The following is a 57,503-nucleotide window of genomic DNA, read 5'->3' as shown; positions in this document are numbered from 1 at the left end:
TGACGAAATCTAGGTTTCAACGTATAACATAACCTTACTCTACGCTTTTTTCTTTCTGATTTATATTACTAAATTTAAACAATTGCTAACTTAAGTTGTATAACATTTTAGTTCTGCAAATGTCTTTTATACTCTATTTGTTTTCATTGATTCAAATCAAGAAATACGCTTTTTAATTCTGCTTAGTGTTTCTGGGGTTACGTTTAAGTACGATGCTAAATGGTATTGAGGTATATTTTGTATCCATTCAGGTTTGTAAATAAATAATTCATTATACAATTCTTCAGGTGATTTTGTAGTACGATTAAACTCTAGTCTCTCTTTTTGTTTTAAAAGTTTTTGAAAAGAGGCTTCAACAAAGGTTTTACCACATTGATATTTTTCTAACAAATCAAAAAAAGGCTGCCTTTCAATGCTTAAAATTTCTACAGATGTTAAGGTTTCTTGGTTTTTCTTGGTAGCAGTATTTTGACTAAAAGTTAGTAAATCGGAAATAAATTGTGGCTTTACATAAAAGTTGATATTAACTTCTTTGTCTTCGCTTGCGTAATATTCTCTTACAATTCCATTGTTTAAAAAACGCAACTTTTTTTCTTTGGAGTTTTCTAGTAGTAAAATAGTTCCTTTAGTGTGTTTTTCAACTTTAAATAGACTAAAAAGTTCATCAATTCCATGTTGATTTAAAGGAAATTCTGTTTCGAAAAATTTATAAATTTCTAGGAACGGTGTCATTAATCGTGTTTTTCAATTCCAAATACGAATGGTTTAGAATTGTTATCTAACAAAAATTCTTCTTTACTAATCGCTTTTCTAGGGTTAAATAGTAGTTTTATTATTTTGTAATTCATAACTATTATATTGGAGTATCACTTTATTAACTTTTGTTTAAATTAATAAGGTAGTCTATTATTTCTTGTTTAGAAGTGAAGATTTTATCAAAAGAACCTTCAATCATAGCATTTAATTTGGAATCGATAAAGGAAGCTCTCATATCAGTATGAAGCCCAATTATATGTTTTTTATTACTGTATGCAATACCAAGCTCAAAGCAAGCACCTTCATCTGGAACTCGACCATCTAGAACAAATAAAAAAATATCACAATTTAATATTTGTTTTATATCTAGATTAAATATAGCATTATTTCTCTCGGTTTGAGTCATTCCATCGAAAGGAGGTTTGTTTAATTCAGCACCGTCTCGTTGAGGTAAAAAAACTGTAAAACCAATATTTTCTATTTTAGATGTAAGGTTTTGATTAAAAGCTCTTTCAGCTTCATTAAAAAGAGGTCCAGCAAAATATACTTTATTTTTTAACATAAATTAATAGTTAGTTTTTGTAAAGGTAAGTTAAACATGTATAGAGGTATTTAGTTTTGTTATACTTAACTTATCTTTTCAGTAAATTCTAAGTAATTATCTTTTCCGAATGATATATAATACAAAGGGTATAGAATGATAATTCCTGCAATAATCAAAAAAATAAGACTTTTAGAAAACATAAATAAAGCAAAAAACACCATGATAACAGCTCTTATAATTCCTTCATACTTAAAGCTGTTAAGAGTTAAAGTTACGGTTTGATCATCAGTAACATTTATGTTGATTTTTTGACTACCACACCAAGAGGCTTTGGCATAAACTTCATATTCGCCATTTTCTAACTCATATTCTTTATCTTCTCTTTTTATTAAACCTAGTTCTTTTTCGTTAGCATAGATTTTAGCACCAACTGTGCTTTCAATTTTAATTTTTCCCATTTTAATTTTTAAGTTGTTTAATGTATTGTGTGTTTCTTTTTATAGAATTATTCAACTAATTCTTTTGTTTTGTTCCAAAGGCTCTTTCCTTTATTCTTTAAGTCTTCTGTACTGGCATACTCTTTTAGGTTGTCAATAAAACTTTTTAGATTATCAATAGTTTTAAATATTTCATTTGTATGTGGTACATTTTGTTCTTTCATTACTTTTTCCCAATCTACTTTTGATAAAATTGAGTACATGTATTTTGTAGCGATTTTACTCAAAAAGAATTTATCATAAAAACCATTTAATACCTTACCTGACTCTCTGTTCTTAACATATTCAATAGATTCATCTATTCTTTCTTTATCTTCTGAAGAGAGTAGGGTACTTGTTTTAAGTTTGGTTAAAGAAGTAATTGCTTTTTCATTTTCTTCGTTTTTTAAATATAAATAGGTTTCTATTGACCAAGTAATTTCATTATTTAATCCAATTTTATTAGCATCTTTTAAAAATGCTTCAAAATCTTCAAGAGCACGTTTTTCATCAATTTCTCTTTCCATCATTAATCGGTCAAAACCTCTAAACAAATGATTTAAAGAGTGAAGTCCTAAATGAGTACTTTTATTATCAAGATTTCCCCATTGAAAAAAAGCTCTTGTGTAGGGTAAATCCACCTCTTTATTGTTGTTTAACCAATTGATGTTTCTTGAAATTTCATCTTCAGATAAATAATAAAGACCTTTTTCAAAAAACAAGAAGCCTCTAAAGTATAGTAGTAGAGTTTTTATTTCAGAATCAGGTAGTAATTCAGGATTTGTTTTTGTGCATTCATAAAGCGATACTTCCTTACCTAAATCTTTACTTAATATTACAATTGCACTTAAAATAGCGTGCTCTATATTTTGAACATATTCTTTTTCTTCTCCTTTATAATACTCTCTTTTTTTGCTAGTAGAGTCTCCGTAAATTAGATTAAAAGAGTCTACTAATGTTGGAAAAATATCTTCATCAGTTTTCATAATGAAGTCTTCCATTTTTTTATAATCACGGTATATTAAAATGTAATCTATGAGTGATAAACTTTCTGGGTTTTTAACATCATATTTTACCACTTTATTAAAAATCCTATCAAGATCTTTTTTAAAAGACTGAAATTCTGTAGAAATAGTATCTTTTTCTGCTGAAGATCTGATTAGAATTTTACCAAATTTATAAGTGGCTATTTTATAGGAATCTAAGTTTTCTTTTAAATCTGTTTTGTCTTTTTCAAGTAGTTCTTCGTCTGTTTTTTCTTTGTTAAAACAACTAATTATTAAAAATAAAGATAATAATAAAGGCAAGTGTTTTAGATTTATTTTAAAAAGTGTTTTCATAGTAATTTATAAGGAATAAGAAAAGTAAATAACCTTTAAGCAAACAAGGTACTTACCTCTTTTTTTAGTTTAAAAATATAAGGTAAAAGTAAAAAGTTATTTTAAAAAAATCTAAACCTTAAAATATTTAAGGTTTAGATCGTGGGGTGAAATTTACTATTCTTTATAGACTACTATTAATTATAAGAGACCATTTGTTGGCAACTAACAGTTCGTTACTAATTAATAAATCTGTTTTTTCATCATAAATAATAATAGAAGTAACCTCATTTTTTTTAATGAAATTGAGCTCTATTAATGCAATTGTTTTATCGTTTATACTTCGTGTTTTTTTTATAACAACACATTCATCAATTTCTTGTAAATTAATAACTTGACTATGTGTGGTTTCTTCGGATTGTTTATAAAAGAAAAGAAAATTTTTAGATTTATCAATTCCTAAAATAAAATCATTACAAAATTCATACTCTTGTATAAAGCAATTGTATTCTTGAGAAAGGTTATTTAGTATTTGAAGTTTTTCATTCTTCTTTGTTAATTGTCTTTTACGTACTAATATAAAAGGGGCTATACATATAACTAATAGTACAGCACCAACGATTGTGGTTCCTAAATCCATTTATTTTTAAATTAATTACATTAAGTTTTACTCTTTAGTTTATAAAGAGTGTGTTTTCTTAGTAAGATTGATTAGTTGTTTGTTAAAACTTAATGAAGTTCTCACCAATGATAATGGAAAGGAAATATTAAATCAGATTTTTTATAGGCTATTAAAATATTTCTTGAAAAAGAAACATATTGAAGATATTTTCTGTTGAAAGATAATTCAATAGATTTTAAATTAATACCAATTTCAGAAAATGTATTTTTTACATTATTTGAAGGAAGGTTATTAAAGTAATTAGTGAAGTTTTCTGACTCTGAGGTATGTTCTACGCCCTTAGAAGAAAGTTTTTGTTTGTATTCTTTATGAGAAGGGTTTGGATCGCTAAACTCACTAGAAAAAGATTGATCTTTTTGCGTATAACCAATGGTAGAAAAATATACCATTGTAATAAAAAGGACGCTCAAAAATCGCAACATTTTTTTCATGCTACAAAATTACTTTAATAATTAAAATTAAAACTAATTATTAGTTAATTTTTAAGGCTTTCATTAATTTCTTTAAAAATACTAGGTTTATCAGCAAGAACAATCAAAGTGTCAGCAACATTTATCGTAGTTGAACCATTAGGAGTTATATAATTACCCTCTCTTTTTATCAAGGCTATAATAGCGTTTTTAGGAAAATCTAATTCTACAATTTTTTTATTTGCCGATTTGCATGATTCTGTAATTGTAATTTCTTGCATTAGAGCTTTCGGGTTTTCTTCTAATAGCATATCGGTGGCACTCAATCTTTTTGTTTCTTCAGGCAAAGCAACGTTTAACCATTTTGCAACAATACTAAGCGTTGTACCTTGTATTAAAATAGAAGTAACCGATATAAAAAATACAATATTAAAAATAATATTAGCTTTATCTATACCAGCTAAAAGAGGGTAGGTAGCAAACACTATAGGAACAGCGCCACGTAAACCAACCCACGAAATATAAAAACGTCTTCTTAACTTCATTTTAAAAAAAAGCAAACTAATAAAAACTCCCACAGGGCGAGCAATAAAAATTAAGAAGAGCGAAATAATAAGTCCAATACCAATGTAAGGAACAATTTGTGAAGGAAAAACAAGTAACCCTAAGGTTAAGAATAGTACAATTTGCATTAACCAAGCTAATCCATCAAACATTTTTAAAATAGTTTTTTTATGAATTAAGTTTTGATTTCCTAAGTAAACAGCACAAATATAAATAGCTAAAAAGCCATTACCACCTATAAAATCTGTAAATGAAAAAGTAATAAACATAAGAGCAATAACCAAAACAGGATACAATCCTTCAAAGTCAAGTTTAATTGAGTTTATTATTTTTTTACTAAGTATACCAAATAAAAAACCAGCAATAGCACCAAATATCATTTGTTGTAAAAATAAAGGTATTATAGAGGTTAAACTTTGATCTTGATGGGTTACCAACGTTAAAAAAGCGATAGTTAATACGTAAGCCATGGGGTCGTTACTACCACTTTCTAACTCTAAAGTGGGGCGTAAGTTTTCTCTTAATGCTAAGTTTTTAGAGCGTAAAATAGAGAATACAGCAGCTGCATCGGTAGAAGAAACAATAGCACCTAGTAGTAAGCTTTCGTAAATTGTAAAATTGGTAACATTCCATACGAAGAGGCCCAAAGAAACAGCAGTAAGCAATACTCCTAAAGTAGAAAGTACTAATCCTTCTTTGAGTATAGGTTTTACAGCTTTCCAATTAGTGTCTAAACCACCAGAAAATAGAATAAAATTTAAAGAAACAATTCCTATAAATTGTGCAGCTTTTGGATCGTCAAAAATAATACCACCAACACCATCAGATCCAGCAAGCATTCCAATGCTTAAAAACAGCAAAAGAGTTGGAACCCCAAATTTATAGGATGTTTTTCCAACTATAATACTTATTAAAAGTAAAACAGATCCTATTAATAAAATATTTTCAATAGTTAAATTCATGCAAGAAATGTTTTACACAAAGATATGTGTTTTAGCATTTTTATTATTGAGTTTATATAAAGAAAAAGCCAAAGCTGTACAGCTTTGGCTTAACTAATAAAACCAAGTATTAGTGTCATCGGAGTTAGCTAACCAATGAACTAATGTTTTTAAAATCAATTATATGTTAATGCAGGCTAATAACTTTTGTTATTAACCACTTTGCGTTTTCTTTTTTCCAGATAGCAATAAATTTACTAGGGATAGATTTAGCGTTAGGTTCTCTATTATTAAAAAACTTATGATAACCTATTTGGACTGCCCCATATTTATTAATAGGATATACTTCAATACTTCCTTCTATTAATGTACGAGTAACCTTACCACAAATATTTCTTTCTGTAGCGGCTATAATTTCACTTTTTGAAGTAGATAAGCCTCCTTTGTCATGAAAGAACTCAATATCATCACTTAAAATATCAGACTGTGTTTTCATGTCACAAGTATTGTAAGCGTTAAAGAATATACTATCCATTTTTACAATTTGCTTGTGCAAGTCAATGTCAACAGGTTTATAGTTTGGAATTTCTTGTACTTGTCCATTCATTACCCATGATAGTAAGAGTGTGTATAGCAGGGTAACTATTTTCATAAAAAAGTTACCCTTAAAGAAGAAGTCAAATAAATCGTTCATAGTTTTTCAGTTTATGCGTTTACCAAGTTTTAAAGCTCAAAGCTCCTTCTTCATTATACAGCCTACGGAAACCTTTTGATATATCATCTAATGTACCGTTTGAAATTTTTATACTACCTACATAGCCATCGTTACAATCAATTTCTAAAACAAGGTTATTAATTGTTTTATCACTATTAAATTTTGAATCAACAATATCAATATCTATGTTTTTACGATCTTTAAACCAGTCAATTAATTTGTTAAGTTCATCTTCAGTAGTGTTTTTTGAAATGATAAATTCAGCTTTTACATTATTAATTGTACTATCAAATAAGAAACTTACTTCATCATCATTATCAGAATCCCAATCATCAGAATCTTCATTATTAATGTCTTCCTCATCACAATCTAAACAATCAAAACCTTTAGATGTCATTTTGAAATGGTGGTTAGCCATGTCACGATCGTATACGTTTTGAACGTTTTTTACATCATCTAAAAAGTTACGAGACGATCCTTCAAAATATATAGTTGTTCCTTCAGGAATGTATATTATTGCATTTATCTCTTCATCTTTCCAAATGTTTTTAAAAGCACTTAAAAAGAAGGCGTCAAAAACAATAGTATTGTTATCGCTTTTATAAGCATATTTTATAGCTTCTGCATTATTGTTTGCATCATTACGCTTTTTTCCTTCAGATGTTTTTTTAATTTCAATATATGCGCTATCAGTTTCACTTTTACGAACATCAATATTAATATTGTTAGAATACTTTAGTTCTTTATCATCAATATTCACCAACATCGCGTTATCACGATTTCGTAAATTATGTAGGTAATGAATATTATCATCGTTAACAACTCGAATCTTTAAAGGTTCTTGCTGGTTGTAGGTAATACTATGTTTAGTAACATGTGTACCATCATAAGCATGAGATGTAGCAAACTCTATACCTGTAAAACCTATTGCTAATAATGAGATTAACCATAAGCCGAATAAGGTTAAAATAGTAGCCGTACTTAACTTTTTAATATTCGGAGATAAAATTCGTAATCCCAAAATAAATAAGACCATAAAAGGAATACCGATTAAGAAAAACAAAAAGGTCATTAATAACCATTTAGGCATTACCGAATCATAGAAGAATGGTGGATATTGAACTATATCTCCATCGAAGTTTAAAATTTCTAAGCTTCCTACAGAGAATAAACCTAGCAATAATGAAATAATAGTAATACCTGCAATGAAAATTAATAAAACGCCCATGAATTTACCGAACACTTTGAATAGTGTTAGTAATATTTTACCCATTGTGTCTAAAAAATCTTGTAATCCTGATTTAGTTTGGTTACGTAGCTTTTGGTAATCAGCATTCGAAATTTTATCCGATAAATCATGGGCGCCTTCCTTTACCTTTGATGATAAGTTATCAAATTCGTTACGAATTTTTTTTTCAATATTGTCAATGTTTACAGCTTCACCTTCCATTTGTAATTTTTCAGAAGTAGTTTTAGCTTCTGGTAATAATACCCATAAGATGATGTACCCTATAATTCCAAAACCGAAACCAGCTAAGGTTAGAATAAGAAAAGCTAAACGAATCCAAACAACATCTATGTTAAAATAGTGCCCAAGTCCAGAACAAACTCCTCCTAAAAATTTGTCGTCACCATCTCTAAACATTTTTTTACTAGAGGTGTTTCTATTGTAACTGTAAGAAGTATTTTCGTTATATGCTTCTTCAGCTTCTGCATAATCTTCAGGTTGCCCCATAATAGCAATAATTTCTTCAATATCGCTTTCATTTACTACTTGACGAGCATCGGTAATTCTTTCAGATAATAATTCGCTAATACGAGCTTCAATATCTGCTATAATTTCATTTTTTCCTTGCGGATCGTCACTTAACGAACGAGCAATGGCGTCTAAGTATCGTTTTAATTTCTGATAGGCAGTTTCATCTATATGGAAGAAAAATCCGCCCAGGTTTATATTTATTGTCTTATTCATCTTTAGTTGATTTTGTACTTGTTACTTGGTTTACTGCGTTTACTAAATTATGCCATGTTTTGTCTAATTCTTTTAAAAACATTCCGCCATTTTCGGTGAGTACGTAATATTTTCTAGGAGGTCCAGAGGTTGATTCTTCCCATCTGTAGCTTAGTAATCCTGCGTTTTTTAAGCGGGTAAGCAACGGATATATGGTTCCTTCAACCACAATCATTTCTGCACTTTTAAGGCTAGAGAGTATCTCAGAGGTATAAGCATCTCCTTTTTGTAAAATGGATAAGATGCAATATTCTAAAACACCCTTACGCATTTGTGCTTTTGTGTTTTCTATCTTCATGTAATGCGGTTTATGGGTTATTTTATAAATTTTATTGTAAAAGGGTAATGGTATCGTTCACCTTTATTAGCATTCATAGCAGCGATAATTATCAATGCTATTTTTATAATTGATATAAGTCCTGCTAAAGAAGCAAAACCTAGAAAACCGAATAGGCCTCCATATCCATGATGTCCTCCAAAGTCAATGTCAATTCCATTAAATCCGTGCATTACATTTCTAAAAAAGAATGGGATAAAAGAGGCGCTAACAATAAAGATGTACAACCCGAAACTAATATTAAAGTTTACAGCTTCTTTACCGTGGTCATCTAAAAATGTACTTCTCTCTTTTAAGGTTTGCCATAAAATTAAAGGAGTAATAATACTTCCTAGTGGGAATAAATATCCTGCAAAAGCAGATATATGTATTAAAAAGGCATTGGTATTTTGTTTATTGTGTTGCATAATAAAACGAATTATATAATACTTTACAATACAAATATATATCTTTTAAAAGGTATTATGCAATACATAGTACTAAAAATTAACAAAATTTAACATTTATTTAAAGAGAAATAATTGGATAAAAAGCCGTACATTGCCTGTAAATACTGAAAAAATGAAGTTTACACCTAGAAAAGTTAATGCTTTTTTATTTTTTAAATTACCCTCAGCTTTTTTTACTGGGGTACGTTTAAAATCACTTACTGATGATACTGCTGAAGTAAAAGTTACCTACAAATGGGTAAATCAAAATCCGTTTAAGTCGATGTTTTGGGCGGTACAAGGAATGGCATCTGAATTAGCAACAGGAGTTTTGGTAATGAAAGAAATCGCTGCATCAAACAGAAAAATTTCAATGTTAGTTACTAACATGAACGGAACTTTTACAAAAAAGGCAACAGGAAAAATACGCTTTGAATGTAATCAAGGACAATTAATAAGAGAAACGATTCAAAAAGCAATTGAAACAAGTGAAGGACAAACAGTGATTGTTACTGCAGAAGGTTTTAATAAGGAAGGTATTTCGGTATCGAAGTTTGAATATGAATGGAGTTTGAAGGTTAAAAATTAGTTTGTGAATGAAATTTAATTATTTTTTTATAATTATAGTGCTACTGTTTTCTTGTAAGAGCGAAGAAAAGAGCAAAAAAGAGAAAGTTGAAGCAAAGTTTGTAGTCAATAATCAGTTTCAAGAAATACTTGATGTTACAAAACTAGAAGGAGCTATACTGGTTTATGATTTGCATAAAGATGTGTATTATTCTAATAATTTTGATTGGTGTAAAGTAGGAAATTTACCAGCATCAACATTTAAAATTCCGAATTCTATCATTGCTTTAGAAACTGGAGTAGTAAAGAATGATAGTGTAATTTTTAAATGGAATGGAGAACCTAGATATCTAAAAGCTTGGGAGCAAGATTTAACATTTAAAGAGGCTTTTCAGTATTCTTGTGTTCCTTGTTACCAAGAAGTAGCTAGAAAAATTGGAGTAGAAAGAATGAAATCCAGTTTAACAAAGCTTAATTTTGGTTCAATGGATGTAGATGAAATAACATTAGATAATTTTTGGTTAGAAGGAAAATCGAAGATCAATCAGTTTGAACAAATTGATTTTTTAAAAAGATTGTATAATTCTGAATTACCAATTTCTAATCGAACCGATAGTATTGTTAAAAAGATGATGATAATCTCTAAACATAACCAGTATGTACTGAGAGGAAAAACAGGTTGGTCTGTTAGAGGTGAAGAAAATAATGGATGGTTTGTAGGTTATATCTTAGTTCAAAATAATGCTTATTTCTTTGCAACAAATGTAGTTCCAAAAAAGAGTTTTGACATGAAGCTTTTTAGTAAAGAAAGGAAAGAAGTAACTTTTAAAGCCTTAAAAGAGCTAAAAATAGTAGGAGAAAATGAATTGTTTGTAACAAAATAGTAAAAAACTCTTCTTATAGTATAAAAACAAAAAATTATGAATGCACACGAAATAGATTATCGCATTTTTGGAGAAGAAATGCAGTATGTAGAAATAGAATTAGATCCACAAGAAGGAGTAGTTGCTGAGAGTGGTAGCTTTATGATGATGGATTCTGGTGTAGGAATGAATACCATTTTTGGAGATGGTTCAAATCAAGAAAAAGGATTATTAGGAAAGATTTTTTCCGCAGGAAAACGAATCTTAACAGGTGAGAGTTTATTTATGACGGTGTTTACAAATGAAGGTCAAGGGAAAAAACAAGTTTCTTTTGCTTCACCATATCCTGGAAAGATTATTCCTATTGATTTAACTGAGTTTGGAGGTAAGTTTATTTGTCAGAAAGATGCTTTTTTATGTGCAGCGAAAGGTGTGTCTATAGGAATTGAGTTTTCAAAACGCTTAGGAAGAGGATTATTTGGTGGTGAAGGATTTATTATGCAAAAAATGGAAGGTGATGGTATTGGTTTTGTGCATGCAGGAGGTACGATGGCTAAAAAAGTATTACAACCTGGTGAAGTTTTAAAAGTTGATACAGGTTGTATTGTAGGTTTTACCCAAGATGTTGATTATGATATTGAATTTGTAGGTGGTATAAAAAACACCATTTTTGGAGGTGAAGGATTGTTCTTTGCGACACTTAAAGGTCCTGGTATAGTATACATTCAATCGTTACCGTTTAGTAGATTAGCAGGTAGGGTGTTAGCTATGGCGCCTCAAACAGGGAAAGGAGATAGAGGAGAAGGAAGTGTTTTAGGAGGCTTAGGTAATCTTTTAGACGGAGATAATCGATTTTAGAAAATAAACTACAAAAAAAGCCGCTAATTTTAGCGGCTTTTTTTTGTATATATGGTTTGATTATATTCCTAATTCATCAAACATATTGATTAATTTTTCGCCTTCAGATGGTGCAGGAGCATTAGGACTTACAATGTTTCCGTTAGGATCGATTAAGATAAATCTTGGTAATCCTTTAATTAAGAAGTTTTGAGCCCAGTCTAATTTTAAGTGACTATCACCTGCCATTAACTGTATACCAGTCATTTCTCTATCTTGGATTGTTTCTTTCCATTTTTCATCGTTTCCTTTATCATCAACATTAATACTTACAAACTCAATGTTTTTACCGTGGTATTCTTGTTCTAATCTTTTTAATAAAGGAATTTCTCTTTTACAAAAAGCACACCATGTAGCCCAAACATCAATGTACAGATACTTACCTTTACCTAATAAATCGTCCATTGAAGTTGTACCACCGTTATAATTAACGTAATCCTTAAATTTAGGTGCAGGTTGCCCTTTTGCAGTGGTTTTTAAAAGGTCGTAGTCTTTGGTAATTTCTTTTTTATGTGCTTCATTAGTAGAGTAAGCCATAAATTTTCTGTAAAATTCTTTCAAATCACTAGTATAGGTAATACTATTTTGAGCACTTTTATATAATAAATCATTTTTAGCAACGGTATCAGTTACTTCTGTATGAACAGTTTCTAAATAAGTTAAATATAAATCTTCGCCTTCTTTGTTCTTTTCTTTAGCTATTTTATTAAGCTCATCTTCTAACATGGTTCTGTAAAAGTAAGAATGTACGTAATCGTTGCCATTACTATAGTTAAAGTTCTCTAAAGGATTAGGGAAGTTTTCAGAAACTTTAAAATCTTTGTTACCAGTTAATGTAATATGGTAATCAGAGTAATTATATAAGTTTCTTAAACATTCATAATCAATGTTTTTAACTTCTTGCTTTAAGAAATCAGCAGGTAATTGCTTAGAGATAGAAAGTTCAGTAACTGCATCTTTATACTCGTCAGTTTTCTCTAAGAATTTTTCTTCATCTAAAACAAAGTATTTATTCGCATTTTCTAATACCTCAAACCAAGTTTTTCTCTTTTCTAATAAATAACTATTAATGTTTGCATGCGAACCTTCAAAGTTAACAATGTCTGCATTTTTATAATCAAATACAAGACCAGCATCTTCTGTTTTTGTTAGATATAAATTAATAGGTGTTTTATTGAAAAATAAAGTGTAGTAACCATCTATGTCAATTTTAAGGGTATCAACAAAAGAACCAGTTTCTCGATCAAACTTTATTTTTTTCTCAAATTTAAAGCCAGATAAAGTAATATCTCTTCGCTTAAAGTTTTCAACTTTACCAGATAAAATCAGATAGTCTTTTACAGGTGCTTGTTCCTCTTTTTTACATGAAATTATGGTAACTCCTATGAGGGCTAAAAGTACTAGTTTTTTCATTCTATAATATTTAGTGAAAATAAGGTGTTTAAGGCGCCGAAGTTAGTTTTTTTAACGTTTTAATCAAAGAAATTAACATATAATTTAAATACTATCACTTTTTTATAAGAAAAGATCTTGAAAATTTATCTTTTTTTAGGTTCTTTGTACACCTCAAAAATATAAAAATGGATACTACACATATAATAAGTTCACAACCAGTAGGTTTAGAAGATATTCATAGTATTGTATTACTAAATAAAAAACTTTCATTATCAGAAGAATCAAGACAGAAGATACAAAAATGTCGTACTTACCTTGATGAGAAAATGAAAACACATAGCGATCCTATTTACGGAATTAATACAGGATTTGGCTCGTTGTGTAACGTAAAGATTAGCGGAGAGAATTTACAACAGTTACAAGAAAACTTAGTAATGAGTCATGCTTGTGGAACAGGGGATGAAGTACCGAAAAAGATTGTGAAATTAATGTTGTTGTTAAAAATTCAATCGTTAAGCTACGGACATTCAGGTGTGCAATTAGCAACGGTTGATCGTTTAATAGATTTTTACAACAATGATATTCTTCCTGTTGTTTATACTCAAGGATCATTAGGAGCTTCAGGAGATTTAGCTCCGTTAGCACATTTATCGTTACCATTAATTGGTTTAGGAGAAGTGTATGTTGAAGGAGAGCGAATTTCTGGTGAAGCCTTGTTAGCAAAATTTGGATGGGAGAAAATCAACTTACAATCTAAAGAAGGATTAGCATTGTTAAACGGAACTCAATTTATGAGTGCTTACGGAGTACATAATTTATTAAAAGCCTATAAATTATCATACTTATCAGATGTAATTGGTGCGGTCTCTTTAGAGGCTTTTGACGGAAGAATAGAGCCTTTTAATGAATTGATTCATTTAGTACGTCCGCACAACGGACAGTTAGCTACTGCAAAACGTATTTCTGAATTGTTAGAAGGGAGTGAGTTGATAGCGCAACCTAAAGAGCATGTGCAAGATCCATATTCGTTTAGATGTATGCCACAAGTTCACGGAGCAACAAAAGATACCTTAGAATTTGTGAAGAAAACATTTGTAACTGAAATCAATTCGGTAACAGATAATCCAAATGTGTTTGTAGATGAAGATATCGTAGTTTCTGGTGGAAATTTCCACGGGCAACCGTTAGCATTAGCGTTAGATTATTTAGCGATTGCTATTGCTGAATTAGGAAATATTTCAGAAAGAAGAACCTATCAGTTAGTTTCTGGTTTACGCGGATTACCAGCGTTCTTGGTTTCTAATCCAGGTTTGAATAGTGGGTTTATGATTCCGCAATATACCGCTGCAAGTATAGTAAGTGCGAATAAGCAATTCTGTACACCATCGAGTATTGATTCTATTGTATCGAGTAACGGACAAGAAGATCACGTAAGTATGGGGGCAAATGCAGCTGTAAAAGCTAAAAAAGTAATTGACAATGTGTGCTCGGTTTTAGCTATTGAGTTGATGAATGCTTCACAAGGATTGTCTTTTAGAGAACACAATACTTCTGAATTCTTAGCTTCTTTTGTAGGAATGTTTAGACAAGATGTACCTGTGGTGAATGACGATAGAGTATTGCATAACGATATTAAAAACGCAGAAAGCTTTATTAACAACTTAACTATTGAAGTAGAAGAGTTGTTTTAAGAAACAATAAATAACATAAAAACAAAAGACTCCAACTGTAATTTATAGTTGGAGTTTTTTGTTTAATAGTCTTGACTATGAGTAGTTGAGTGGTTTAGCACTTAACTTTGCAAGTACACACCAAGTTGAAAATTTTTGCTAGGGTTTTCAGAAGTAGGCGAGAACAAGCAATTAGCTATGGCCATTGTTAGCGGTAGTTTTTAATAATATTCAATTTTTCTTTCGCATATGAATCTAGCTTTTCCTTTTCTAAATTCAATTTGTTTAACCCAATTACCCATTTTATCAAAATCCGTATATTTAAATTCGCTAATTATAGTAGTAATTGTTCCTTTGTAAATTTTTTTTATCATATTTCCATCAGCATCATATTCTCTTGTTGTGGTATCGTATTCAGTAATTTCTTTTATTAAGTTGTTGTTTTTATCATACTTAAAAGTTCTACCATCAAAAATCAAATTTTTATTTTCATCATATTTGATATTGTAGTTTTTAATTCCATAATTTGAATTATTTTTTGTAACTAAAATTGAATCATTTTTCTTTGTATAATTAAAACTGGTTTTGCCCTTAATTTCACCATCAGAGTAGAATTCAATTTCTTCAGTAATCAAACCTTGTTTGTTGTAATTGTATGTTAGGTGATAGTCTATGTCTCCATTGTTTTTAAATACAATATACTCAGTTTCATATCCCCTTTTGTCAAATTTTGTCATATTGTTTCCGAAAAATAAGCCAGATTGTTCTTCTCCTTTTCTAAGTTCTTCGTCTGTTTCTATTACTTCAAAGACTTTGAAGTGTAAAGATTTTACTTTCCCTTTAAGATTTTTTTTCTCAAGGGTAGTTCGTTCAATTGTATTTGCACAATTTACAAACATTACTGTAGTCAAAAGGAGGAGTATTAATTTCATTTATTTTTTTATTAATTACCGCTAACTTGTTTATATACGTAATAAAATTACTATTACATCGCTTATTTAGAAGTATATGCAGAATTTTTAGCAATTTTATTCTTTTCAATTTTAAGAGTTCAATATACTAAAAAAACCTAAGTTGTTGCTTAGGTTTTTGTTGTCATTTTTGTTCAATGCTGTTTTGGTATGTGACGCTTAAGCTTTAGAGTTATTTAACGGCAATAATGGCGCTTGCAGGTCCTGTTAAATGCATCATTCTGGTGTTGTTAAAACCAGTTTCTTGTGCCCACTGCTTAAAATCTGAGAGCGTAAAATCGTAACCTTCATCGGTTTCAATTGCCATGTTTAACGACATCATTAAACCAAAAGCATTTTTATTTCGTTCATCATCAATAATGTTTTCAATAATAATAAGTGATCCTCCTTCAGGTAGGGCGTTGTAGGCTTTTTTTATAAGCATCAATTTATCTTTTGTTCCCCAATCATGTAAAATGTTTCCCATAGTAATAACGTCTGCTTTAGGTAATTCATCAGCAAAAAAATCACCTGAGCGAGTTTCTATTTGGTCGTTTAATCCAAAATGGGTTACATTTTCTTTGGCTATAGGTTCTACAGCAGGAAGATCAAAAGAAATACATTTTATATGTGGGTTGTTTTTTGCGATAAGTATAGATAGCGTTGCACCAGAACCACCAACATCACAAAGTGTGTCGTATTTAGAAAAATCTATATCACGAGCTAACTTCATAAAATTTCCTACCTGAACACCAGACATTCCATTTATAAATTCTCGGAGCCTATTTTCATCAGCATAGATCGCTTCAAAAAGTGGTTTACCACCGTTTTTTGTTTCGTTTTGAGGTTTTCCTGTTGTTAAAGCTTCCTCTAGGTTGTTCCAGAAAGGATATAATCGGTTGTTAGACATTTCTAAAATACCGCCTATATAACTGGGTTTGTTTTTGTCTAAAAATAAGTTAGAGTCTTCAGAATTGCTGTAAGTTGCATTTTCTTTTAATCCAGAACGGTTTAAAAAGCCTAGAGCAACCAAGGTGTCAAGAAAGTCGAAAAGTGATCTGTCGTGAAGATTGAGTTTTTCTTGAATTTCTTTTCCTGATAGTTTACCATTGGCTAAATGTGTAAACAATCCCATTTTAACAGCAGTAAGTAAGGTTTTGGAGGCCCAAAATCCCATGCCTACTTCCATAATTCTAGAGGGTGTAATTTGATTTTCAGTAGTAGAGTTCATAGTCTGGTTATTATGGTTAATAATTAATCTTTCGATTTTGTTAAGTTCAATTATTAGGGATAAATCAAACTGTTTTATGAATGAGGGAAAATCAAGGGAATAAAAAAATCCCAAGTACTTTAGTGCTCGGGATTTTTATTTTTTAATTGTCTTCGTCTATTTCTGTTCTAGACTCTTTAGGTTTTTCACCTTTTTCTATTTTAATGAGTAGTTTTTGGTCTTTCTCATCTAAATCCATAAAAATGGTGTCGCCTTCATTTAGTTTGGAGTTTACAATCTCTTCAGCTAAAGCATCTTCAATATACTTTTGAATTGCTCTTTTTAATGGTCGAGCACCATACTGTTTATCAAAACCTTTATCGGCAATATAATCTTTTGCTTTTTCGCTTAAGGTAAGCTTATAGCCTAAATCGTCAATACGTTTTAATAACTTATCTAATTCAATATCTATAATCTTATGAATGTCTTCACGCTCTAATGAGTTGAATACAATAACATCATCAATACGGTTTAAAAATTCAGGTGCAAAAGACTTTTTTAAGGCACCTTCGATAATGCTTCTTGCATTAGCATCTTCTTGCTCTTTTTTAGAAGCAGTGCCAAATCCAACACCGCCACCAAAGTCTTTTAACTTGCGAACTCCGATGTTAGAAGTCATGATAATCACGGTATTTCTAAAATCGATTTTACGACCTAAGCTGTCAGTAATATGTCCGTCATCTAACACTTGTAATAACATGTTAAATACATCAGGATGCGCTTTTTCAATCTCATCTAGTAAGATTACCGAGTAAGGCTTACGACGCACTTTTTCGGTTAACTGCCCACCTTCTTCGTAACCAACGTATCCTGGAGGCGCACCAATTAAACGAGAAATTGCAAATTTTTCCATGTATTCACTCATGTCAATTCTGATAAGAGAATCTTCAGAGTCAAATAACTCACGAGCCAATACTTTTGCTAATTGTGTTTTACCAACACCAGTAGAACCTAAGAAGATAAAAGAACCAATAGGTTTGTTAGGATCTTTTAACCCTACACGGTTTCTTTGAATTGCTTTTACCACTTTAGTAACTGCTTCTTCTTGACCAATTACCTTACCTTTAATTAATTGAGGTAATTCTGCTAAACGACTGCTTTCTGCTTCGGCAACACGGTTAACAGGAATTCCTGTCATCATCGATACTACTTCGGCAACATTGTCTTCGGTAACCGTTTCACGGTGCATTTTAGAATCTTCTTCCCATTGGTGTTGAGCAGACTCTAACGCAGTTTCAATATTTTTTTCATCGTCACGAAGCTTAGCTGCTTCTTCGTATTTTTGTCCGCTTACTGCTTTGGTTTTACGATTACGAATTTCTTCAAGTTTAGATTCTAATTCTAAAATTTGTTGAGGTACTACGATATTTGTGATATGAATTCTCGATCCTGCTTCATCTAACGCATCAATAGCCTTGTCTGGTAAGAAACGATCGGTCATATAACGATTGGTTAATTTTACACAAGCTTCTATAGCTTCATCGGTAAATGTAACATTGTGATGTGCTTCGTATTTTCCTTTGATGTTGTGTAAAATCTGAATAGTTTCTTCTACTGTGGTAGGGTCAACAATTACCTTTTGAAAACGACGTTCTAAAGCTCCATCTTTTTCAATATTTGTTCTGTACTCATCAAGTGTAGTAGCACCAATACATTGAATTTCTCCTCTTGCTAAAGCAGGTTTTAACATGTTAGAAGCATCTAACGAACCTGTTGCGCCACCAGCACCAACAATCGTGTGAATTTCGTCAATAAAAAGAATAATATCATCATTCTTTTCAAGTTCATTCATTAGCGCTTTCATACGCTCTTCAAACTGACCACGGTACTTTGTTCCTGCAACTAAGCTGGCTAAGTCTAAAGAAACAATACGCTTATCGAATAAAATTCTTGATACTTTTCTGTCTACAATACGTAGCGCTAATCCTTCTGCAATGGCAGATTTACCAACACCTGGTTCACCAATTAGCATTGGGTTGTTCTTTTTTCTTCTACTTAAGATTTGAGAAACGCGTTCTATTTCTTTTAAACGACCAACTACAGGGTCTAACTTACCTGCAATAGCTAAAGCTGTTAAATCACGTCCGAAATTGTCTAAAACAGGTGTTTTAGATTTCTTTACTTGTTTCCCTTTTTGAGGTTGTTGACCGTAAGGATTTGTTTTATCGTCAGCAAAATCATCTTCAGAAGGCGTTTCACTTATAGGAGAGATATATGTATCGTCATCAACATGTAACTCTTTGTATAAGCTTTTTGCTTGCTCATAATCTACATCATACTTTTGAAGTAGTTTTGTTGTAGGATCATTCTCGTTGCGTAAAATACACAACAATAAATGAGCCGTGTCAATAGCATTGCTTTGATATAATTTAGCTTCTAAAAACGTTGTTTTTATTGCTTTTTCTGCTTGTCTTGTAAGATGTAAGCTCTTTCTTTGTGAGTTTGCTATAGATGGGGTTGTAGGGTTTAACTTTTCTAATTTATTGCGAACTAAATCTAAGTCTACATCGAAAGTAGTTAATATTTCGATGGCTTTCCCGTCACCTTTCCTAATCAAACCTAACAATAGATGCTCTGTTCCAATAAAGTCATGACCTAAACGTAAGGCCTCTTCTTTACTAAAAGTAATTACATCTCTTACTTGTGGTGAAAAATTATCGTCCATAAATTTATTTTCTGTCTCTGTAAAGTTAGTAAGTTTTTTTCTTAAAAATTACAAAAAAGGTGCCAATAGTTTTTAACTGACATTATGACGAGTAAAATAAGCATTTTTAATGTTTAAAACCACGTAAAATTGTTAATAAGTATCTTAAAACAATAGGGATATTTTTTGTGTAAAACTGAGGGTTGTAGTATCTTGCAATGTTTTAGAAAATGCGACAAATAAAATTGCATTTTAAAAGTGAGTTTTATCGAGTGTAAAATTCACTTTTTTAACGAAAATAAATACTAATATTTTAAAAGAAAATATATGGCAGATGGCGAAAAGTTGATCCCTATCAACATTGAAGAGCAAATGAAGTCGGCATACATCGATTACTCAATGTCGGTGATAGTATCTAGAGCATTACCAGATGTAAGAGATGGTTTAAAACCAGTACACAGAAGAGTGTTGTTTGGAATGCATGAATTAGGAATTAAAGCTACAGGAGCATATAAGAAATCTGCAAGAGTTGTAGGAGAGGTGTTAGGTAAGTATCACCCACATGGAGATACTTCGGTATACGATTCTATGGTGCGTATGGCACAAGACTGGAGTGTGCGTTATATGATGGTTGATGGACAAGGGAACTTTGGTTCAGTTGATGGTGATAGTCCTGCAGCAATGCGTTATACAGAGGTGCGTATGCAAAAAATATCAGAAGAAATGTTGTCTGATATTGAAAAAGAAACGGTAGATCACAAGTTAAACTTCGATGATACTTTACAGGAGCCAACTGTATTACCAACACGTATTCCTAACTTATTAGTTAATGGAGCATCAGGTATTGCAGTAGGTATGGCAACAAACATGGCACCACATAACTTAACAGAAGTTATTAATGGTACTATTGCCTATATTGATAATAGAGACATTGAGATTGATGAGTTAATGCAACACATCAAAGCACCTGACTTTCCTACTGGAGGAATTATTTATGGATATGATGGTGTAAGAGATGCTTTCCATACAGGTCGCGGACGTATTGTAATGCGTGCTAAAGCTACTATTGAAGAGGTAAAAGGACGTGAGTGTATCGTTGTAACTGAGATTCCTTACCAAGTGAATAAAGCAGAAATGATTAAGAAAACTGCTGACTTGGTTAATGAAAAGAAGTTAGAAGGAATAGCGAGTATTCGTGATGAATCTGACCGTAAAGGAATGCGTATCGTTTATGTATTAAAGCGTGATGCAATTCCTAACATTGTCTTAAACAAGTTATTTAAATATACACAATTACAAACATCGTTTAGTGTAAATAATATCGCTTTAGTAAATGGCCGCCCAGAGCAATTAAATTTAAAGCAGTTAATTCACTATTTTGTTGAACACAGACATGAAGTAATTGTTCGTAGAACAGAATTTGAATTAAAGAAAGCTGAGGCTCGTGCTCATATTTTAGAAGGATTAATCATTGCTTCGGATAATATTGATGAGGTAATTGCAATTATTAGAGGTTCTTCAAATGCTGATCAAGCACGTGAAAAATTAATGGAGCGTTTTGAATTAACAGAGATTCAAGCACGTGCCATTGTTGAAATGCGTTTACGTCAGTTAACAGGACTAGAACAAGACAAACTACGTTCTGAATATGATGAAATCATTAAGACTATTGCAGATTTAAAAGATATTCTTGCTAATGAACCAAGACGTTACCAAATTATTAAAGATGAATTATTACACATCAAAGAAAAGTATGGTGACGATCGTCGTTCAGTAATTGAATATGCAGGAGGAGATATGCGTATTGAAGATATGATTCCTAACTCTAAGGTAGTAGTTACTATTTCACATGCAGGTTACGTAAAACGTACAAACTTAGACGAATATAAAGTTCAGAATAGAGGAGGGCGTGGACAAAAAGGAGCAACTACTCGTAATGAAGATTTCTTAGAACACTTATTTGTAGGTACCAACCACCAATATATGTTGTTCTTTACTCAAAAAGGAAAAGTATTCTGGATGCGTGTATATGAAGTGCCAGAAGGAGGTAAGAGTACCAAAGGTAGAGCGATTCAGAACTTAATCAACATTGAGCAAGACGATAAAGTAAAAGCATACTTAGTAACGGGTGATTTAAAAGATGAAGATTACATTAACAGTCACTACGTAATCATGGCTACAAAACAAGGTCAGGTTAAGAAAACTCCTTTAGAACAATATTCTCGTCCAAGAGCTAATGGTATCAATGCTATTACTATCAAAGAAGGAGATGAGTTATTAGAAGCGAAGTTAACTACTGGAGATAGCCAAGTAATGTTAGCGTTACAATCAGGAAAAGCAATTCGTTTCGAGGAAGAGAAAACGCGCCCGATGGGTAGAACAGCATCTGGAGTTCGTGGTATTACCTTAGCGCATGATAACGATGAGGTAATCGGTATGGTTGCTGTAGATGATGCTGAAAGTGATATCTTAGTGGTTTCTGAAAAAGGATATGGAAAACGTTCTAAATTAGAAGATTATCGTATTACCAACCGTGGAGGTAAAGGTGTGAAAACATTGAATATCTCAGATAAAACAGGTAATTTAGTAGCAATCAAGAATGTAGATGATTCTAATGATTTAATGATTATTAACAGATCCGGGTTAACCATTCGTATGGCGGTAGAAGATTTGCGTGTTATGGGACGTGCAACTCAAGGAGTTAAGTTAATTAACATTAAAGATAATGATGATATTGCAGCGGTTGCAAAAGTGATGCATGAAAAAGACGAAGAAGAAAATGGCATAGAAATTGAAAATGAATCAAACGAAAATCAAGAACAACAATAAATAAATCATAACTAAAAATGAAAAATCAATTTATAGCCCTTTCTTTAGGATTGATGTCGTTAGGGGCAGTGGCTCAAAAATCAGAATTAAAAGAAGCTGAAAAAGCGATTAAAAAACAAGATTTTACGACGGCATTAAGTACTCTTAAAACTATTGAAGGGTCTTTAATGATGAATGGTGAAGATAAGTATAAGTCTAAATTCTACTTTTTAAAAGGTAAAGCATTAGCAGCACAAAAAGATTATAAAGGAGCAGCAGAATCTTTGAACGCTTTATTTGCAATGAACGAAAGCAAATATGGTGATGAAGCTCGCCCTATCTTAAATCAAATGATTCAAGAGGTGTCAAACAAAGCAGTTGATTTGTATAACAACAAGAAAGATTATAAAAATGCAGCTGAAAACTTTTATTTAACATACCTTTTAAGTCCTGCAGATACTTCTTTTGCTTATAATGCAGCAGTTTCTGCTACGCAAGCTAAAGATTACGATAAAGCTGTTGAGTATTATAAAGAATTACAGAAAATAGGTTATACTGGTATAGAAAAAGAGTTTGTTGCTACAGATAAAGCTACAGGAAAAGTAGAAAGTTTCGGAAATGATAAAGCTCGAAGAGATTTAATGGTAAAGTCAGGAGGGTATTTAAAGCCAGATACTAAATCAACAGAATCTAAAACAGCAACAATAGTTAAAAACGTAGCCTTAATCTTAAAAGAGCAAGGAAAAACGGATGAAGCTATTGAAGCGTTTAAAGAAGCTCGTGCTTCTAACCCTAAAGACCTTAATTTAATTTTAAATGAGGCGCAATTATATGTTGAAATGGGAAAAATGGATAAGTTTGGAGAGTTAATGAACGAAGCAGTAGCTTTAGATCCAGAAAATCCAACTTTATACTATAACTTAGGGGTGGTAAACTTCAATCAAGGAAGAATGGAGGATGCTAAAAAGTATTATGAAAAAGCTGTAGAATTAAAACCTGATTATGCAGATGCTTATATGAACTTAGCTGTAATTGTTTTAAATCAAGAAAAAGCGATTGTAGATGAAATGAATAAGAATTTAAATAATTTCAAAAAGTACGATGAGTTAGCAGCAAAGCAAAAAGAAGTTTATAAAGAAGCTTTACCTTTTTTAGAAAAGGCAGATGGCTTAAATAGAAATGTTGAAACTGTTAAAACTTTAATGAATTTATATGAGGTTTTAGAGATGAGTGACAAAGCTTCTGAATACAGAGAGTTATATAAATCTATGCAATAGGATAATTGTAGAAATGTATAAAAAAAGCGGAACTAAACTTAGTTCCGCTTTTTTTTATGATTAAAGTTAAACGCTTTAGTCAATTAAACGTTTAATAACTCTTAGTTTATGTGTGTGTTGGTGTGTATCAACATTGTAAATACCGCTATGGTCTAATTTATCGATACGTACCTTTCCATGAGCATGAATAATGTTGTAATCATTCATGATAATTCCAACATGGGTAATAACACCTTCTTCGTTATCAAAAAAGGCTAGATCACCAGGTTCGCTTTCTTCAATAAAACTTAGTACCTCACCTTGAGTAGCTTGTTGTTTAGCGTCTCTCAGAAGGTTATATCCACATAATTTGTATACGGTTTGTGTAAAGCCAGAACAGTCAATTCCGAAAGGAGATTTACCACCCCATAAATAAGGAACATTTAAAAATAAAAAAGCGGTTTCTACTATAGTAGATTTATCTAATTTATTACCACAAACTTTACCGTCATAAAAAAACGAAGTATTGTTTATGTTAATTGTATTGTCCTTAAATAGTGGAAGACGAGCTCCCATTGAAATTGTTGTTAGGTTACTGTTATTGTCAGTAATAAAGTCTATCAACTCACCAGCATAATGCTTTTTCTCTTTTGATAAAAGCGTATGAATTTCTTCTGAAATTTCTTCGTATTGCTTATTGTCGATATATCCTTCGTAGCTATCAAAATCTAAACGAATTTTACTCCATTTTTTTGATTTTTCTATAACTTCAAAGTGTTCGCCAAAAAGAACCTGATTTACCATTTCTGAAGCATCAGAAGGCTCTAATCGAAGAGGAACAATACTTAAATTACAAATTCCGAAAGACATCTACTTAGTTGGGGTTTTTAAAACAATTAAACTCTTTCAATTACCATTGCACTAGCACCACCACCACCGTTACAAATACCAGCAGCACCAATTTTAGCGTTGTTTTGTTTTAAAATAGAAGTTAAAGCAATAATAATTCTAGCTCCAGAAACACCTAATGGGTGTCCTAAGGAAACAGCTCCACCATTTACGTTTACTTTATCAGCTGATAAACCTAAGATTTTCATATTAGCTAATCCTACAACTGAGAACGCTTCGTTTAATTCGAAATAATCAACATCTTCAATAGCAACACCAGCTTTAGCTAAGGCTTTTGGTAAAGCTTTAGCAGGGGCAGTTGTAAACCATTTTGGTTCGTGAGCAGCGTCAGCATAACCTTTAATTTTTGCTAGTGGAGTTAACCCTAATTCAGCAGCTTTTTCAGCAGACATTAATACTAATGCAGCACCACCATCATTAATAGTAGAAGCATTGGCAGCAGTTACTGTACCTTCTTTTGTAAAAGCAGGACGTAAAGCAGGAATTTTATCCATTTTTACGTTTTTATATTCTTCATCTTCAGAAAAAATGATAGGTTCACCACGACGTTGAGGTATTTCTACAGGAACAATTTCATCTGCAAATTTACCTTCACTCCAAGCTTTTGAAGAGCGGTTGTATGATTCAACAGCAAAAGCATCTTGATCTTCTCTAGAAAATTCGTATTTAACAGCACATTCATCAGCACAAACTCCCATAGCTACTTGCTCGTAAGCATCAACTAATCCGTCTTTTTGCATTCCATCTTCCATTTTAATAGGACCAAACTTAGAACCTGTTCTAGCATGTTGATAATGTGGAATCATACTCATGTTTTCCATACCTCCAGCTATAACAATTTCAGCATCACCTAAAGCAATAGTTTGCGCAGCTAACATGATAGACTTCATTCCTGAAGAACAAACTTTGTTAACAGTAGTACAAGGTACCGTATCAGGAATTCCTGCAAAAATTGCAGCTTGACGCGCTGGTGCTTGACCTAAACCTGCTGAAACTACATTTCCCATAAAAACTTCTTCAACCATTTCTGGTTTTAAGTTAATTTTATCTAAAGCTCCTTTGATAGCTACAGCACCTAATTTTGGTGCAGGTATAGTTGATAAAGATCCTAAAAAACTACCAATTGGAGTTCTAGCTACTGATACTATTACTACTTCTTTCATTTGTTATATTGTTAATTTTATTCTTTTTGATAAACCTTTTAAAGGATAGGTTTATTGTATTGAATATGTTGTATTAAGATTTGTTTTGCGAAAATAACCATTTTATAATAAGTACTCAAATAATAGAGAAAGGTTATATTTACATTTTATAAACATCTAAAATGAACGATTTAATCAATAGACTGTATAAAAACAACACGATAATTTACAAAGTGTTATTGTTTTTAATAACAGTGATAGCTATTGTGTATTTGTTTCCGAAAGGAGGACAATTTAAGTATGATTTTCCGCAAGGAAAACCTTGGCAGTATGATAACTTATATGCTCCTTTTGATTTTGCTATTCAAAAAACTCCTGAAGAAATTGAAACAGAGAAAAAGGAAATTGAATCCAATTCGAGAAAATATTTCGAAGTAGATACTTCTGTGAAAAATGACGTACTGAATTCTTTTTCAAAAGATATTAACTCTTTAGATTCTTTATCGACTTATACTAAAAGAGATTTAGTTAAAGAAGGAGAAGCGATTATCGATAAAGTTTATAACTATGGTTTTTTGGATGACGCAAGTATTGATAAGGCTAATAGAGGAGATATAGTAGTTTTAAGAAAAGGAAACTCTATAGATGATGTTCCATTCTCAAAATTGACACAATCCAAAGAAATATTAAAGTTTTTACGGGTAAATACAGAAACGTTTTCTTACTACAAACAAAGAATACTTATAAACTACTTATCAAGTAACTTAAAACCTAACGTAACGTATGATTATAAGTATAGTGAGAAAGAGCTTGATGAACTCTTAAAAAGTATTTCTTATGCAAAAGGAAAAGTATCAAAAGGAGAATTAATCATTTTAAAAGGAGATATTGTTGAAGGAAGAAAATACAATGTTTTAAAATCGTACGAAGTAGCTTCTAGTTCTCTCATTTGGACAAAATCTAATTACAACTGGATTGTTTTCGGTTATACAATTTTAGTGGCATTTGCGCTTTTAATGTTATTACTTTTTTTAGAAAAATACAGACTTGAAATATTTAATGATAATAACAAAGTAACATTTATCTTCTTCAACGTATTTTTAATGATTTTTGTGCAAACTATGGTGGTTAAGTATAATTCAGATTATTTGTATGTAGTTCCGTTAAGTATTTTGCCAATTGTTTTAAAAGCCTTTTTTGATGCGCGTTTAGGATTATTTACACATGTGCTTACAGTGTTATTGTTAGGATTTATTGTACCGAATAGTTTTGAGTTTATTTACCTTCATATTATCGCGGGAATTGTAACTATTTTAACAGTGTCTGAGTTGTATAAAAGAGCAAGTTTGTTCATGTCAATAGGGCAAATTACGTTGATTTATATGCTTACCTATTTTGCATTTTCAATTTTAAAAGAAGGAAATGCAGATAAAATAAACTGGGAATACTTTGGGTTATTTGCGGCTAATGGATTGTTGTCCTTTTTAGCTGTATTCTTTATTTATTTTTACGAAAAATTATTTGGATTGGTTTCTGATGTTACACTGTTAGAATTGTCAAATACAAACTCTAAGTTGTTGAGAGATTTAAATGAAAAAGCTCCAGGAACTTTTCAGCATTCTATGCAAGTGGCAAATTTAGCAGAAGCAGCGGCGAATGAAATAGGAGCAAACTCTATGTTAGTTCGTACTGGAGCTTTGTATCATGACATTGGTAAAATGGCAAACCCGATGTACTTTACCGAAAATCAATCGACAGGAGTAAATCCTCATAATGATTTGTTGCCTATAGATAGCGCTCGTATTATTTTAGACCATGTGATTAACGGAATAGAAATAGCTAAAAAAAATAAATTACCAGATAGAATTATCGATTTTATTAGGACACATCACGGAACAAGTGTTACGTATTATTTTTATAAAATGGAGTTGGAGAACAATCCTGATGTTGATATTAAGAAATTTCAATATCAAGGACCTATTCCTTTTTCTAAAGAAACAGCTATATTAATGATGTGTGATGCAGCTGAGGCTGCTTCTAAGAGTTTGAAAAATCCAACAGCGCAATCTATAGATCAATTAATAGATAGGATAGTTGACAAGCAAAAAAACGATAATCAGTTCATAAATTCAGATATTACATTTAGAGAGATAGAAAAAATAAAAAAAATTATTAAGAATAAGTTAATGAATATCTATCACTTACGTGTTGAGTATCCAGAATAGTGAATTTTTTTCGATAAAAAGTTTGTGAAAACGTATATATAGTTATACATTTGCACTCGCAATTTTTAATTCACGCTTCGGCAAGAATTAAGGAGAGGTGGCAGAGTGGTAATGCAGCAGCCTGCTAAGCTGTCATCCTTCGGGATGCCCGGGTTCGAATCCCGGTCTCTCCGCACAAAAATTGAAGATGACACTAATCGGGGTGTAGCGTAGCCCGGTCATCGCGCCTGCTTTGGGAGCAGGAGGTCGCAGGTTCGAATCCTGCCACCCCGACAAACAATGGTCGCGTAGCTCAGCTGGATAGAGCATCTGCCTTCTAAGCAGACGGTCACAGGTTCGAATCCTGTCGCGATCACAAAAAGCCTTACTAGTTTTAGTAAGGCTTTTTTGTTTTTTATACCTTCAAAAAACGTTTTAGTATTGAGTTAGTTTATATAAAAAGGAAATAAACTAATATTAACGTTTACATAATTTAAACTTAATTACAGAATGACATCTCTGAATTTCAACAAAATTATTTTTGCTAGTTATAAAAGATGGAAGTATGAGAACGAAGTTATTTTTTTTGTTTTTTATTGTTGTGGCTAACAGTTTAGGGCAATCTTTAAAATTTAAAACATTAACTACAAAAGAAGGGCTATCAAACAATTCTGTAAATGATATCATAAGTGATGACAAAGGAAGGTTATGGGTTGCTACTTGGGACGGACTTAATCGTTATGATGGGAATAACTTTAAAATTTTTAAACATGTAGATAATGATACTACTTCTCTTCCTGGTAATGTCATTTATGCTTTACAAAAAGATACAAACGGATCGTTGTGGTGTTTAACCGATAATAACTCGGTAAGTAAGCTGCATAAAGAATCAATATTTCAAAACTTTTCATTCAAAGATACTCCTGTAAACTTTAGGTTTTCAAAAAAGAGAAATCTTGTTGTTGAAACTAAAAACAGCAAATATTATGAGTTTGATGGTACTAAGTTTACAGAAATAGAAGCCAATCAAGTCTTTAATAAAGAGCCATTAGTTCATGAACAATTATTGTTAAATGAATATCCTGAAGTTGTTATCAATGAATCTTACCAAGATAGAAAAGGTAATATTTGGTATGCTACTAGAAAAAATGGACTTTATGTTATCAGAAACAATCAGATAAATATTCACGATACACAAATAGAACATTATACATACGATTTATACAATCCATATAGTTTTACAAGTAATGAAATAGAAAAAATTTACGAAGATAATTTTGAGAATATTTGGTTAGGACACAAAGATGGAGGTCTTAGTATGGCTTATATTGGTTCAGAGTATATAAATACGATTGCTCCACATCCGATTAACTATAAACATTTACCTAATGAAACAGTAAGAGCTATTACGAAGGATAAAGATAATAACCTTTGGTTAGGTTATTACACGGAAGGATTGTATAAGTATAGCAAGTCTGAGAAATGTTTTGTTAAGAAACAATTAGAAAAAGCAAAAGAAAATCAAGAATGGGAAAGGATACGTAGTTTATACACTGCTAAAGATGGTTCTATATGGGTAGGAACCTATGCGGGACTTATTCGTATAAAAGAATCAGAAATTTCTTATTACAGTGCTGATGAATTTTCATTGCTACCAGCAAACAGAATTTATGCAATGACAGAGACAGATGATAATAGAATTTGGTTTGCTTGTTGGGGAGGATTAGCGGTATTTAATCTAAAAGAAAATAAGTTTGAAGAAGTTCCTGGAGTAAGCTCATTAAAAAAATACCATATTAGAGATGTTGTTGCAAGTGGTAATGAATTAGCATTGGCAACTGAAAACTATGGAATGGTGTTGTTTTCTATTGCTGATGGAAGTAAACATAGTGTTACTACAGCTGAAGGTTTAACTGGTAATAGTGTATATAGTATTGCCAAAGACAAATCTACAGAAATGTATTGGGTAGCAACCTTAGGAGGGGTAACAGTTTATGATCGAGAAAAAGGAGTTGTAGCAACTATTTCTGAAAATGAAGGGTTACCTAGCCATATGGTATATAGTGTAATTCCTAAAGGAAACTACATATGGGTAAGTACTACTAAGGGGATTGCTTCAATAAATAAAGAGGATTATAAAGTTAATGTGTCACATCCAGAAGAAGGTTGGCAAGCACCAGAGTTTTCAGAAGGTGCGTACTATCAGGATTCTAAAGGAGTATTGTATTTTGGAGGAATTAATGGGGTTAATTATTTCGCCCCAGAACTAATAACCTTCAATAAAAAAACACCTGAATTAGTTATTGAAGTAGATGGAATAGAAGGTAGAGGGGATCTAATAGAAAAAACATTTTCAGAAAATAATATCAGTTTAGAAATAACCTCTGTAGCATATCGAAAAAATCATGAAAATGTAATTTTATATAGGTTAAAAGGTTTTGATAAAGACTGGAGAGTGTATGGAACAAGTCCTGTTTTATACAAAAAACTACAGCCAGGAGAATATATTTTGGAAGTGAAAAATAGTTTAAGTACTTCAGAGGAGGAGTTGACTTCTATTCCTGTAATAATTAAACCCCCATTTTATAAAACCTCTTGGTTTTTATGGATATTGGTTTCTGGAGGAATTGGTTTAATAATTTTTGGATTTGGTTATAAAGTACGTAAGGATAAGATTTATAAAGAAAAATTAAAACAAAAAATTAGCGAACGAACAGCTATAATTGAAAGGCAAAAAAAAGACCTAATAAAAGCAAATGCAAAGCTAGAAGATAAGAATCGTGAAATTTTTCAACAAAAAGAAGAAGTACTGGCTTTACATCACAAATTAAAAAATGAAGACTTTGAAATAGATAAATTCAAAACGTTTGTTTTGGCTGAATTTAAGAAGCCTTTAATGCAATTATTACAAGAAAGCCAAGACATAAGTATACCAGAAGAAATACAAACTAGATTAATTCGTCAAACACAAACTATGGTTGATGCGTTAATGGAATGGGATTTTTTAGAACAAGTACACCATGTAAAAACTACAGAAGCGTCAGCAATAGAGATTAATGATGTTTTACATGAGCTAACTAAAAACTTAGAAAGAAAACTTATACAATCTGGTATAAATCTTAGTTATCAAATACCTGGAAAAAAAGAATGGATAACAATAAACCTATTACAATTCAAACTTTTATTTAAATATGTTTTTAACGACCTTATAAAGTATAGTAATCAAGGTAGTACTATAGAGGTAGTTTATATTTTAAAAGATACAAGTCTTGAATTAAAAGTTGATTCTGACAGTAGTGTTCTATTGAATAATATTGAAAGTTTACAACGCTATAGTCCTTATTACAATGCAGCAAAAGAGTTGTTACTACAATTAAAAGGAAAAATAACTGTAAATCCAGATGGAGGAAGAGTGTCTATAGAGGTAGAGGTACCGTTTCAAAAAACAAGCTCAGAAAAGGCCTCTATGATACAATGGAATCATTTAGGAATGATAGATGAATTACCAACTGATAAACATAAAGTATTAGTGCTGAGTAGTGAGGTGAATTATGGAATATTACAATCGTTATTAGGAAATGAAGCTTATCATTTAATTTTTGAAAGTAATGTTGATAAACTATTTTCTGCACTTTCAAATCTTAACATAGATTCTATAATTTTTTATGATGTAAAACTTACAAATGAAGTTGTACAGTTCTTAGAAAATCGTAAAGAAAATAAAAAAACACCTCATTGTCCGATACTCTATCTTTCTGACGAAATAGGGCATTCTCAAATAGAGCAGGTAACAAAATTAGGATTAGATGTAACCGTTCAGTTACCAGTAAGTAAAACATTTTTACAAGCAAAATTAGAAAACCTTTTAAATAGTAGAAAGCCTTTATTTACTACAAAATCGATTAGTAATACTTGGATAGAAAAGCATAAAGACGAGCAATTACTTTCACCAAATGAAAAATTAGTAAAAAAAGCGCTTACCTATATGCATGAGTGTTTACATGATCATACTTTCAATATAGAAAGCCTTCAAGAGAAGCTAGAAATATCAAGAGTGAAGTGTTATCGTGTTTTTAAAGAAATATTAAAACAATCTCCGTCAGATGTGTTGATTAACCTAAGACTCCAAAAAGCACAACATCTGTTAAACCAAAATATATTGAACATTTCAGAAATTAGTTTTGAATGCGGCTTTGCAAACCCAAAATATTTTAGTAGGCAGTTTAAAAAGCATTTTAATATGAGTCCTAAAGCGTATAAGGATCAAAAAATAGTAGCTTAAAAGTTAGCTTCAGATTAGGCTAATGTTAGTAAAAAGTTACTGAAACAAAAGTGTAATTATTTAGGCTTTTTTATGAGGTTTTTTGAAACATATGTGCCCCTTTTTTGAAACGATTAGACCCCTTCTAAATATCTCCTTAAAATAGATTCGTCTCAGAATCAAAACCTATTTATCAAATGAAAAAACACTATTTATTTATGTTGCTATTATGTTTCGGAGCAGCCTCCAACGCAATAGCACAAACTATTTTAAAAGGTACTGTTGTATCTAAAATCGACGGAGCTCCCATTCCTGGAGCAACTGTTCTTGTAAAAGAACAACAAGAGAATGGAACAGCTACCGATTTTGATGGTAAGTTTACCCTTAGTGTAAATAAAGATCAAGGAACCTTAGTCGTTTCTTTTATAGGGTTTCAAACATTAGAGCTTCCTTTCTCAGGAAATCAAGAGTTTAATATAGCACTTAATGAAGAGTCAAATATTCTAGATGAGGTAGTATTAATAGGATATGGTAGTGCAAAAAAAGGAGATCTAACTTCAGCTATTTCAACAGTAGAAAATATAAAATCTATGTCAAGTAGACCCGTATCTACGTTAAATGACTTTTTACAAGGAAGTGTATCGGGGGTAACTGTTTTGCAGCAAGGAGGAGATCCTTCAGAAGATGGTAAAGTAGTAATTAGAGGGTACGGTTCTTTTGCGAATGAAGAGCCTCTTACGGTAGTAGATGGTGTACCGTATTATGGACCAGCAATTAACCCTAACGATATAGCATCGGTATCAATTTTAAAGGATGCAGCAGCTGCTGCAATCTACGGAGCACAAGCAGCTTCTGGAGTTATCGTAATTGAAACTAAAAAAGGAAAAAAAGGAAAACCAAGAATTAGTTTTGACTTTTATAGCGGTATGCAATCAGCAGCTAAATTACCTACCCCTTTAAATGCACAGCAGCAAGCAAGTGTGTACAATATGGCAGCAGATAATGTAGGTGCGCCAAGGCAATCAGCTCACAATGCAGAACAAAACCCTTGGGGGCAAGTAACACGTACTAATTGGATGGATGCTATTTTTAGAACAGGAGCTATCTACAACACCAATATGAATATAAGCGGTGCTACAGACAAGATGAATTATATGACGTCTTTCGGGTATAACAAAAAAGAAGGATTGTTGTTAAACACATATTCAGAGCGTTTTTCTTTTAGAGTGAAAACAGATATACATCTTACAGATAATCTTACAGTTGGTGAAAACGTGTACTACTCAAGAAGTGAAGCTGTGGGTACAAACTCTACAAGCTCTTATGCAGGTAGTATTGTAAATGCATTATATATGCCGTCATCTGCACCTATTCGTGATGCAAACGGAAACTTTAGTGGAGTAGTACCAGAAAACTTATCAAATTATGCAGGTGCTTACGGAGATGTATACAATCCTGTAGCATTATTATTACGTCCAGATATTAATAATCCTGTTAATTACTTAAACGCGAACGTATATCTTAACTATGATATTACGGACGGATTAAAGTTTAAAACGAGTTATAGTTATAGTACTACTGATACAAAATATAAAAAATTCTCTCCTAGAATTCCAGAGCTAGGTAGAACGAACTTAAACAACTATTTATATCAGAGTTATTCGGATACCAAGCGTTGGGTTTGGGATAATCAATTAAGCTATAAAAAGAGTTTTGGAGATCATAATTTAGACCTTACTGCTGTTTACTCGTCACAGTTTACTGATTACGAATACTATTTTCAACAAGGAGAAGGATTTAGTAGTGAAGAACCTTTCAATCAATTCATGTCTAATGCTTCAGTAATTAGAACTCCAGAAACAGATGTGTACGAAGATGCTTTAACTTCTGCAATAGGAAGGGTAATGTATAATTATAAAGGAAAGTATTACCTATCAGGAAGTATTCGTAGAGATGAAACCTCTCGTTTAGCAAAAGAAAATCAAGCAGACTATTTTCCATCAGCTTCAGCGGCTTGGAAAATATCAGGAGAAGATTTCTTTAATGTTGAAGCAATTAATAACTTAAAAGTAAGAGCTTCTTGGGGACAAATAGGAAACATCAACTCTGTAGGATATTACTCTTTTGATGTTCCTTTAAATACAACAAATGTAATTTTAGGAGAAGGAGGTTCTTTAGATGATAAAGGTACATATGTAGGAAGACAGTCAAACCCAAATCTTAAATGGGAAATGTCAGAATCTTTAGATTTTGGAATTGATATGAATTTATTCAATAACCGACTTTCAATCGTTGCTGATTATTTTGAAAAAACAACTAAAGGAATGATTATTCCTGGATTGGAAGATATTCATCAAGGAACGTCAGCTGCTGATGTAAATGGAGGGGAAGTTAAAAATACAGGATATGAGTTTGCAGTTTCGTATAAAGATTACGTAGGTGACTTAAATTATAGTATTAGCGCAAATGCTAGTTTCTTAGACAATGAGTTGATTAATCTTAACGGATATAACAGTAGTGGTATTGATTATATCGCTCATTCAGATAATGTTAGGAGTACATTGTATCCGTACAGGTCTGTAGTAGGAAAAGAATTATATTCTACTTATCTAGTGCCTTACTTAGGGATTTTCCAATCACAAGAAGAAATTAATGCACATAGTAAAGACGGACAGTTAATACAGCCTAACGCAGTACCTGGAGACTTTAAATTCCAAGATACTAACAACGATGGTAAGATAGATAATAAAGACCGTGTTTTTATGGATAGCTATTTGCCAGAAGTAACTTATAACTTAGGGTTAAACTTAGACTACAAAGGGTTTGATTTAAATATGAACTTTCAAGGAGTAGGTGGTGTTAAAGTGTTTAATGGATATAAGTTTACAGCTTTCAACGCTTCACAACAAGGGTATAATTTAGACAATGGAGTGTTAAATGCTTGGACTCCTGAAAATACAAATACAAATATTCCAAGATTATCAACACAAGATAATAATCAAACTTATGGAACTACATCTAGTTGGTACTTAGAAGATGCTTCTTACTTACGACTTAAAAATGTAACACTTGGTTATACAGTACCAACAAGTAAAATGAGTTCTGTATTAAGTCAATCATCATTAAGAGTATATGTTTCAGGAGAAAATTTATTTACAATCACAAATTATAGTGGAATGGATCCTGAAGTAGGAGGTAAAGGATTGGATGTAGGTAGATATCCTTCAGCAAGAACTATATCTGCAGGAATATCATTGTCATTATAAAAAACAAAACAAGAAGATGAAAAATACATATATAAAACTAATTGCATTTATTGTGAGTATTCAAATGGGAATTGTTTCCTGTTCAGATGATTTCACAAATCTAGATCCATTAGGAAGTACTTCGTACGAACACTTCTGGAAAACGGAACAAGACGCTATAGAAGCAACAAATAGTATGTACGAGTATATGCGTGCAGAAGAAATGTTTGCACGTGGATTTTTCTGGTACATCAATGCGTCTGACGATATGGTTACCGGAAGATTGAATGCTACGGCAGATAATATTAAAAACTTTAATGTAACTGGTGATGAGGGATATACATCAAAAATGTACAAGCAAGGTTATAAAGTAATAAGAAGAGCGAACGATGTTATTTTAAATGTTCCTCAAATGAATATTAGTCAATCAACTAAAAACCGTTTGTTAGGTGAAGCTTATTTTATGAGAGGATTTCATTATTTCTGGTTAGCTCATACTTACGGAGATAACGGTACTAACGGAGGGATTCCTATAGTTACTGAAGAGAATATGAATAATGAAGCAGGGAGCTACGAGAGACCACAAAGTGTAATAGAAAATTATGAATTTGTTGTTGAAGACTTAAAAAGAGCAGCAGATTTATTGCCTCTTTTTACTGAAATGGGAGAAGGTGATTACGGACGTGCACATAAAGATGCAGCTTTAGCTTACATTGCAAAAACCTATTTGTATTGGGCACAATATGACAGTTCTAAATATGCTGATGTGGTTACCTATTGTGATGCAGTAACAAATTCAGGATCGGGTAGAGCGCTTATTGATACAGATAACCCTAAAAAAGATTTCAGATTGTTACACAGTCACCTAAATAACTGGACAAGTGAATATATCTGGTCTGTAGATTCTGGTGTTGAAGGTGGTAGCATCTTACCAGGAGTAATGTTAGAAAACAAAGGCTGGGGGCTTTATAATGGTTGGGGATATTACACACCAACACAAGACTTATACAATGAGTTTGAAACAAATGATGCAAGAAGAGAAGTAACTATCTTAAAATTTGGTGATGAGTTCCAGTTCTTTGGCGAAACCAGAAAATACCAATCAGAAAACTCACTTTCAGGATTCCAGTTTAATAAGTATATGTATGAATATGGAATGGAAAACCCAGTAGGGAACTCTATCAACTCAAACGGTAATGCGCCAACAACGCTTTATAATGTACCTGTAATGCGTTATGCAGAGATTTTATTAATGAAATCTGAAGCATTAATTCAACAAGGAGGAAACGGAGATGCTGATTTAAACAGAGTTAGAGAAAGAGCAGGATTAGCTCCAGTTGCTAATGCTACATTAGAAGATATAAAGCACGAAAGACGTGTTGAGTTTGCAGGTGAATTTGCTAACAGACATTATGATTTAGTACGTTGGGGAGACGCTGCTGAGGTATACAGTAAACCTTTATACGGAAGAATTCACTCAGATAGATCAAACCCAGATTCAGACTACACTGTTGAACAAGTGTGGCAGGCAAGAAATTTTGACCCTAGTTATATGCATGTATGGCCAATTCCAAACGAAGCAATTATCTCTTCAGGAATCAAGCAAAATACTGGATGGTAATTTAGTCATTTTTTAGTTTAATTTAAGTTTAACAAAAAGATGTCGTTAAGGCGGCATCTTTTTTATAAATGCATGAAATGAAATTTATTCAAAAGATATTTTTATACCTAATATTAGGTGTTGGGGCTATACAAGCACAAACCTCAAATTATACTTATAAAGTACATTCTCACAATGATTATAAACAATCAGTTCCTTTTTGGAAAGCCTATTCGGCCGGTGTTCATTCTTTAGAAATAGATGTAATATTTAAAGATAATAACTTGTTTGTAGCTCACGAAACAGCTGAAATTATTAATAAGCACACTATTGAGTCACTTTATTTAGAGCCTTTACGAACTACTTTAAAAAATAATCTTCAACTTACACATAAAATACAGTTGTTAATAGATGTAAAATCAGAGCCTTATAGTACGTTAAATCATTTAGTAAAAATATTAAAGCAGTATCCTGATTTAACTAAAAATGAAAATATACAGTTTGTTATTTCAGGTGGAAAACCACAGGTTAAAGACTATGTGAATTATCCAGATTATATACAATTCGACCATCAAAAACTAACGAAAATTTTAAACCAAGAAGCTTGGAATAAGGTTGGGTTAATTAGTGTTGACTATAAAAACTATTCTGTATGGAATGGTAAAGGAAGAATGGTTGCTGATGAACTTGAAAAGGTGAAAAAAGTAATTGAAATTGCTCACGGATTAAATAAACCTTTTCGTTTTTGGGGAGCACCAGATTCAGAGTCAGCTTGGAAAGTTTTTACAGATTTAAAAGTTGATTTCATAAATACCGATCAACCTTTTGAAGCTACTAAATACCTTAAAAGTTTATCAAAAAGAGTAAGTTTTACTAAAGAAAAATCAGAAGTTTACAAGCCTACATTTGCTTACGATCAAAAAAACAAAAAAGTAGAAAACATCATTTTATTAATTGGTGATGGAAATGGAGTGTCACAAATTTCTGCGGCTGCTTTGGCTAACGGAGGAGATTTAACCTTAACCCAATTAAGAAGTGTTGGATTTTTAAAAACACAATCGTCAGACGATTTTACGACAGATTCTGCTGCTGGTGGTACAGCTATAGCAACTGGAACGAAGACATACAACAGAGCAATTGGTGTAGGGCCTGATGGGAAGCCAGTAAAAAATATTAGTGAATTACTAATTGAACATAATTATAAGGTTGGTTTAATTACTAATGATGAAATTACAGGAGCAACTCCTTCTGCTTTTTACGCACATCAAAAAGATAGATCGCATATGCAACAAATAGCTTCAGACCTTGTAAAGAGTAAAATTTCATTATTTATAGGTGGAGGAGCAAAACACTTTACGAATAAGAAAGAATTACCATTCAGTATAAAAAAATCTGTGGAAGACATTATTATGGGTGAAGAAAGAGTAGGAGTTTTTACAGCTGAAGGAGGTATGCCAGGAATCACACAAGGAAGAGGTAACTTTTTAGCAGAAGCAACTCAACGTAGTTTGTCTTTTCTTAAGTCGAAAAAAGAACCATTTTTGTTAATGGTAGAAGGAGCTCAAATAGATAGTTACGGACACTTTAACGATACTCATGGTATTATTGCAGAAGGAATTGATTTTGACAAAGCAGTAACCGAAGCGATAAAATTTGCAGATGCAAATAAAAATACCTTGGTAATTGTTACAGCAGATCATGAAACTTCAGGATTTTCTATTCCACAAGGAAATATTGAAAACCATATGATTGAAGGAGATTTTACTACTCACGACCATACAGGAGCAATGGTACCTTTGTTTGCTTACGGTCCGCAATCAGATAAATTACAAGGAGTTTATGAAAACAGTGATCTTTTGGGTAAGATTCTAGAAATCTTAAAGATAAAGACTGATGAATAAATCAAAATATCTTTTCGGATTATTGGTGTTTACTGTACAAGTAGCTTTAGGGCAATCTTATAAAATTTCAGGAAGAGCTTATCATGATAAGAATCAAAACGGAATTTATGATAAAGGAGATAAAGCTCTTAAAAATGTACTTGTAAGTAACGGAAAAGATGTTGTAGTAACCAATTCTAAAGGAATTTATAAAATAAAACCTTTACAGAATAATCCACTATTTGTTATTAAACCAAAGGGGTATGTTTCACCACGTACCCCACAAAACAACTTGAGGTTTTACTATTTGTTTCAAGAGTTAACCAATAAAAAATCGGTTGATTTTCCGCTTTATGCTAATAAGGAAAAAGACAAGGTGAAAATAGCGTTGCTAGGAGACCCTCAATCAGATGTAATTGACGATATTCATCATGTTAGTAAGTTAGTAACTGAAGAATTAGTCAAAAATAAACCAGATATTATTATTCCTTTAGGCGATCTTTCTTTTGATAATTTAAACATATTTAAACCTCTATCTGAATCGTTAGGGTTGGTTGGAGCTCCTGTATTTTATGTAATAGGAAATCACGATTTAAACTTTGAAGAGCAAGAATTTTCTAATAGAGACAAAACTTTCGAAGCTTCATTTGGACCTTCATATTATGCTTTTGAATATGGAGATAACCTGTTTTTGGTGCTCAACAATAATTTTCCAATAAATAACCGTGAGTATATAGGTAAGTTTGATGAAGATCAATTAACATTTGTATCTCATATAACTAAGAAGTTTGCAACGAAATATAATTCAATAAAAATTTTCACGCACATTCCTTTAGAGTATACAAGAAATAAAGAAGAGCTTATAAAGTTGATGAATCCTTTCGAAAAGGTTTTGGTTGCTGCAGGACATACACATACACAATATCATACTTTTTTTGAAAGAAATCAAAAACCAGCAGTTCATCAGTTAGTAGGAGGAGCGGTTTGTGGCGCTTGGTGGCAAGGGGCGCACGATATTAATGGAGTTCCTTTTGCTATGATGTATGATGGTACTCCAAAAGGGTATTGGTTCTTAGAAACTGAAGATAAAGATTATCAACTTAGTTACAAGGTTTCAGGAGCACCTGTAGAAAAGCAAATGAATGTTTGGATTCCTGAAAGTAAAGAATGGGATACCGAGATGAATATTTTGAACGAACCTTACGTGTATGTAAATGTGTTTGCAGGAGGAGAATCTACAAAAGTTGAGGTTTCTTTTGATAATAAAATTTGGCAATCTATGGAGTATTATCAAGGAGTAGCACCAGAGTTAAAAAGATTTTATTTACTTCAAGAATTAGGAAGGTATAAAGGACAAAAATTATCAAAAATGCCTAAGCCAACTACAAAAAGTAAACACTTATGGAGGCTTAAAATGCCTGAAAATCTTTCAAATGGAATGCATCTAATAAGGGTTAGAGTAAAAGACGACTTATTAAAATTACAAGTAGAAGATGTAAGAGTTTTTTATAAACAATACCAATAAAGAAGACATTAGAGTTTTTTGTAATTGTGATTGTCATTGTAAGGAATAAAATATAAAGGAACCTGTTTCTTTCTATTAATGAGTTTTTACTTCTGTTTAAGGAGACGGTTGTTTTTATTTGTAAAGTTCATATTAATATTCCTTTCAAAACAATGTTGTTAATGAGTTTAGTATAGTTCCATTTTTTTTAGAAGAGTTGAAAGCAAATAAGTTCTGTATAAAACCTTAATTTTTTGTTCATATAGTTGTAGTATTCCCCTAAAACAGGGAGTAAATTATTACTACTTTCAGTATGTTTTAAAAAGTATGTGCTATTGTATCTTTACCAAGTTTTTTAGATAAGTGTAAAAATTAAAAATAAACAAAATATGAAACGTATTATTTTAGTAATAGTATTAGCTTTAACAGGTATAGTGTCAAACGCACAACAATATGAACGAAAAGAATCTCTTGTAGAGGTAAGGGTAGAGGTAGAAATAGAATCAGAGGTAATTTCACATAGCTTATCAATAACATTAAGTAAGTCTTTAAATAATAATAGTAGTTTAAATGAAGAAAAAGGGAAATTACTATTTCATTTAGATAGTATAGGGGTAAAAAAAGCTGATATTTCAGAAGAAAAAAAATATGTAGTAAATAGCAATTACGAAGATTCAATTTTTTTTTTAGTTAAAAACTTAACAAATAAACAAGTTATCAGTATTAAAAAACTTAACAAAGGAAATTTGTTTGTAGGAGATATAATAACATTAAACAGAGCAAAAGAAACTGAAGAGGTTTTAATAGATAAATTAATGCTTTTAGCAGAAAAAAAAGCTAAAATTATAGCAAAATCAATAGGAAAAAAAGTGAAGGATATTCAGCACGTAACTTGTTCTACTGATTTTAAAAAAGAGTATATAACTGTTTATACTCCATTGTACTCTAATAGAAAATATTATGCAATAGTTACGTATACTGTAGAATAAATTTAAAAAGGAAGAAGTTAACTTCTTCCTTTTTATTCTATTTGTTTCGAAATTAGCAGTTTAATTTTTGAAAAGACTATTTAAAATATATTTTTATTACTTTATCATAAGTAAGTAGTATAAAGTAATTTTTCTGGTTAATCTTCATTTTAAAGGTGTATGACTGAGAAATCTTATATCTAATTTTAAGTGTTAATTCTCTGTTGGTGCTATAGTTTACCTTAATGTTATTTCACGATGTTCAATACCCCAGGTAACCATAACATCTAAGGTAGTATGTAATCGCATTCCAGATTCTGTTAATTCATATTCAACAGTAACAGGATTAGTATCGTAAATGGTACGTTTAATGATTCCGTTAGCTTCCAAATCTTTTAATTCTTTAGATAGCATTCTTGGAGAAATTTTACCGATGTTTCGTTGTAGTTCTTTAAAGCGCATTTTTCCGTATAGCAAACTACCAATAATAGATAGTTTCCACTTTCCGCTTATTACATTTAAAGTATCTCTTAATGCTAATACATATTGAACAGAGCACCTTTTTAGCTCTTCCATTTGAACAACTGTTTCCATGTTTATTGGGTTGGTATACTTTTGTATACTGGTATACTAAAGTATAGTAGTTACTTTTGTATAGCAAATATACATACTTTTGTGATATAAAAAACAAGTAAAAATAAAAGAATGAAATACTTAGTAATTGTAACACACCCAAATATTGAGGAATCAAACGTAAATAAGTCTTGGATAAATGAGTTGCAACAGCACGATGATAAAGTAACAATTCATCAATTATATAATGAGTATCCAGATTTAAACATTGATGTAGCAAAAGAACAAGAGCTACTATTGAGCCATGATAGTATTATTATTCAATTTCCGTTACACTGGTTCAATACACCTTTTTTATTAAAAAAATGGATGGATGAAGTGTTAACCTATGGTTGGGCTTTTGGTCCAGGAGGAGATAAGTTAAAAGGAAAGAAATTCCGTTTATCTGTATCAACAGGAGGTACTGAGGAAACCTATAATAGTTTTGTATCTTTAGAAGACTTATTAAAATCGGTAACCGTTTCGTTTCAGTTTTGCGGATCAGAAGTTTTGCCATCGCATGTGTTTTACGGAGCAAATGACAACCCAAAGCTTGAAGATATTAAAGTAAACTCAAAACAATACGCAGATTTAATCTTAAATTAATTAAAACCTATAAACAATGAAAAATTTTAAAAATCCTTTAGTGTTAGTATTAATAGCATTTGCAACACTATCGTTTACTACTATTACAAAAGAAATAAAGAAAGTAAATACTAAAGAGAGTAAAGTGGTATGGAAAGGTTATAAAGTAACTGGCTCTCATGAAGGAACAGTTAGTTTAGAATCAGGAGCCTTACACTTTGATGAAGACAAATTAGTAGGAGGGGAGTTTGTAATAGATATGACGTCTATTTCGGTAACAGATTTATCAGGAGATTACCAAAAAAAATTAGAAGGACATTTAAAATCAGACGATTTTTTTGGTATAAATAATCATCCAACAGCAAAACTAGTTTTTACCAAGGTGAAAGCTAAAGGAAAGAATTCATATGAAGTAACAGCAGATTTAACAATTAAGAATAAAACCAATCCTGTAACTTTTGAAATTTCTGTATATGGAGGAAAGGCAACAGCATCGTTAAAAATTGATAGAACAAAGTATGATGTAAAATATGGTTCTGCAAGCTTTTTTGATGGTTTAAAAGATAAAGCAATTTACGACGAGTTTGATTTGGTAGTTGATTTGGTTTTTTAAAACCCAACTAAGATTGTATGCATACCTTAAACTTTGGTTTGGGGTATATTTTTAATTATATAAGTAATCAATAATCCCTCTATGAAACGAACAACGTTTTTACAGTTATTAGGGTTAGCATCAGTAAATTTGAGTATGGGAACACTTAATGGTTTAAAAAAGTTATCAGATAGTTTGCCGGTTTCTCAAACAATGCCAGTATTGTTCTTGGGACATGGGAGTCCTATGAATGCTATTGAAGAAAACGAGTTTACTAGAGGCTTTAAAAATATTTCAAAAACACTACCCAAGCCCAAGGCGATTATTTGTGTTTCGGCACACTGGTTTACAAAAGGAACAAAAGTAACTGCGATGGAAATGCCTAAAACAATTCACGATTTTGGCGGTTTTCCTCAAGAATTATTTGAACAGCAATATCCTGCTAGTGGAAGTCCTGAATTAGCCAAAGAAACAAAACAATTATTGCATCCTAATTTTGTAGAATTAGACGAGCATTGGGGGTTAGATCATGGTGCTTGGACTGTCTTAAAGCACTTATATCCTAAGGCAGATATACCTGTAATTCAATTAAGTATTGATTATACTAAAGAAGCTAACTATCATTTTGAATTGGCTAAACAACTAGCTTCTTTAAGGCAAAAAGGCGTATTAATTATTGGAAGTGGAAACATTGTTCATAATCTAAGATTAGTTGATTGGAAGAATTTTGATAAGGATGATTATGGATATGATTGGGCTATTGAAACAAGAGAAACAGTTAACAAATATTTGCTAGAAGGAAATTTTAAACCATTGATAGATTATACAAAACAGTCGAAAGCATTTCAACTAGCAATTCCAACACCTGACCATTATTTACCGTTGATTTATAGTTTAGGCTTGCAGCAAAAAAATGAAGAAATTCAGCTTTTTAATGACAAGTTATTAGCGGGCTCTTTAAGTATGACTTCCTTAAAAATAGGGTAGAAGTAAACATTGTAATAATAAAAAAAAAGCTCTGGCAAATTTGCTAGAGCTTTTCTTATAAAGAGAATATTTTTATTGCTTTCTATGCCAGTAAGCCGTTCTACCAAAGGCAGAAAAACCAACATAACCTCTAATTTTAAGTTTGTTTTCTCCGTCTAGTTTTATGTAGCATTTATATTCTTTACCATTTTTAGGGTCTAAGATTTTTCCTCCACTCCATTCATCACCATCTTTAGATAATCCTGTTAAAATATTCATTCCTAAAATAGGGTTGTTTTTTCTATTTCCACTACATTTATCACAAACAGCCTCTTGACGATTTTTATCGGTAATTTCTACAATTTTAGCGTATGCCTTTCCGTCTTTTTTATATACTTCAATTACAGAATCAACCTTATTGGTTTCTTCATCTCGGTTTTCCCATTTTCCGAAAATAGTTTGTGCGCTCATAGATAAGCTAACGGTTGTAAATAATAAAGCAAAAAGTATTTTTTTCATAATTTAAAAGTTTTAATAGTATATCGTTTTCAAAAAGTATTCCAATTAATCGTATTGTGCGTCAAAGTTGCTATCCCACTTTCCTTGCACACGTAATACTTGTTCTATAATATCACGAGCACAACCGTTACCACCAGTTTTATCAGAAATGTATTTTGAAATTTGTTGTATTTCACGTGCTGCGTCGTTAGGGCAAGACGGCATACCAACAAGTTTCATTACAGGGTAATCAGGGATATCATCTCCCATGTATACAACATTTTCAGGATTCAATTTGTATTTTTCAACCAATTCATTAAACTGTTGAATTTTATCATGAGCTCCTAAATAAATATCGGTAATACCTAAACCTTCTAAACGTGTGCGAACACCTTCGTTTTTTCCACCAGAGATAATACAAACCCTGTAACCAGCTTTTACAGCAGATTTTAAGGCATACCCATCTTTAATATTCATTTGACGTACCAATTGTCCGTCAGGAAAAACGGTTACAATTCCGTTAGTTAATACTCCGTCTACATCAAAAATAAAAGTGTCTATTTGAGGTAAGTATTCTTTATAACTCTTTTCCATTTTGTTGGATTGATTTTGTAATAAGTTTATAAATTTCTTGTTGTTCGGCGTTTAACAATGCTAAATGATCTTGAATAGTTTTTTGATCGTTTCTCTTGGCAGGGCCTGTTTGTGCTGCATCAGGACTCAACTCGGTTATTTTTTGAGCTGTTTCTTGAATTAATGGAAGTAATACTTCAAAAGGAACTTGGTGTTCGTTGCAAATATCAGCACCAATTTTATACATGTGATTGGTAAAATTGTTTACAAAAACGGCAGCCACGTGTAATCGTTTACGTTGTTCTGAGTTGATACGGTATATCTTTTTTCCAATAGTTTTAGCAAGCGTTTCCAACAACTGTAAATCTTCTTCATTTTCAGCTTCTAAACAAAATGGAATTTCATTGAAGTTAACCTCTTTGTCTTTAGAAAAGCTTTGTAATAAGTAAAAAATACCTTTACGTCCAGTGTTTTTTAACGACTGCATAGCTACACTACCAGAAGTGTGTACCACCAAACCATTTTTTTGTTCAATTTTACGAGAAACATCACCAATGGCATCATCAGAAACAGCAATGATATATACATCAGCTTTTGTTAAAAGCTCTATGCTATTTGTAATAGAAGTAACCTCTTTTAAATGCTCTACTTGCTCTATATTTCGAGCATATACTTGCACCAACGATACTTCGTCTGTTTTACTAAAAGCATTGGCTAAATGTGTAGCTACATTACCGCCTCCTATAATGGCAACTTTAATCATAGCACGAAGATATTGAAATTAATTAAAAATATTTTCGCATATTTGTTCCATTATGATTGTATAAGTCGCCTAAAATAGAAGTGTTGCCTGAGCAGCAAATAGTTATGTCTTACTCTTTTTAAGACAATTTTATGTATTTATAAAACTTTATAATGACTGATAACAATCAAATATCAAAACAAACCATATTCTCACTTTTTAAAGATGCTGTTTTAGGAAGACAGCAAGATTTTACGACAGGAAGTATTCGTAAAGCTATTTTTTTATTAGCAATTCCGATGATTTTAGAAATGCTAATGGAATCTATTTTTGCTCTGGTAGATATTATTTATGTATCGAGAGTAAGTGTAAACGCAGTAGCTACTGTAGGGTTAACTGAGTCAGTACTAACTTTAGTATATGCAGTAGCGATAGGGTTAAGTATGGCGGCAACAGCTTTAGTGGCTAGAAGAACAGGAGAAAAAGATTCTGAAGGAGCAAATCAAACAGCAGTACAAGTTATTTTTTTAGGAGTATTTATTTCAATTCTTATTAGTGTTGTTGGAATTTTATATCCAAAAGAAATACTAGCATTAATGGGAGGTGAACCCGATTTAATAGCCGAAGGCTTTGGGTATACCCAAGTATTGTTAGGAGGAAACATTACTGTGATGCTACTCTTTTTAATCAATGCAATTTTTAGAGGAGCAGGAAATGCTTCTATCGCAATGTGGACGTTGATTTTATCAAACGGATTAAATATTATTCTCGATCCTATTTTTATCTTCGGTTTAGGTCCTGTACCGGCATACGGAGTAGAAGGGGCAGCTATAGCAACGACAATTGGTAGAGGTACGGCAGTAGTCGCTCAATTAGCAGTTTTATTTTTTGGAGCAGGTAAAGTTAAGTTAGCTATTAAAGATTTATTAGTGAGAGTTTCAGTAATGATAAACTTAATCAAGGTGTCATTAGGTGGAATAGGACAATTTATTATCGGAACTTCAAGCTGGGTATTTTTAATGCGAATTATGTCTGAATTTGGAAGTGAAGTACTTGCTGGATATACAATTGCTATTCGAATAATGATGTTTACTTTAATGCCTGCTTGGGGAATGAGTAATGCAGCAGCAACTTTGGTAGGGCAAAATTTAGGAGCACAACAACCAGAGAGGGCTGAGAAATCTGTTTGGATAACTAGTAAGTACTGTGCAATTTTTATGGGAGTAGTTTCATTAATTTATATAGTTTTTGCTCCAACCTTTTTAGGGTGGTTTTCAGAGAATATTGAAGTTGTTGAAAACGGAGCTTTGTGTTTACAAATTATGGCGGCAGGATATATAGCTTATGCTTACGGAATGGTTGTTATTCAATCTTTCAATGGTTCGGGAGATACTAAAACACCAACCTATATCAATTTTGTATGTTTTTGGCTATTTCAATTACCATTTGCATATGTAATGGCAATTACATTAGATTTTGGCCCTATTGGAGTCTTTTTAGCAATAACATTAGCAGAAATTTTAATAGCTGTTGTAGGTATTTGGTTGTTTAAAAAAGGAAAATGGAAAACAGTTCAGGTATAAACTTCATTTAGTAAATTAGCTGTAATTATTTTAAAGGAAATAATTATAAAAGAATTTATAGAAAATAGTAAATAAATGAAACTAGATATATTAGCTTTTGGTGCGCATCCTGATGATGTTGAATTAGGATGTGCAGCCACCATAGCCAAAGAAATTTCGTTAGGAAAAAAAGTAGGAATTGTTGATTTAACTCGAGGAGAATTAGGAACAAGAGGTTCTGCTGAATTAAGAGATAAAGAAGCTGCAAATGCTGCTGGAATTCTTGGGGTTACGGTACGTGAAAACTTAGGTTTTGCAGATGGCTTTTTTAAAAACGATAAAGAACATCAGTTAGAAATTATTAAAATGATACGTAAGTATCAGCCAGAAATAGTGTTGTGTAATGCTATTGATGACCGTCATATTGATCATCCAAAAGGAAGTCAGTTAGTGTCAGATGCTTGTTTTTTAAGCGGTTTACTTAAAATAGCAACTGAACTAGATGGAGCTCAGCAAGAAAAGTGGAGGCCAAAACAAGTATACCATTACATACAATGGAAAAACATTGAACCTGATTTTGTAATAGATGTTACTGGCTTTATGGATAAAAAAATAAGTTCAGTTATGGTATATTCATCACAGTTTTTTAATCCAAAAAGTTCCGAACCAGAAACGCCTATAACCAGCAAAAATTTTACTGATAGTATAGAGTATAGAGCTAAAGACTTAGGAAGATTAATAGGGGTTGATTATGCAGAAGGCTTTACCTCAGAACGTTATGTGGCAATAGAAAATTTTAGTAAATTAATTTAAAAAAAAGTTTTGTCACAATGTAAAAAGCTTGTATATTTGCACCCGCAAGTTACATGGTGATTGTAGCTCAGCTGGTTAGAGCGCTGGATTGTGGTTCCAGAGGTCGCCGGTTCGAACCCGGTCTTTCACCCAAAAAGCAAAAGCCTTTCTTAATAGAAAGGCTTTTTTTTGTGGAAAAAATTTGTGTATATAAATAATAAAAAAAGCTTCTCAGTTATTTTTGAGAAGCTTTTTTATTTTCTAACCATTGATTGTATTTGTCTTTGTGCTTAAAACGTTTATGTGTCCATAAATAACACTCTGGCTGTTCTTTTATGTTTATTTCGGTTATTTCTAAGTATTTATCGGTAATCTGATAGTTTTCAAAATTTTTAGGAGACTCGGTTATGATTTCAAATTCTGTTTCATAGTAACCTCTTTTAATTTTTTTAGCACAATAGTTAATAACGGTAAGGTTGTATTTTTTTGAAAGCATTTCTGCACCCGTGTGTATAGGAACTCTAACGCTTAAAAAATCAGTCCAGTAATGAGTTTTATGTACTTGAGGAGATTGGTCGCTCAATAATATGTAAAGGCCTTGTATGTTGTTTTGGTAATTTTTGTGAATACCTTTTACTGTTTCTGAAGTTTTAAATCCAGTAATACCAAATTTGGATCTAGAGTTTTTCACGGCTTTTTCAAAATATTTGTTAGCAAGTTTAGTATAAGCTCCAAAAACTTGAATATCTAGTACTAGGGGTAAGCTAAAAGACCATTCCCAATTTGCTTGATGAGCCCCAACTAAAGCGATGCTTTTTCCTTCTTTAGCAAGTTTGTTTATGATTTCAGGGTTTTTGTACTTGTAACGCTTGAGTATTTCTTTTTTACTAATTGTAAATGATTTGATGCTTTCAAAAATTAAGTCAACAAAGTGTTTGTAAAACTTATTAGCTATTTTTTTTATCTCATCGTCGCTTTTATCAGGAAAAGCCATTTTTAGGTTTTCTACAACCACTTTTTTACGGTAGCCAACAAGACCAAAAACAATAAATCGGAAAAAATCAGAAATTATATACAATAATCTCATGGGTAAAATTGATAATATCCATATTAGTGGATAAACAATTATAAATATGAGTAGTTTCATCGAGTTTTAATTTTAGGCAAATATCGCATTAAATTATCAATCTTTACTTTATAAACTTTTGTTTATGTTTGTGGGTATATATTAGAGATATGAGTCAAATTATTATAGGAATAATTATAGCAAATGTGTTAATGTCGATTAAAGGGTTTGGTGATCCTGCTTTTTTCGATCGATACAAATTTCAGGTGCAAAGAGTGTTAGGAGGAGAGAAGATAAGAATGGTATCGTCAGGTTTTTTACATGTAGATTGGTTGCATTTAGGGTTTAATATGTATGCTTTGTATCTGTTTGGAGAGTTGGCTATGAGAAATTTTAGCACAATTAACTTTTTATTAATTTATTTAGCTAGTTTATTAGCAGGAAGTATGTATTCGTTGTATCAGCATAAAAGAGAGCCGTATTATAGTGCAGTAGGAGCTTCGGGTGCAGTGTCGGGTATTATGTTTTCTGCTATTATATTGTATCCTGATAAAACATATAGTTTTATGTTTTTTCCTTTTATAAGTTTTCCTGCTTATGTGTTAGGTATAGGGTATTTATTATACTCGATTTACGGTATGAAAAACCAAGTAGGTAATATTGGACATTCGGCACATTTAGGAGGAGCTATAGGAGGGTATTTAATTACTTTAGTGCTACGACCAAGTGTTATAGCAAACCATACGGTAATGGTAGGAGTAATGGCGTTAATTATTGCAGGGTTGTTTTTCTTTGGAGATAAATTAAAGCTGAATAGGTAAAGTGAATTTAAAGAATAAAAAAACCGAAACAAATGTTTCGGTCTTTTTGAGCGGGAGACCGGGTTCGAACCGGCGACATTCAGCTTGGAAGGCTGACGCTCTACCAACTGAGCTACTCCCGCGGTAAAGCTTTTGCTTTTCTGTGTAATTACTTACACTATGTAAATTTGAGCGGGAGACCGGGTTCGAACCGGCGACATTCAGCTTGGAAGGCTGACGCTCTACCAACTGAGCTACTCCCGCAGTAAAGCGGTTGCAAATATAAGACTGTTTCTAATATCTGCAAAGACTTTTTTGAGAAAAATTAGATAAAAATTTACTGTTTGTGTATAACTTTCAGAAAGTGAATGCAATAAGTTTTTAAAAGATTTTACAAAAAGTAAGAGTGTTTTATAAATTTGAGTGTTAAGTTTAATATTTTCTGTAAAAATGTAGTGAAACTAGTTCTATTCTTCTTGTAGAGAGTCATGAATTATGGTATTAAAAATTAAAAAGAAGCTAATTCCCAAATAATCAATTAAAAAAGACTACCTTTGTCATGTTCAAGTTGAACACCTTAATCATTTCAAGGTAGTATATAGTAATTAGTTTTTTTGAGTTTATTCTCTTCTTGCCTTTTTTATTTCATTATTCCTTTATTTTTTTTAAGTGTTTATAAGCATAAAAGCTTTTATAAGTGTGTAATAACATTATAAAGGGTTATATAAAGGTTCTTCTTTTACAAAACATATATAATAATTTAAAATTTAAGTAAGATGCAAGAAGGCACAGTAAAATTTTTTAACAGCTCAAAAGGATTTGGGTTTATTACATCATCAGAATCAGGAGAAGATATTTTTGTACACAATTCAGGATTGATTGACGACGTTAGAGAGAATGATAAAGTACGTTACGATACCGAACAAGGTAGAAAAGGCTTAAACGCTTTTAATGTAGAAATTGTAGATTAAGGTTGTGGTTATTTTATAACCTAAACCTAACTATACAAAAGAGGCTATCTGAAAAGATAGTCTTTTTTTATGCTTAAATTTTAAGGGAACTGTTTTTCAAAATAAAATGAATAATTAAAGACTGTTCTGGATAAACGAATTTCACAAAACTGCTTCAAATAACTAAAAATTAAAGCAAGGAATTTATGAAAATACTACAAATACAAAAAGATAATTATAACATTTTAAAATACTCTTTTGAGTTAGAGTAATAAATGGAGTATCGATTATATATTACTGATTTTTAAACTGTAGGTTTTTAGAACCTTAAAACTGAAACGCTCTTTGACAATTTTTGAAGTAAAAAAACAAAAATATTTCTTTCAAATTAACATTTTTTGCAACTAAAATTTATTGTTTTATTTTTAAAAAAAATAAATAATGAAAGCTTATAATAAAATGACAAAGGAGGAAAAAATTAAGTGTTTTCTAGAAAAGTTTAAACGTGATTTTGATTATGATATGGAAAACAACTTGGATGAAGACTATTGGCCGGATGAAGACTATTTGGTGATTAAGTACTTACCAGTTCATGAATCAGAGTCTTTTATGGATAAATATTCTTTACTCTGTAGAGACTATGCTAATCGTTTTAGGAATTAATTTTCCTTTTTCTTGCTTCAAGAGCTTCAAACCGAAGCTCTTTTTTATTGTCATAATTTTAGAAAACAAATTAAAAACAAACTGTAATTTTTGCAGTTCTAATAAAAGTCCTTGTCGTCTCGTAAAACTTTTACAAAATGAAATCCATAGATTTCAAAACCTTCATTGTAATAAAATTTGTGTGATTTTCTATTACCTGTGTAAGTATTTAACTCAATAGCTTCACATCCTTTTTGTTTGGTGTACTCGTATATCCAGTTAAAAAAATGTTTTCCAATATTGTTTCCTCTGTAGGTTTCATCAATAATAACATGGTCTGGTTCTACACTTTTTCCTACATAATGTCTAATACTATACCAAAGACCAGAAATACCTATAAGCTTATTTTGGTCAAAAGCACCTACACATTCATAGTTAGAACAGGTAATCATTTCTAAAACTCTTGTTTTTAGAATGTCTTGAGGAGTTGTAGTGTTTAACTTTTGCAAAAGTGGAAGAATATCGAGGATATCTTTTTTGTTAATTGGTTTGAAATGTATATTCATTCTGTATTTTTGAGTTAAAAGAAATTAAGATGATAAAAATAAAAAATATATCGGCTCAAGAAACGTACGAAATACGATTATCGGTACTAAGAAATAATATCGATTTACCATTTAAATTTGAGGGAGATGAAGACAAAAGGACCTTTCATTTAGGGGCTTTTTATGAAGAAAAGTTAGTAGGTATAGCATCTTTTATGCGAAATAGAATTGATGTTGTTAAAGGACAGCAATATCAATTAAGAGGAATGGCAACGCTACCTGAAGTAAGAGGAATGGGAGCAGGAAAAATGTTGATTGAAGAAGCAAAAAGTATTTTAAAGGAGAAGAGTATTACCGCTTTATGGTGTAATGCTAGAAAAGAAGCAGTTGGTTTTTATGAAAATTTAGGTTTTAAAATTACAGGAGAAGAATTTGAAGTCTCAAAAGTAGGAGCTCATTTTAAAATGTATTATATTGTAAGCTAGATGTTTATTTTAATAAGTAGCCTAGATAAATCCATAAGAATATGAAAGCATTACAATTAATATTTATAATCTTCTTTTTTAGTTCATTGAACTTGACGTCACAAGAAAAAGAAGTGAAAATAACTGTAGAAAAGCTCACAGACCGTGTTTATGTTTTAAAAGGTCAAGGAGGTAATATAGGTCTCTTTATTGGAGATGATTGTGTTTTTATGATTGATGATCAATTCGCACCTTTAAGTAAGAAAATACAAGCAGCTATAAAAACGATAACGGATAAGCCAGTAACTTATTTAATAAATACACATTGGCATGGAGATCATACAGGAGGAAATGCCAATTTTCAAAAAGAAGGAGCTATTATTGTTTCTCATGAAAATGTACGAAAACGTATGAGTGTAGATCAAATTGTTAGGGGAGAGAAAAGACTAGCTTCTCCAGAAGAAGCATTGCCTGTTATTACTTTTTCAGAAGATATGCAGTTTTACATGAATAAAGAGCCTATTTTGATTACTCACGTTCACAATGCACATACAGATGGAGATGTTTTAGTATATTTTGTTAATAGCAATGTGTTGCATGTAGGTGATGCTTATTTTCAAGGGAAGTTTCCGTATATAGATATAGATTCAGGAGGAAGTATTGATGGGTATATTAAAGGAATAAAAACGATAATGAGAATTACTGATACTACTACTAAAATAATTCCTGGTCATGGAAAAGTGACTACAAAGGAAGAATTAAAAGAGTATTTAGAAATGTTGGAAGATTTAAAAACGCAAATATTTAAAGAAATTGAAAAAGGAGCGAGTTTAAAAGATGTAAAGAATAATGCTAAAATAACTGAAAAGTATAAAGGTTATAATGGCTGGATAACGGAAGATAAAATTAAAGAAGCAATCTATAAAAGTTTGAAAATTAAGTAAAAATAAAAACCCAAATCGAATGATTTGGGTTTTGTAGCGAAGACGGGATTTGAACCCGTGACCTCAGGGTTATGAATCCTGCGCTCTAACCAACTGAGCTACCTCGCCTGATTGCGGGTGCAAATATAATTACTTTTTAGGTTTGGGCAATAAAACATTAAATTTTTTTTTAAAAAATAATTATCTATATTGGCGATCAAACAAAAAAATAGATGAGCAAAGTAAAATTTGAGTTAGAGTTTCCTATACATGCTTCGCCAAGTATGTTATATCAATATTTTGCAACACCTGCAGGGTTAGAAGAGTGGTTTGCAGATAAAGTAAATTCAAGAGGTAAAATCATTACTTTTTTTTGGGATGGTTCTGAAGAAGAAGCTAAAATTATCACAAAAAAAACAGATGAACGTATAAAATTTAAGTGGACAGAAAGTGAAGATGATGAAAGCTATTTTGAGTTTAAAATACAAGTAGATCCATTAACAAAAGATGTGGCGGTAATTGTTACTGATTTTGCTGATGATGAAGACGATGTTGAAGAAGCAAAAATGCTTTGGGAAAATCAAATAGAAGAATTAAAACACAATATAGGGGCTTAATATTAGTAAGATTCCTTTTTAAAAAGGTTAACTCGGCAAATTGTCGAGTTTTTTTGTGGCTAATACTTCCCTAAATTGTAAGTTTGCATTTTAATTTTTTTTAAGAAATGGTAAATTTTAACGGAGCTTTAATTGCAGAGAACGAAGTACAACTTTCAACCCAAAATAGAGCGTTTAAATACGGAGATGCTATTTTTGAAACTATTAAGGTAGTAAACGGAAAAGTTGTTTTTTTAGAAGATCATTATTTTAGGTTAATGGCTTCGATGCGTATGCTTCGTATGAAGATTCCGATGGAGTTTACACTTGAGTTTTTGCAAGAAGAAATCATCAAAGTGGTAAAAGAATTACCAGAATCTTCAATGTATAGAATTCGATTAACCATTTATAGAAAAGATGGAGGTTTGTATACACCTGTAACAAACGATATAGATTATATTATTGAGGGTAGTCCGTTAGAATATACAGATAAAGAAGTATACAAAATTGATGTTTTTAAAGACTTTTATAATTATTCAGGATTGCTGTCTACGGTAAAAACAACGAATAGAATGTTAAATACATTAGCGGCTGTTTTTGCTGAAGAAAATGATTTGGATAATTGTATTTTGTTAAATGAAAGAAAAGGAGTTGTAGAAGCTATTAATGGAAACATTTTTATAGTAAAAGGAAATGTTGTGAAAACACCAGCTTTAACAGAAGGTTGCATTAAAGGAATTGTTAGAAAAAAAGTAATTGATATTGTTGAAAAACACCCTGATTATACAATTGAAGAAACGGCTATTTCTCCTTTCAAAATTCAAAAGGCTGACGAAGTTTTTATTACAAATGCAATCATAGGAATACAACCGGTTACTAATTACCGAAAAAAAGAATTCTCTACAGAAATAACCAATAAAATAAAGAGCAGCTTACAATTAGCAATCGTTACAAGTTAGTTCATTTGTATATCGCTAGGAGCATTTGCCCAAATTTTATATTTACCACCGCGTTGTAATAATTTGTCTTTCCAAAAGCTTTGATCATTGGTGGTTAAAATATTATCGTAATCGTTTTCAGTAATAAACCAAGAATTCATTACAAGCTCTTCGTCTAATTGATTACTGCTCCATCCAGAGTACCCCAAAAAGAAACGAATATCTGTAGCTTCTAGCTGTTTTTTGTTAAGTAACTCTTTTAAAAGTTCAAAATTTCCGCCCCAATAAATTCCTTTAGCAACTTCAATGCTATTCGGAAGTAAATGAGGAACCTTATGTATAAAGTATAGGTTGTCTTGCTCTACAGGTCCGCCTTGATAAACAGTAAAATCACAATCAATTTCTGGAACTAAATCACTAAGAACGTAATCTAAAGGTCTATTTAAAATAAAACCTACCGAACTTTTTTTAGTGTGCTCAGTAAGTAAAATGATAGTTCTCTTAAAAGAGCTATCATTTAATATTGCTGGATCTGCAATTAGTAACCTACCTTTTTCTGGTTTAAGTGCAACCATAATTTTTAATTTATAAGCACTAAGTTAAATAAATTTTTAATAAAAATTTAACATAAGTGTTAAAAATAGTAGGAAAATCAGGAAAAAAACGGTGGTTACATTTTTTCTAACGCCTGTATAACTTCATTCTTTTTTCTTACTGAAACAGGAATAGTTGTTTTGTTTTTTAAAACTAAATACCCGCCATCTGATTTTATGAACTCTTTAATGAATTGAATATTAATAAGATGACTTTGGTGAACTCTTAAAAAATCAAATTCTTTTAACATGTCGGCAAAGTGTTTAAGTGTTTTACCAACCAATATTTTTTGTCCATCATTCATGAAAAACTCCGTATAATTATTATCGGACTGACAACGAATAATATCGTCTAAATTTACCACCATAATTTTATCAGATGTGTTTAATGAGATTTTTTTAGGGCGTTGATTCGGTTTTGTGATGGATTGTTGCAGTACAGTTAGCTGTTCTTTGTCGGGTTTAATTTGATCTTTAGCCTTATTAATAGCATTTGTTAAATCTTCGTTAGAATAAGGTTTTAGTACATAATCAATCGCAGCAAATTTAAAGGCTTTAATAGCATACTCATCACTCGCAGTAACAAAAATAATTTTTGAAGAAAGGTTAGGATGAATTTCAAGCACATCAAATCCTGTACCGTCACCTAGCATAATATCTAAAAACAAAATGTCTGGTTGTTGTTTTCGTAATATTTTAGATGCTTCTACTACACTTCTAGCGGTACCAATGATATCAATTTCTGGGTGAAATTGTGTTAAATCATTTTGCAGCATATCTAAAGCTGTAGGCATATCGTCTACTAAAATTGCAGTAAGTTTTGTCATTGTTAAAAATCAGTTTTTAAAGGGATTTTAAAAGCAACTTTTGTGCCTTTAATTTGTTCATTTTCGATTATTTCATCAATTTGAAAAGTACTTTTTTTTGATAAGCTTTTAATACGTTCTTGGGTAACTTTTAAAGCAACTGATTGATGTGTACTTGTGGTTTTTAATTTTTTTGATTGATGAATTCCAATACCGTTATCTGTTATTTCGCAATGTAAAAAATCGTTTTTCACAAAAAAATGAATATCTACTTTCCCGTTCTCTACGGAAGATATTCCATGTTTAATACTATTTTCAACAAAAGGTTGAATAAGCATAGGAGGAATTAGGATTTCTTCAGGATCAATAGTAAGGTTTGTTATTATTGAATATTCGAAAGACTTCGGATTCATTTGCTGCTCTAATTCAATATAGTTTTTTAACGTGGTAATTTCTTCTGCTAAACATATTTCTTCTTGTCTTGAATTGTGTAAAACGCCACGTAAAAGGGTCGCAAACCTACTAATTGTAGTATTTAATTCAACTGATTTTCCTGAATTACCTAAGGCTTTAATTCCGTTTAAAACATTAAAAATAAAATGCGGATTCATTTGTAATTGTAGTGCTTTTTGCTCTAGCGATAACAAATGATTTTCTAATTGTAGTTTAGTTAGTTTTTCTTTGTTTTTAGCTTGAATTCTACGAATGTATAACCAAATAATACTTCCTAATAATAAAATTACTAAACCAATAACAGACCAAATGAACCATTTTTTTTGATAAATAGGAGTATCAATAAAAAAGTTAAATTCAATAGGTGTGCTTTCTATTTTGCCAATTCTTGATTGAGCTGAAAATGAATAGTTTCCTGGAGATAAATATGCCAAATCGATAGAACTTTTTTTACTCCAAGGACTTACTTGATCATTTAAGGTATAGCGATATTCTAAGTTGTTAGAATTACCAATATCTACTGTTTTGTAATAAAACGAAATATGATTTTTATCGGCAGGAAGTTGTAAAGTTTTTTCGTAATCATTTA

51 protein-coding genes and 7 tRNA genes (1 of these 58 cut by a window edge) are annotated in these 57,503 nt (G+C 31.4%); 29 read left to right on the top strand and 29 right to left on the bottom strand.

Annotated features, from left to right (window positions below; translation table 11 throughout):
* Positions 1–156 precede the first annotated feature (156 nt).
* The 11 genes from C8N26_RS10265 to C8N26_RS10215 form a co-directional block, all read right to left on the bottom strand.
* Positions 157–732 carry a Crp/Fnr family transcriptional regulator gene (locus C8N26_RS10265; RefSeq protein WP_120187196.1) on the bottom strand — a complete coding sequence of 192 codons (576 nt, stop codon included), beginning with the start codon at positions 730–732 and terminating at the stop codon, positions 157–159.
* Between the two features lie 142 nt (positions 733–874).
* Entirely contained in the window at positions 875–1,318 is a 444-nt protein-coding gene (locus tag C8N26_RS10260) for a nucleoside 2-deoxyribosyltransferase (protein WP_120187195.1), read from the bottom strand.
* A 65-nt stretch (positions 1,319–1,383) separates the two neighbouring features.
* Positions 1,384–1,758: a hypothetical protein gene (locus tag C8N26_RS10255; RefSeq protein WP_120187194.1), complete on the bottom strand. Its 375-nt coding sequence runs from the start codon at positions 1,756–1,758 to the stop codon at positions 1,384–1,386.
* Between the two features lie 47 nt (positions 1,759–1,805).
* Positions 1,806–3,116, bottom strand: coding sequence for a short-chain dehydrogenase (locus tag C8N26_RS10250; RefSeq protein ID WP_120187193.1), 1,311 nt, complete (start codon positions 3,114–3,116; stop codon positions 1,806–1,808).
* Between the two features lie 163 nt (positions 3,117–3,279).
* Positions 3,280–3,735, bottom strand: a complete 456-nt coding sequence (locus C8N26_RS10245) for a hypothetical protein (protein ID WP_120187192.1) — start codon at positions 3,733–3,735, stop codon at positions 3,280–3,282.
* 101 nt (positions 3,736–3,836) lie between these two features.
* Positions 3,837–4,187 (bottom strand): hypothetical protein, encoded by a 351-nt coding sequence (locus tag C8N26_RS10240; protein WP_147418501.1) that lies wholly within the window; start codon positions 4,185–4,187, stop codon positions 3,837–3,839.
* A gap of 65 nt (positions 4,188–4,252) precedes the next feature.
* A complete protein-coding gene (locus tag C8N26_RS10235; protein WP_120187190.1) occupies positions 4,253–5,713 on the bottom strand; it encodes a potassium/proton antiporter in 1,461 nt (486 codons plus the stop codon).
* A gap of 166 nt (positions 5,714–5,879) precedes the next feature.
* A complete protein-coding gene (locus C8N26_RS10230; protein ID WP_245962554.1) occupies positions 5,880–6,386 on the bottom strand; it encodes a nuclear transport factor 2 family protein in 507 nt (168 codons plus the stop codon).
* A 19-nt stretch (positions 6,387–6,405) separates the two neighbouring features.
* Positions 6,406–8,379 (bottom strand): PspC domain-containing protein, encoded by a 1,974-nt coding sequence (locus tag C8N26_RS10225; RefSeq protein ID WP_120187189.1) that lies wholly within the window; start codon positions 8,377–8,379, stop codon positions 6,406–6,408.
* Positions 8,372–8,716: a PadR family transcriptional regulator gene (locus C8N26_RS10220; RefSeq protein WP_028890785.1), complete on the bottom strand. Its 345-nt coding sequence runs from the start codon at positions 8,714–8,716 to the stop codon at positions 8,372–8,374. Before C8N26_RS10220 ends, C8N26_RS10225 begins: the two co-directional genes overlap by 8 nt.
* A 17-nt stretch (positions 8,717–8,733) precedes the next feature.
* Positions 8,734–9,162, bottom strand: coding sequence for a DUF4870 domain-containing protein (locus C8N26_RS10215; RefSeq protein WP_120187188.1), 429 nt, complete (start codon positions 9,160–9,162; stop codon positions 8,734–8,736).
* Between the two features lie 154 nt (positions 9,163–9,316).
* Between C8N26_RS10215 and C8N26_RS10210 the strand changes: the two genes are divergently transcribed.
* From C8N26_RS10210 to C8N26_RS10200, 3 genes are read left to right on the top strand one after another with little or no spacing between them, the layout of a single operon-like run.
* Positions 9,317–9,772, top strand: coding sequence for a DUF4442 domain-containing protein (locus C8N26_RS10210; RefSeq protein WP_028890787.1), 456 nt, complete (start codon positions 9,317–9,319; stop codon positions 9,770–9,772).
* A gap of 7 nt (positions 9,773–9,779) precedes the next feature.
* Complete coding sequence (gene blaOXA / locus C8N26_RS10205; RefSeq protein WP_120187187.1) at positions 9,780–10,634, top strand: class D beta-lactamase; 855 nt, start codon at positions 9,780–9,782, stop codon at positions 10,632–10,634.
* 36 nt (positions 10,635–10,670) lie between these two features.
* Positions 10,671–11,471 carry a TIGR00266 family protein gene (locus C8N26_RS10200; protein ID WP_120187186.1) on the top strand — a complete coding sequence of 267 codons (801 nt, stop codon included), beginning with the start codon at positions 10,671–10,673 and terminating at the stop codon, positions 11,469–11,471.
* Positions 11,472–11,531: 60 nt separating this feature from the next.
* On the opposite strand, the gene C8N26_RS10195 is transcribed toward C8N26_RS10200, so the two are convergent.
* Entirely contained in the window at positions 11,532–12,923 is a 1,392-nt protein-coding gene (locus C8N26_RS10195) for a TlpA family protein disulfide reductase (protein WP_120187185.1), read from the bottom strand.
* Positions 12,924–13,090: 167 nt separating this feature from the next.
* Here C8N26_RS10195 and hutH point away from each other — a divergent pair, with 167 nt between their 5' ends.
* On the top strand, positions 13,091–14,596 hold the full coding sequence (gene hutH, locus C8N26_RS10190; RefSeq protein ID WP_120187184.1) for a histidine ammonia-lyase: 1,506 nt from the start codon (positions 13,091–13,093) through the stop codon (positions 14,594–14,596).
* A 200-nt stretch (positions 14,597–14,796) separates the two neighbouring features.
* Here hutH and C8N26_RS10185 read toward each other — a convergent pair whose 3' ends face one another.
* The 3 genes from C8N26_RS10185 to C8N26_RS10175 form a co-directional block, all read right to left on the bottom strand.
* Complete coding sequence (locus C8N26_RS10185) at positions 14,797–15,507, bottom strand: RHS repeat domain-containing protein (RefSeq protein ID WP_147418500.1); 711 nt, start codon at positions 15,505–15,507, stop codon at positions 14,797–14,799.
* 211 nt (positions 15,508–15,718) lie between these two features.
* A complete protein-coding gene (locus tag C8N26_RS10180; protein WP_120187182.1) occupies positions 15,719–16,756 on the bottom strand; it encodes a methyltransferase in 1,038 nt (345 codons plus the stop codon).
* 142 nt (positions 16,757–16,898) lie between these two features.
* Positions 16,899–19,460: an ATP-dependent Clp protease ATP-binding subunit gene (locus C8N26_RS10175; RefSeq protein WP_120187181.1), complete on the bottom strand. Its 2,562-nt coding sequence runs from the start codon at positions 19,458–19,460 to the stop codon at positions 16,899–16,901.
* 306 nt (positions 19,461–19,766) lie between these two features.
* On the opposite strand from C8N26_RS10175, the gene gyrA reads away from it, so the two are divergent.
* Together gyrA and C8N26_RS10165 are read left to right on the top strand one after the other, a co-directional pair.
* Entirely contained in the window at positions 19,767–22,268 is a 2,502-nt protein-coding gene (gene gyrA, locus C8N26_RS10170; protein WP_120187180.1) for a DNA gyrase subunit A, read from the top strand.
* A 17-nt stretch (positions 22,269–22,285) separates the two neighbouring features.
* Entirely contained in the window at positions 22,286–23,524 is a 1,239-nt protein-coding gene (locus tag C8N26_RS10165) for a tetratricopeptide repeat protein (protein ID WP_120187179.1), read from the top strand.
* Positions 23,525–23,599: 75 nt separating this feature from the next.
* Here C8N26_RS10165 and C8N26_RS10160 read toward each other — a convergent pair whose 3' ends face one another.
* Together C8N26_RS10160 and C8N26_RS10155 are read right to left on the bottom strand one after the other, a co-directional pair.
* Positions 23,600–24,373 carry a C40 family peptidase gene (locus tag C8N26_RS10160; protein ID WP_120187178.1) on the bottom strand — a complete coding sequence of 258 codons (774 nt, stop codon included), beginning with the start codon at positions 24,371–24,373 and terminating at the stop codon, positions 23,600–23,602.
* Between the two features lie 26 nt (positions 24,374–24,399).
* A complete protein-coding gene (locus C8N26_RS10155) occupies positions 24,400–25,575 on the bottom strand; it encodes an acetyl-CoA C-acyltransferase (RefSeq protein WP_120187177.1) in 1,176 nt (391 codons plus the stop codon).
* Positions 25,576–25,736: 161 nt separating this feature from the next.
* Here C8N26_RS10155 and C8N26_RS10150 point away from each other — a divergent pair, with 161 nt between their 5' ends.
* The 10 genes from C8N26_RS10150 (at position 25,737) to C8N26_RS10105 (ending at position 41,237) form a co-directional block, all read left to right on the top strand.
* A complete protein-coding gene (locus C8N26_RS10150) occupies positions 25,737–27,779 on the top strand; it encodes an HD family phosphohydrolase (RefSeq protein WP_120187176.1) in 2,043 nt (680 codons plus the stop codon).
* Between the two features lie 91 nt (positions 27,780–27,870).
* Positions 27,871–27,952 (top strand) — tRNA-Ser (locus tag C8N26_RS10145).
* A gap of 25 nt (positions 27,953–27,977) precedes the next feature.
* A tRNA-Pro gene (locus C8N26_RS10140) sits at positions 27,978–28,052 on the top strand.
* 8 nt (positions 28,053–28,060) lie between these two features.
* Positions 28,061–28,134, top strand: a tRNA-Arg gene (locus tag C8N26_RS10135).
* 189 nt (positions 28,135–28,323) lie between these two features.
* Positions 28,324–32,040 (top strand): two-component regulator propeller domain-containing protein, encoded by a 3,717-nt coding sequence (locus C8N26_RS10130; protein WP_120187175.1) that lies wholly within the window; start codon positions 28,324–28,326, stop codon positions 32,038–32,040.
* Between the two features lie 176 nt (positions 32,041–32,216).
* Entirely contained in the window at positions 32,217–35,285 is a 3,069-nt protein-coding gene (locus C8N26_RS10125) for a SusC/RagA family TonB-linked outer membrane protein (protein WP_120187174.1), read from the top strand.
* Positions 35,286–35,301: 16 nt separating this feature from the next.
* Positions 35,302–36,885, top strand: coding sequence for a RagB/SusD family nutrient uptake outer membrane protein (locus C8N26_RS10120; protein WP_120187173.1), 1,584 nt, complete (start codon positions 35,302–35,304; stop codon positions 36,883–36,885).
* A gap of 77 nt (positions 36,886–36,962) precedes the next feature.
* Positions 36,963–38,765 (top strand): alkaline phosphatase, encoded by a 1,803-nt coding sequence (locus C8N26_RS10115; protein ID WP_120187219.1) that lies wholly within the window; start codon positions 36,963–36,965, stop codon positions 38,763–38,765.
* Positions 38,758–40,269, top strand: a complete 1,512-nt coding sequence (locus C8N26_RS10110) for a calcineurin-like phosphoesterase C-terminal domain-containing protein (protein ID WP_120187172.1) — start codon at positions 38,758–38,760, stop codon at positions 40,267–40,269. Before C8N26_RS10115 ends, C8N26_RS10110 begins: the two co-directional genes overlap by 8 nt.
* A 368-nt stretch (positions 40,270–40,637) precedes the next feature.
* Entirely contained in the window at positions 40,638–41,237 is a 600-nt protein-coding gene (locus tag C8N26_RS10105; protein ID WP_120187171.1) for a hypothetical protein, read from the top strand.
* Positions 41,238–41,453: 216 nt separating this feature from the next.
* Here C8N26_RS10105 and C8N26_RS10100 read toward each other — a convergent pair whose 3' ends face one another.
* Positions 41,454–41,810 (bottom strand): winged helix-turn-helix transcriptional regulator, encoded by a 357-nt coding sequence (locus tag C8N26_RS10100; protein WP_120187170.1) that lies wholly within the window; start codon positions 41,808–41,810, stop codon positions 41,454–41,456.
* 111 nt (positions 41,811–41,921) lie between these two features.
* On the opposite strand from C8N26_RS10100, the gene C8N26_RS10095 reads away from it, so the two are divergent.
* The 3 genes from C8N26_RS10095 to ygiD all read left to right on the top strand — a co-directional run bounded on the left by C8N26_RS10095 (position 41,922) and on the right by ygiD (position 43,992).
* The gene (locus C8N26_RS10095) at positions 41,922–42,434 is read left to right on the top strand and encodes an NAD(P)H-dependent oxidoreductase (protein ID WP_120187169.1); all 513 of its coding nucleotides are present in this window, start codon (positions 41,922–41,924) and stop codon (positions 42,432–42,434) included.
* Between the two features lie 16 nt (positions 42,435–42,450).
* Complete coding sequence (locus tag C8N26_RS10090) at positions 42,451–43,026, top strand: YceI family protein (protein WP_120187168.1); 576 nt, start codon at positions 42,451–42,453, stop codon at positions 43,024–43,026.
* A 135-nt stretch (positions 43,027–43,161) separates the two neighbouring features.
* Entirely contained in the window at positions 43,162–43,992 is an 831-nt protein-coding gene (gene ygiD / locus C8N26_RS10085; RefSeq protein WP_120187218.1) for a 4,5-DOPA-extradiol-dioxygenase, read from the top strand.
* Between the two features lie 72 nt (positions 43,993–44,064).
* Here ygiD and C8N26_RS10080 read toward each other — a convergent pair whose 3' ends face one another.
* From C8N26_RS10080 to C8N26_RS10070, 3 genes are read right to left on the bottom strand one after another with little or no spacing between them, the layout of a single operon-like run.
* Entirely contained in the window at positions 44,065–44,490 is a 426-nt protein-coding gene (locus C8N26_RS10080; RefSeq protein ID WP_170141646.1) for a DUF2147 domain-containing protein, read from the bottom strand.
* Between the two features lie 45 nt (positions 44,491–44,535).
* The gene (locus C8N26_RS10075) at positions 44,536–45,063 is read right to left on the bottom strand and encodes a KdsC family phosphatase (protein ID WP_099213868.1); all 528 of its coding nucleotides are present in this window, start codon (positions 45,061–45,063) and stop codon (positions 44,536–44,538) included.
* Positions 45,047–45,805 (bottom strand): Rossmann-like and DUF2520 domain-containing protein, encoded by a 759-nt coding sequence (locus tag C8N26_RS10070; RefSeq protein ID WP_120187167.1) that lies wholly within the window; start codon positions 45,803–45,805, stop codon positions 45,047–45,049. The genes C8N26_RS10075 and C8N26_RS10070 overlap by 17 nt, the downstream gene beginning before the upstream one ends.
* Positions 45,806–45,957: 152 nt before the next feature.
* Here C8N26_RS10070 and C8N26_RS10065 point away from each other — a divergent pair, with 152 nt between their 5' ends.
* The 3 genes from C8N26_RS10065 (at position 45,958) to C8N26_RS10055 (ending at position 48,290) form a co-directional block, all read left to right on the top strand.
* Positions 45,958–47,367 (top strand): MATE family efflux transporter, encoded by a 1,410-nt coding sequence (locus C8N26_RS10065; protein WP_120187166.1) that lies wholly within the window; start codon positions 45,958–45,960, stop codon positions 47,365–47,367.
* Positions 47,368–47,442: 75 nt separating this feature from the next.
* Positions 47,443–48,159: a bacillithiol biosynthesis deacetylase BshB1 gene (gene bshB1, locus C8N26_RS10060; protein ID WP_120187165.1), complete on the top strand. Its 717-nt coding sequence runs from the start codon at positions 47,443–47,445 to the stop codon at positions 48,157–48,159.
* Positions 48,160–48,214: 55 nt separating this feature from the next.
* Positions 48,215–48,290, top strand: a tRNA-His gene (locus C8N26_RS10055).
* A gap of 83 nt (positions 48,291–48,373) precedes the next feature.
* Here the strand turns inward: C8N26_RS10055 and C8N26_RS10050 are convergent.
* Complete coding sequence (locus C8N26_RS10050) at positions 48,374–49,285, bottom strand: lysophospholipid acyltransferase family protein (RefSeq protein ID WP_120187164.1); 912 nt, start codon at positions 49,283–49,285, stop codon at positions 48,374–48,376.
* An 89-nt stretch (positions 49,286–49,374) separates the two neighbouring features.
* On the opposite strand from C8N26_RS10050, the gene C8N26_RS10045 reads away from it, so the two are divergent.
* Positions 49,375–50,025: a rhomboid family intramembrane serine protease gene (locus C8N26_RS10045; RefSeq protein ID WP_120187163.1), complete on the top strand. Its 651-nt coding sequence runs from the start codon at positions 49,375–49,377 to the stop codon at positions 50,023–50,025.
* 49 nt (positions 50,026–50,074) lie between these two features.
* Here the strand turns inward: C8N26_RS10045 and C8N26_RS10040 are convergent.
* Both C8N26_RS10040 and C8N26_RS10035 read right to left on the bottom strand, forming a co-directional pair.
* A tRNA-Gly gene (locus C8N26_RS10040) sits at positions 50,075–50,147 on the bottom strand.
* 48 nt (positions 50,148–50,195) lie between these two features.
* Positions 50,196–50,268 (bottom strand) — tRNA-Gly (locus tag C8N26_RS10035).
* 512 nt (positions 50,269–50,780) lie between these two features.
* Between C8N26_RS10035 and C8N26_RS10030 the strand changes: the two genes are divergently transcribed.
* On the top strand, positions 50,781–50,975 hold the full coding sequence (locus tag C8N26_RS10030; protein ID WP_028890835.1) for a cold-shock protein: 195 nt from the start codon (positions 50,781–50,783) through the stop codon (positions 50,973–50,975).
* Positions 50,976–51,413: 438 nt separating this feature from the next.
* On the top strand, positions 51,414–51,617 hold the full coding sequence (locus C8N26_RS10025) for a hypothetical protein (protein WP_147418499.1): 204 nt from the start codon (positions 51,414–51,416) through the stop codon (positions 51,615–51,617).
* Between the two features lie 98 nt (positions 51,618–51,715).
* Here the strand turns inward: C8N26_RS10025 and C8N26_RS10020 are convergent, their stop codons facing one another.
* Positions 51,716–52,162 carry a GNAT family N-acetyltransferase gene (locus tag C8N26_RS10020; RefSeq protein WP_120187161.1) on the bottom strand — a complete coding sequence of 149 codons (447 nt, stop codon included), beginning with the start codon at positions 52,160–52,162 and terminating at the stop codon, positions 51,716–51,718.
* Positions 52,163–52,191: 29 nt separating this feature from the next.
* Here C8N26_RS10020 and C8N26_RS10015 point away from each other — a divergent pair, with 29 nt between their 5' ends.
* Positions 52,192–52,626, top strand: a complete 435-nt coding sequence (locus tag C8N26_RS10015; RefSeq protein ID WP_120187160.1) for a GNAT family N-acetyltransferase — start codon at positions 52,192–52,194, stop codon at positions 52,624–52,626.
* Between the two features lie 41 nt (positions 52,627–52,667).
* On the top strand, positions 52,668–53,549 hold the full coding sequence (locus tag C8N26_RS10010) for an MBL fold metallo-hydrolase (protein WP_120187159.1): 882 nt from the start codon (positions 52,668–52,670) through the stop codon (positions 53,547–53,549).
* 34 nt (positions 53,550–53,583) lie between these two features.
* Here C8N26_RS10010 and C8N26_RS10005 read toward each other — a convergent pair.
* A tRNA-Met gene (locus C8N26_RS10005) sits at positions 53,584–53,657 on the bottom strand.
* A 104-nt stretch (positions 53,658–53,761) separates the two neighbouring features.
* On the opposite strand from C8N26_RS10005, the gene C8N26_RS10000 reads away from it, so the two are divergent.
* Both C8N26_RS10000 and C8N26_RS09995 read left to right on the top strand, forming a co-directional pair.
* Positions 53,762–54,145, top strand: coding sequence for an START-like domain-containing protein (locus tag C8N26_RS10000; protein WP_028890886.1), 384 nt, complete (start codon positions 53,762–53,764; stop codon positions 54,143–54,145).
* Positions 54,146–54,252: 107 nt separating this feature from the next.
* A complete protein-coding gene (locus C8N26_RS09995; RefSeq protein WP_120187158.1) occupies positions 54,253–55,083 on the top strand; it encodes an aminotransferase class IV in 831 nt (276 codons plus the stop codon).
* Here the strand turns inward: C8N26_RS09995 and C8N26_RS09990 are convergent.
* From C8N26_RS09990 to C8N26_RS09980, 3 genes are all read right to left on the bottom strand, one after another.
* Complete coding sequence (locus tag C8N26_RS09990; protein ID WP_028890888.1) at positions 55,080–55,637, bottom strand: YqgE/AlgH family protein; 558 nt, start codon at positions 55,635–55,637, stop codon at positions 55,080–55,082. The genes C8N26_RS09995 and C8N26_RS09990 overlap by 4 nt on opposite strands.
* Before the next feature lie 95 nt (positions 55,638–55,732).
* The gene (locus tag C8N26_RS09985) at positions 55,733–56,482 is read right to left on the bottom strand and encodes a LytR/AlgR family response regulator transcription factor (protein WP_028890889.1); all 750 of its coding nucleotides are present in this window, start codon (positions 56,480–56,482) and stop codon (positions 55,733–55,735) included.
* A gap of 2 nt (positions 56,483–56,484) precedes the next feature.
* Positions 56,485–57,503, bottom strand: partial view of a sensor histidine kinase gene (locus C8N26_RS09980; protein ID WP_170141645.1) — the 3' portion only. 973 nt of this gene lie beyond the right edge of the window; the window shows 1,019 of its 1,992 coding nt (coding positions 974–1,992); its start codon lies beyond the right edge, outside the window — the gene reads right to left on this strand; it ends in the stop codon at positions 56,485–56,487.

The sequence above is a fragment of the Tenacibaculum lutimaris genome, assembly GCF_003610735.1.
In the GTDB taxonomy this organism is placed as follows: Bacteria; Bacteroidota; Bacteroidia; order Flavobacteriales; family Flavobacteriaceae; genus Polaribacter; species Polaribacter lutimaris.
Note: the sequence above shows the minus strand (reverse complement) of the source record. Positions and strands in the feature narration are given on the sequence as shown.

What these genes read in the sequence shown, in the direction of transcription:
- ygiD (WP_120187218.1), top strand. Translation starts at nt 43,162, where the DNA reads ATGGGAACACTTAATGGTTTAAAAAAGTTATCAGATAGTTTGCCGGTT.
- C8N26_RS10165 (WP_120187179.1), top strand. Translation starts at nt 22,286, where the DNA reads ATGAAAAATCAATTTATAGCCCTTTCTTTAGGATTGATGTCGTTAGGG.
- hutH (WP_120187184.1), top strand. Translation starts at nt 13,091, where the DNA reads ATGGATACTACACATATAATAAGTTCACAACCAGTAGGTTTAGAAGAT.
- C8N26_RS10105 (WP_120187171.1), top strand. Translation starts at nt 40,638, where the DNA reads ATGAAACGTATTATTTTAGTAATAGTATTAGCTTTAACAGGTATAGTG.
- C8N26_RS10065 (WP_120187166.1), top strand. Translation starts at nt 45,958, where the DNA reads ATGACTGATAACAATCAAATATCAAAACAAACCATATTCTCACTTTTT.
- C8N26_RS10160 (WP_120187178.1), bottom strand. Translation starts at nt 24,373, where the DNA reads ATGTCTTTCGGAATTTGTAATTTAAGTATTGTTCCTCTTCGATTAGAG.
- C8N26_RS10120 (WP_120187173.1), top strand. Translation starts at nt 35,302, where the DNA reads ATGAAAAATACATATATAAAACTAATTGCATTTATTGTGAGTATTCAA.
- C8N26_RS10080 (WP_170141646.1), bottom strand. Translation starts at nt 44,490, where the DNA reads ATGAAAAAAATACTTTTTGCTTTATTATTTACAACCGTTAGCTTATCT.
- C8N26_RS09985 (WP_028890889.1), bottom strand. Translation starts at nt 56,482, where the DNA reads ATGACAAAACTTACTGCAATTTTAGTAGACGATATGCCTACAGCTTTA.
- C8N26_RS10150 (WP_120187176.1), top strand. Translation starts at nt 25,737, where the DNA reads ATGAACGATTTAATCAATAGACTGTATAAAAACAACACGATAATTTAC.
- C8N26_RS10255 (WP_120187194.1), bottom strand. Translation starts at nt 1,758, where the DNA reads ATGGGAAAAATTAAAATTGAAAGCACAGTTGGTGCTAAAATCTATGCT.
- C8N26_RS10075 (WP_099213868.1), bottom strand. Translation starts at nt 45,063, where the DNA reads ATGGAAAAGAGTTATAAAGAATACTTACCTCAAATAGACACTTTTATT.
- C8N26_RS10260 (WP_120187195.1), bottom strand. Translation starts at nt 1,318, where the DNA reads ATGTTAAAAAATAAAGTATATTTTGCTGGACCTCTTTTTAATGAAGCT.
- C8N26_RS10100 (WP_120187170.1), bottom strand. Translation starts at nt 41,810, where the DNA reads ATGGAAACAGTTGTTCAAATGGAAGAGCTAAAAAGGTGCTCTGTTCAA.
- C8N26_RS10110 (WP_120187172.1), top strand. Translation starts at nt 38,758, where the DNA reads ATGAATAAATCAAAATATCTTTTCGGATTATTGGTGTTTACTGTACAA.
- C8N26_RS10010 (WP_120187159.1), top strand. Translation starts at nt 52,668, where the DNA reads ATGAAAGCATTACAATTAATATTTATAATCTTCTTTTTTAGTTCATTG.
- C8N26_RS10175 (WP_120187181.1), bottom strand. Translation starts at nt 19,460, where the DNA reads ATGGACGATAATTTTTCACCACAAGTAAGAGATGTAATTACTTTTAGT.
- C8N26_RS10030 (WP_028890835.1), top strand. Translation starts at nt 50,781, where the DNA reads ATGCAAGAAGGCACAGTAAAATTTTTTAACAGCTCAAAAGGATTTGGG.
- C8N26_RS10015 (WP_120187160.1), top strand. Translation starts at nt 52,192, where the DNA reads ATGATAAAAATAAAAAATATATCGGCTCAAGAAACGTACGAAATACGA.
- C8N26_RS10025 (WP_147418499.1), top strand. Translation starts at nt 51,414, where the DNA reads ATGACAAAGGAGGAAAAAATTAAGTGTTTTCTAGAAAAGTTTAAACGT.
- C8N26_RS10210 (WP_028890787.1), top strand. Translation starts at nt 9,317, where the DNA reads ATGAAGTTTACACCTAGAAAAGTTAATGCTTTTTTATTTTTTAAATTA.
- C8N26_RS09990 (WP_028890888.1), bottom strand. Translation starts at nt 55,637, where the DNA reads ATGGTTGCACTTAAACCAGAAAAAGGTAGGTTACTAATTGCAGATCCA.
- C8N26_RS10095 (WP_120187169.1), top strand. Translation starts at nt 41,922, where the DNA reads ATGAAATACTTAGTAATTGTAACACACCCAAATATTGAGGAATCAAAC.
- C8N26_RS10045 (WP_120187163.1), top strand. Translation starts at nt 49,375, where the DNA reads ATGAGTCAAATTATTATAGGAATAATTATAGCAAATGTGTTAATGTCG.
- C8N26_RS09995 (WP_120187158.1), top strand. Translation starts at nt 54,253, where the DNA reads ATGGTAAATTTTAACGGAGCTTTAATTGCAGAGAACGAAGTACAACTT.
- C8N26_RS10215 (WP_120187188.1), bottom strand. Translation starts at nt 9,162, where the DNA reads ATGCAACACAATAAACAAAATACCAATGCCTTTTTAATACATATATCT.
- C8N26_RS10070 (WP_120187167.1), bottom strand. Translation starts at nt 45,805, where the DNA reads ATGATTAAAGTTGCCATTATAGGAGGCGGTAATGTAGCTACACATTTA.
- C8N26_RS10130 (WP_120187175.1), top strand. Translation starts at nt 28,324, where the DNA reads ATGAGAACGAAGTTATTTTTTTTGTTTTTTATTGTTGTGGCTAACAGT.
- C8N26_RS10155 (WP_120187177.1), bottom strand. Translation starts at nt 25,575, where the DNA reads ATGAAAGAAGTAGTAATAGTATCAGTAGCTAGAACTCCAATTGGTAGT.
- C8N26_RS10265 (WP_120187196.1), bottom strand. Translation starts at nt 732, where the DNA reads ATGACACCGTTCCTAGAAATTTATAAATTTTTCGAAACAGAATTTCCT.
- C8N26_RS10225 (WP_120187189.1), bottom strand. Translation starts at nt 8,379, where the DNA reads ATGAATAAGACAATAAATATAAACCTGGGCGGATTTTTCTTCCATATA.
- C8N26_RS10185 (WP_147418500.1), bottom strand. Translation starts at nt 15,507, where the DNA reads ATGAAATTAATACTCCTCCTTTTGACTACAGTAATGTTTGTAAATTGT.
- C8N26_RS10050 (WP_120187164.1), bottom strand. Translation starts at nt 49,285, where the DNA reads ATGAAACTACTCATATTTATAATTGTTTATCCACTAATATGGATATTA.
- blaOXA (WP_120187187.1), top strand. Translation starts at nt 9,780, where the DNA reads ATGAAATTTAATTATTTTTTTATAATTATAGTGCTACTGTTTTCTTGT.
- C8N26_RS10090 (WP_120187168.1), top strand. Translation starts at nt 42,451, where the DNA reads ATGAAAAATTTTAAAAATCCTTTAGTGTTAGTATTAATAGCATTTGCA.
- C8N26_RS10200 (WP_120187186.1), top strand. Translation starts at nt 10,671, where the DNA reads ATGAATGCACACGAAATAGATTATCGCATTTTTGGAGAAGAAATGCAG.
- C8N26_RS10180 (WP_120187182.1), bottom strand. Translation starts at nt 16,756, where the DNA reads ATGAACTCTACTACTGAAAATCAAATTACACCCTCTAGAATTATGGAA.
- C8N26_RS10020 (WP_120187161.1), bottom strand. Translation starts at nt 52,162, where the DNA reads ATGAATATACATTTCAAACCAATTAACAAAAAAGATATCCTCGATATT.
- C8N26_RS10195 (WP_120187185.1), bottom strand. Translation starts at nt 12,923, where the DNA reads ATGAAAAAACTAGTACTTTTAGCCCTCATAGGAGTTACCATAATTTCA.
- C8N26_RS10250 (WP_120187193.1), bottom strand. Translation starts at nt 3,116, where the DNA reads ATGAAAACACTTTTTAAAATAAATCTAAAACACTTGCCTTTATTATTA.
- C8N26_RS10235 (WP_120187190.1), bottom strand. Translation starts at nt 5,713, where the DNA reads ATGAATTTAACTATTGAAAATATTTTATTAATAGGATCTGTTTTACTT.
- gyrA (WP_120187180.1), top strand. Translation starts at nt 19,767, where the DNA reads ATGGCAGATGGCGAAAAGTTGATCCCTATCAACATTGAAGAGCAAATG.
- C8N26_RS10000 (WP_028890886.1), top strand. Translation starts at nt 53,762, where the DNA reads ATGAGCAAAGTAAAATTTGAGTTAGAGTTTCCTATACATGCTTCGCCA.
- C8N26_RS10115 (WP_120187219.1), top strand. Translation starts at nt 36,963, where the DNA reads ATGAAATTTATTCAAAAGATATTTTTATACCTAATATTAGGTGTTGGG.
- C8N26_RS10230 (WP_245962554.1), bottom strand. Translation starts at nt 6,386, where the DNA reads ATGAACGATTTATTTGACTTCTTCTTTAAGGGTAACTTTTTTATGAAA.
- C8N26_RS10220 (WP_028890785.1), bottom strand. Translation starts at nt 8,716, where the DNA reads ATGAAGATAGAAAACACAAAAGCACAAATGCGTAAGGGTGTTTTAGAA.
- bshB1 (WP_120187165.1), top strand. Translation starts at nt 47,443, where the DNA reads ATGAAACTAGATATATTAGCTTTTGGTGCGCATCCTGATGATGTTGAA.
- C8N26_RS10125 (WP_120187174.1), top strand. Translation starts at nt 32,217, where the DNA reads ATGAAAAAACACTATTTATTTATGTTGCTATTATGTTTCGGAGCAGCC.
- C8N26_RS10245 (WP_120187192.1), bottom strand. Translation starts at nt 3,735, where the DNA reads ATGGATTTAGGAACCACAATCGTTGGTGCTGTACTATTAGTTATATGT.